The organism is Micromonospora sp. NPDC003197, from assembly GCF_053590565.1.
Genome location: NZ_JBSFTE010000019.1, coordinates 1 through 57,671, shown reverse-complemented (window position 1 = coordinate 57,671; position 57,671 = coordinate 1). Strand labels below are relative to the sequence as shown.

Genomic DNA, 57,671 nt, shown 5'->3' with positions numbered 1-57,671 from the left:
CGAGCCAGGTGTAAGCGCCGGAAAGGTAGAACAGCAGCCGCTTCGCCGGAAACCTGAACGCCACGTCGGTGTCCTCGTCGCCGGCCTGATCGAACAGTCGGCGTGCCTGATCGACGGCCGACCGCGCCTGCTCGGTGGCACCGATTCTGGCCAGGGCACGCGCCCGGCCCGCAGCCGCCAGGGCACCCGACGACGATGCGATCGAGGTGACCGCCAATGCCGCATCAGCCAGAGCGACGGTCTGGGCGGGATCCCCGAAGTAGTACGGCAGCATCGCCGCTTGAGCCCGCACGAGCACCCTGAACCGCGCGTCCCCGCTGTCGTCCGCCGCTTGGATCGCCGTGCCGTACCACCGTCGAGCCTCGGCGACATCCCCGAGCCTCATCAACGCGTCAGCGCACATCGTGGCGAGCAGCGCCGCCACCCCGGACAGCCGGGCCTGGACCGCCGCCGGCTGCCGCCGAAGCGACAGCACCTGAACCTCTCGGCAGTCGGCGGCCAGCAGCGACAGCATGGCCTGGGGCGGAGCCGAGGGATAGACCCTCATGTGCTCGCCCGCAGCTTGCTCGATGAGCTCAAGCTGCCGAGGAGCGACACTCGTCGCTGCCAACGCCTCGTCCAACCCCAGACGGAGTCTCACCAGAGGGCTGACCTGTGCGCTGACACCCACGCCCGCCGGTGATCGGTGTGCTCCGCCCTCTGCATCCGCGCGGTCGGAGTCACGCGGCACGACGGTGTCCTCGTCGCGGCCGAGTCCCATGGCCGGACGCGGAATGTTCAGACCGGCCGCGATCCGTTCCAACACGTCGTATGCCGTGACCTGCCGGACGCCCTTGGCGATCTCAGTAGCACGGTGGGGCGAGACGCCAACGAGAGCCGCGATCCTGCCGTAGGACACGCCCCGGGCGTGAAGGAAGCGGAAGACAACAGTGATATCGCGTCGCTGCAAAGACTCACTGATGGGTCGGCCGTTCCAGAGCCCCGAACTCCACCACTCCGGATCTACTTGTGCGGCCACGATTACCCCCGATCAGACGACAACCAACTGCCAGCCCAGCGCATCCACGCCGTCACATCAAGTCAATGGCGTTCGAGTCGACAGCCCGTCCAGAGTCGACGTCTGGGGCGGCATCCGGAAGACCCACTATGAGCCCTCACGGTGTCCCTCAAGGGATCAAGCGCAGGTGTTCCGGAGCGCTACGAACTGTCCGGCCCGAGTCCTCAGCACCGGTTTCGATCTGCGCTCGGAGCAAGTCGAAGTGACTGCAGACGAAGGAAGCAGCGTCTATCAACTATCCGTCATAGCCAGCAAGAAAGCTGCCTGCCAGACGCTCACCAGGCAGAACACCCACAGGATCCCCAGAAGCCGGAAGCCGAGCCGCCCAGACCCTGCCGCACAACCATTGGCTCCCATCATTGCCTGCCGTAGAGTCACCGATTAGTCACGTTGAGCGCAACGAACCGGGCGGCGACTTGCGGATGACCAACACCCACAGAGCTAACTGCGCAAACGCCCAAAAGCCGGGCTGCACATGTTCCGGCTGCGGGGGATCACAACACGGCTGGCAAGGATGGACAACTCTCGCCGCCGACCGGCCCGAGGAGCGCGACGACCGGCGCCGCGAACTCAAGGAGAAGGCAGAAGCGGACCAACAATCCGGACGCCAGAAGTTCAACGTCCACAACCGGCAAATCTACCTCGACCTCGCGCGCCTGGACATCGCCGACTATCTGTGGGCCGCCGACGGCCGAACGAAGATCAACGGCCGACTGCCACCCGATGTTGAACCAACATCGGTGGCATCCGACCTTGGCCGGATGAACACCCTTGCCGTGAGGGTCATGAAGAACACGTGGCCCGAGATCTCAGCCGGCATAGACAGCCTCGTCCGGAATAAGTCTGACGCCAGGGAAGTCAAGAAGCGCCTGGCCAATCACACGTGGTGCAGTCTGCTGGTGGCCCTGATCCAGTTGATCGAGAGGATCAACAAAGCACTCGACCTGCTCACGGATACCGCCAAACAGTTCATCAACGACGCGTTGTCGCGGCGGTTCGATTCGGGGCTGCCCCGGCTGGTGACCGACGCCGTCATCCGCCTTGTCGTGGACACGGCTTGGTCAGCTCTGGCGAGGCTGCTGGAATCTCACTTTCCCCTCCTGGGAAGAGACACCCTGCGCGTCCTCCGGATGCTGGCCATCTTCACCTGCCCCTCAGTCGGACACCACCCAGAGGTCTACAAGCACGCCGTCAGGCCGCTCATGGGCGACACGCACGAAATCATCACGGACGAGGTCAAGACGCACGTAGTGACCCTCTTCAGCGCGTGGTGGCGGCGGCGCGCCCCGGAAGCTCTCGCCTGACGCCCCCCGGTTACGGACTACACGTCCGGTCCATCGACCCTGTACCGCGCAAGAACGGTGTGCGCCGCGCGTCCACGAGACCTGCGTCCAGTCCCGGCAACGCCAGATCGGTCCAACGGCTCCCGCGCACCCGTCGAGCGACCAACCACTGTCGGCGTACGAAAAGGGCCCTGACCGGCAGAGATCTGCCAGGTCAGGGCCTTGCTCGTTGGTGCGCCGCCAGGGACTCGAACCTCGAACCTGCGGATCAAGAGTCCGCTCGGCAGCCTCGGTGGCCGAGCCGCGCCTACTACTTAAGTTGGCCGGCGGTGAGGCCGGCCTGGATCTGACGCTGGAACGCGATGTAGACCACGAGCACCGGCAGCATCGCGATGGTGAGACCAGCGAAGAGGCCGCTGTAGTCACCCGCGTATCCCTGGTTGACCGCCAGTGCGGTCAGGCCCTGGGCCAGTACCCATTTCGACTCGTCGCCCTGCATCAGCACCTGGGGCAGGATGAACTGGTTCCAGTGGCTGAGGAAGTTGAAGATACCGACACTGATCAGACCCGGCCGGGCCATCGGCAGCATCACCCGGAAGAAGAGCCGGAAGTGGCCACAGCCGTCGATCATGGCCGCCTCTCCCACCGACGTGGGCAACGTCCGGAAGAAGGCGGTGAGGAAGAAGACCGTGAACGGGAGGGAATAGCCGGCGTAGACCAGCATCAGGCCCGGCCAGGTGTTCAACAGCCCCGCCTGGCGTACCACGAAGAAGAGCGGGACCAGCGCCAGGAAGACCGGGAACATCATGCCGCCGACGAACAGGTAGTAGACGATCTGTCGGCCCCGGAACTCGTACCGGGCGAAGACGTACGCGGCGGTGGCACCGAGCAGCATGGTGAGGGTCAGCGAGCCGGCCACCACGATGGCGCTGTTGAGGAAGTACTGCCCGATGTGGGCCTCGGTCCAGGCCCGGGCCCAGTTCTCGAAGCGCAGCGCGCTGGGCAGGCCCCAGGGATCGGCGAGGATCTCGGCGTCGCTCTTGAACGAGCTGATCACCACCCAGAGCAGGGGCAGCACAGTCAGCAGGCCCCACAACACCAGGAAGCTGTGAGAGAAGACGTTGAAGACGCCCCACTCGCGCCGGGGCTGCCGGTCGGGCGTACGGGCTTGCGGGGTGACGGCGACCGGGGCCGCCACCGGGCTTTCGACTGTGCTCATGAGTACTCGATCCGGTCACGTTTGGCGGCGCGCAGGGCCAGCACGGACACCGACAGGGTCAGGAAGAACATCACCACGCCGATTGCCGAGGCGTAGCCGAACTTGGTCTCGGAGCCGAACGCGGTGTTGTACATCCGCAGGCCGATCACGTCCGAGGAGTAGTTGGGGCCACCATCGGTCATCAACTGCACCAGGATGAAGCCGTCGAGCGCGGCGATGGCCAGGTAGATCCAGGCGACCTGGACGGTGTCCCAGAGCAGCGGGATGGTCACCTTGAACAGGGTGGTCCAGCGCGACGCTCCGTCCAGCATCACCGCCTCGTAGATGTCCCGGGGGATCGACTGCATGGCCGCGCCGAAGAGTACGACGTAGAACCCGACGTTGCTCCACACCATCGCCGCCAGCACGCACCAGAACGCGACCCGGGGGTCGCCAAGCCAGGCGGGGGTGGGCAGCCCGAGCGCGGAGAGCGCACCGTTGAGCAGGCCGCTGTTCGGGTGGTACACCTCCCGCCAGATGTAGGCGATGATCACCACCGAGAGCACCTGCGGGAAGAAGTACACCAGCCGGTAGAAGGCCGAACCCCGTACGCCGACGACACCGGCCCGGCCCCGCCGGCCGCCCATGGTGAGCATGGTGCTGAAGAAGAGGCCGAGCCCGATGGTCAGGATCGGCAGCAACAGCAGCAGAATCGCGTTGTTCTTGATCGCATTCCAGGCGTACTCGTCGCGCCACAACGCGGTGAAGTTGTCCAGCCCCACGAACTTGGCGTCCGGCGAATAGCCGAGCCAGTCGGTGGTGGAGATCTGGAACGCCTGCGCGTACGGCGAGATGACGAAGATGCCGTACAGCAGCAGAGGCGGCAACAGAAAGGTGATGATCAGCGGGTACTTGCCATGTCTCACGAGATTTGATCCTGCCCAGGCGTCGGGAATGCCGGAAGGGCCGGCCCGTCACCAGGCCGGCCCGTTCGCGTGACTCAGACGGCTCGCTTGTACTTGGTGATGGAGCTGTCCGAGGCGATCGAGTCAGCGCCCTTCTGGCACAGCTCCAGGAACTCGGCCGGGCCGATCCGTCCGCTGAAGAACTCCCCACAGGCGGCGTCGACGAGGTTGCGCTCCAACTTCCGGTAGAAGTTGTTGTAGACCCAGTTGAAACCGTTGCTGCCGGACGCCTCCAGGGCCTTGCTGACGGTGGTGAGGCCGAACGGCAGCTCCACGCCCTCAGTGGCACCGGCAACCACGGGCAGGCTGGACACCTTCCTGGTGAAGTCCTGGGCGCCCTTCTTGGACAGCATGATCCGGAAGTACTCCAGGCCACCGGCCAGGTTCTTGGCCTTGGCGGGGACGATAAACGGCTCACCGGCGGTGCCGCGGATCGCCTCGAAGGGCAGTTTGTCGCTGCTGCCCAGGCTCGGCGTCGGCGCGATGGTCATGTTGAAGCCCTCGGGCGTGACGCCCTTCTGCTCGCTCTCCAGCCAGGAACCGCAGGAGATGAGCGCCGCCTTGCCCTGGGACCACTCGGTCTGCGACTGCTTGTGGTCCAGCCCTGGCGAGCCGGCCAGGATGTAACCGTCCTTGACGATCTGGTGCCACGCGTCGGCCGCCGCCTTCATCGCGTCGGACTTCCAGGCGTTGGGCTCCAGGTTGTCGATGGCGGTCGCCACCGAGGGGCCACCGAACTTGATCGCGGTGGAGAGCACCGGCCAGCTCATGTAACGGGGGTGCTTGCCGGCGTACGTCCACGGCGCGATGCCGGCCGCCTTGATCTGCTTGCAGAGCGCGATGTGCTCGTCCCAGGTCTTCGGGTACTGCCAGCCCTTCTCGGTGAAGAGCTTCGTCGAGTACCAGATGCCGTAGGCGGTGTAGGTGTAGTTCAGGACCAGGAACTTGCCGTTGTAGGAGCCCACGTCGACCGTGCCCGGCAGCAGGGTGTCGCGCACCTTCTTGCTCGGGTCGTCCAGGCTGGGCGCGTCGAGCAGCTCGCCGAGGTCGGCCAGGGTGCCCTGGGAGACCAGGCCGTTGAAGTCGATCTGCCCGGCTCCGGAGTTGTTGATCACGTCCGGCGGGGTGCCGTCGACGAAGCGGGGCTGGAGAGTCTTGTTGATCTCCTGCGTCGCCGAGTGCGTGATCTTGGCCTTCGGGTACTTCTCGGTGTACATCGCCTCGTGCGCCTTGGCGTACTCCTCGCCGAAGCCGCCATTGAAGATGACGACCTCCAGCGGGGCGTCCGCCTTGACGCCGAGCGGGTTCTCCGCGGTCTTCTCCGCCCGGTTGTCGCCGCCGTCGCTGTCGTCTCCGCCGCCGAGGGCACAGCCGGTCAGCAGGCCGGCGACGGGGGTCGCGAGGGCACCGGCCACCGCGGTACGACGCAGGATGTCACGCCTGTTCATAGATTCTCCTCGGATCGGGGGTCCAGCGGTGCGCCGTTGACGATGACGGGCGGCCGCCGCGCGAGGCGCTGTGTTGCTTGTCTTCACTGCTCACGGTATTGCTGAAGAATTCTTACGGCAGTAGGCGGCCGGCAGCAAGTCCCCACGGCCGAACCGTTATCACCTTGCGCGGATCCGCGGCTCGCTACGCTGACCTCATGCGCCGCGTGCGGCAACTCGCCGAACGGACGCCAGCCAATCGGGAGCGTTACCTCGATCTGCTCCGCGCGGTGGCGATCGTGGCCGTGGTACTCGGCCACTGGCTGATCACCGTCATCGGCCCCGACCGGCGGGGGCAGCTCACCGGCCACTCCGCCCTGCCCGACCTGCCCTGGGCGCACCCGATCACCTGGATCGTCCAGGTACTGCCGGTCTTCTTCTTCGTCGGCGGCTACGCCAACGCCGCCTCCCTGACCAGCCGACGACACAAGGGCGGAACCGCGCTCGACTGGCTGTTGGACCGCAGCGGCCGGCTGCTGCGCCCCACCACGACCCTGCTGCTGGCGCTCGCCGCCGCCTCGGTCGGTGCCCGCCTGCTCGGCGCCGAACCGACACAGATCCGCACCGCGGTCTGGTTCGCCACCATCCCGCTGTGGTTCCTCGCGGCGTACCTGGTGGTGGTGGCCCTGACCCCACCCATGTACGCGCTGTACCGGCGCTACGGGTTCGCCGTACCGGTGGTGTTGGTCGTCCTGGTCGCCGCCGGTGACCTCGCCCGGCTGCGTGGTCCGGAAGCGCTGGCCAGCGGCAACTTCCTCTTCGGCTGGCTGGCCATCCACCAGATCGGATTCGCCTGGCGGGACGAACGGCCCCGGCTGGCCCGCCCCCGGGTCGCCGTACCGCTGCTGCTCGGTGGACTGATCGCGCTGGTGTTGTTGACCGTGGTCGGGCCCTACCCGACCAGCATGATCAACATCCCGGGCGAGCCGCTGCACAACATGTCCCCACCCAGCCTGGCCCTGCTCGCCGCCGCCACCTTCCAACTCGGCCTCGCCCTGCTGCTGCGTAACCCGGCCGAACGGTGGCTGCACCGCCCCCGCCCCTGGCTGGTGGTGGTCGCGCTGAACGCCGTCGTGCTGACCATCTTCCTCTGGCATGTCAGCGCGGTGGTGCTGCTCGCCGGCGGGCTGCACGCCGTGGACCTGCTGCCCACGCCAACAGTGGGCACGCTGGCCTGGTGGCTCTGGCGCATACCCTGGCTGCTCGCACTGGTGGTGGTCCTCACCGGGCTGGTCGCCGTCTTCGGACCAATCGAGGCCCGCAGCGGACGCCGCCCCGACACCCGGCCCCGCTGGCTGCCCGCCGGGGTGTGCACCGGACTGCGTCATCCGGCCCCCCGGGCCCTGCTCACCATCGCCGGCTTCGGTGCCACCGCGTACGCCCTGCTCGCCAACAGCCTGGCCCCCAAGACCGGGCACGACCTGTTCGGGCTGCCCGCGACGGCGCTGGTCACGTACCTGGTCGGGGCCGGTGTCCTGCGAATGTTGCGCTCGGTACCCGACGAGGAGCGTCGATGACGCGGTGACCATCGCGCCTCCCCCTCGGCCCATAGCAGTCCACTGCGAGCACGCTTTCATCGCAACCGCGCCACGGCAAGCTTTGATGTTAGGAAGGGCCCCTTGTTATCGCTTTCTGTTGTAAAAGGGGCCCTTCCTAACACCTCAGCCGCTAGGATCCGGCGGTGTCCGACAGCCACGTACCGCTGCCGCCGGGAACCGCCGGCCCATCGGCGTCCACCCTGGTCTCCGGAATCGCCGAGTGGATCAATTCCGCGCCGCTACGCGAGCTGGTGACCATATTCGGCGGACGACACCCTGACACCGGCCCCGAAGAGCTGCTCGCCTGGCTGGACGGCTTCTCCGCCACGCACTGGGACTTCCGGGGTGGCCGGGAACGACCCGAGGCCCGGGAACCCGACCTCGACCCGCCCACCGCCCGGCTGGTCGTCGAGGCGGCCCGGCGGCTGGGCATGGTCGAGGCGGTGCCACCGCCACAGCCCGTCTATCAGCACCTGATCGTGCTGGGCGGCCTGGCCCACGCCTGCCTGCGACGCGTCGGGTACGCCGCGCACCTGATCCAGTCCGGACTCACCGTCACCGGCGAGGTCGCCGCGTTGGGCAGTCTCCGGCCACTGAGTGCGACTGAGAAGGACAGCCTCGCCACGATCGGGGTCACCGACTGCGAGACCGAGGTGGACGCCCTCGAAGCCGGGGTACGCCACGCGTTCGACAGCTACCACCCCACCCCGCCGGTCCGGGTGCTTGCGGCCCCCTCCGGCGAGCCGGGCGTACGACGGGCGCACACCGCCGACACGCAGCGATTCTGGGCCGGGCAGGCACGCCTCTCCCCCGGTGACCGGGTGCTCGTGGTGACCGCGCCGATCTACGTGCCGTTCCAGCACTGTGACGCGATCCGGACCCTCGGCGTGCCATACGGCTGTGCCATCGACACGGTGGGGGTGGATCCAGCACTGGCCGGGGCACCGCTGCCCGAGCCGCCGCTGACCCCCGGTCGCTATCTACAGGAGGTGCGCTCGGCCATCCGCTCGATGCGTACCCTGCACTCGTCGGTCAGGGTGGTTCAGCCACATCACTAGCGGCCACCGCCCCATAGCCCGGGTCGCCTACATCAGCATCGTGCGGGGATCCGAGGCCATCGCCTGGAGCCAGCTCGCCGCCTCCCGCGCACCCGGACACTGGGCCACGGAAAGGGCGTTGGCCAACGCCATCATCTCCGCCGCCGGTATCAGCACCCCTTCCCGGCTGCGTAGCCGCAGCTGTACCGTCGCATCGGGGCCAACCACGGTGAGCACCGGGCTACGCGTGATACCACCGGTCACCATAAACCCGCCATCAGTGGCTATCCCGGTGCTGGACTCCGCCGTCGCGGCCAGCGTCACCGACCAGGCGTTCCGTAGCTCCACGGTACGGCTGGCCAGGTCGCGTACGGTGAGTTGAGTGCCCTCCAGCCACGCGCCGGAACGGACGACATTCGCAATCATCAGGCCGATGACGACCGTCGCAACGGCGGCCGGTGCCAGCGCCAGGATGGCGGGCAGCAGGGAGTCTCCGCCGCTGCTACGCAGGGTGCCGAGTAGGCCTCCCAGGCAGTAGGAGGCCACCGCAATGACGCCTCCAGCGATCGAGAGGGTGACCACCCGGCTGGTACCACTCTTCGGATAGCCAACTGACAGCTGGATTCTCGCCTGCCCCGGATACATGCCGACAATCTTGTCACCCTCGATCCAGCGTGCCCAAGGCACAGCCCGCGAAACAGACGCGCTCTCGACGCGAAGGGACTACCACCGGCATCGACCAGGCTATCCGGTGGCGGTGTCCCGGATGGCCTGCGCGAACACCTCGGAGCGGTGCTCGAAGTTGCGGAACTGGCCGTAGCTGGGCGCGGCCGGGGAGAGCAGCACCACCCCGCCCACCGGAGTCGCCTTCCGGGCCTGCCGGACCGCCGCCACCAGGTCGTCGGCGAGTTCGGTGTGCACCGAGGGCAGGTCACGCAACAGCTCGATGATCCGGGGACCGCTGTCCGGGATGCCGATCACGTTGATGTCGCCCCGTTGGGCGAGATGGTCACGCAGCGGGCTGTAGTCCAGTCCTCGGTCGTTGCCGCCGACGATGACGGTCAACGGCCGCCCCTCGTACGCGTCGATCGCGTGCATCGCCGAGTAGGGGCTGGTCGCCAGGGTGTCGTCGACGAACATCACCCCGGACGGATCCTCGATCTCGGTGAGCCGGTGCGGCAGGCCCTGGAACGCGGCCACCGCCCCGGCCAGGGTCTCCCGCTCGGCGACGCAGTCCACCCCGAGCGCGGTCAGCACGGTCAGGGCCACGCACAGGTTGCCCTCGTTGTGCCGGCCCACCAGCGGGAACGCCGCCCGGGGGAAGAGGGGCTGGTCGGCGGCGAACAGGTACGGCGTACCGTCCGGGCCGGGCGCGACGTGGAACGTGTCCGGCGTACCGGCCCGGATCACCGGGCGGTCACCGAGCTCGGCGGCCAGTCGCGGGTCGGTGCCGTTGACGACGATCGTCTCCGGTCCGTGGTCGAGCAGGTTGAGCTTGTCCCGGTAGTACTCCCGCTCCCCGCCGTGCGCGTCCAGGTGCTCGGGGAAGAGCGAGGTCACCACGGCCACCCGGGGCGAGTCGGTCAGGTCGGAGCACTGGTAGCTGGACAGTTCCAGCACGTACAGCTCGGCTGGGGGCAGGTCGAGCAGGGGCACCCCGATGTTGCCGCCGAAGACGTTCGGCCGGCCGAGCGCGGCGAGGAGCTGGCTGATCAGGCTGGAGGTCGTACTTTTGCCCTTGCTGCCGGTGACCCCCACGGTGCGGGCGGCGTGGTCGGCCATCCACAGGGCCGTACCGCCGGTGACGGTGACTCCGCGCCGGCGCAGCTCGGCCAGCCACGGGTGGGTCTGCGGTACGCCCGGGGAGCGGACCACCACCTCGGCGGCGGCCAGCTGCTCGAAGCCGTCCTGCCCGGTGTGGAGCGGGGCGGCCTGGGCGAGCGCACCGTCCCAGGACAGCGACAGGAAGTTGGCGCTGTCGTCGACCGCGACCAGGCTGGCCGGGCCGTGCGCGGCGACAGCGGTCACCGCCGCCCGTCCCTCCCGCCCGGTTCCCCAGACGGCAACCGAACGTCCGCGCAGGTCAGACAGGCGCACTGGTGATCTCCTCCACATCCGGCAACCGGGCCGGGACTAGTATGGCGTGTGCTCAACGGACAGCTTCGACAGATGGACGCCTTCAGTTTCCCGTCACACTCGGTCGACCTCACCACCGGTGTGGCGTCGTTCGACTATGTGCTGACCGGGCCGGGCGGCGAGCTGCGGTTCACCGAGGTGATCACGTTTCCGCTGCCGTCGACCCCGCCGGACGAGACCACCCTGGCCACCTTCGAGCGGGTGCTGGAGCTGCTGCATCTGGTCGCCGGGGTCAGCTACTACAAGGCGGCCGCGCCGCACCGGCTGGTGCTGCCGGCACCGCTGGACGAGGCCGCCGTCGCGCTGGTCACCGCCATCTACACCAAGGGCCTGGGCGAGTACGCCTACCGCAACAAGCTGCCGTACGTGCTGGAGCTGGTGCCGGAGGTGCCGGCCGGCGAGCCGACCGCCCCGGTGCCGGTCGACAACTCCGACCGGCGGCCGTTGTCGGCGGTCGGTGGCGGCAAGGACTCGATCGTGAGCCTGGAGGCGCTGCGCCAGGGCGGATTCGACCCGGTGCCGTTCTCGGTCAACCCCAATCCGGTCATCGTCGCGGTCAACGAGGCGTCGGGGCTGGCCGCGCTGGCTGCCCGCCGGAAGATCGACCCGACGCTGTTCGAGTGGAACGCCGCCGGGGCGTACAACGGGCACATCCCGGTCACCGCGATCAACTCGCTCATCGCGGTGGCGACGGCGGTGCTGCACGGGCTCGGCCCGGTGGTGATGTCCAACGAGCGGTCGGCCTCCGACCCGAACCTGGTCTGGAACGGGCACGAGATCAACCACCAGTGGTCCAAGGGCGTGGAGGCGGAGGGGCTGCTGCGCGCCGCGCTGGCCGGCCACGCCGGGCTGACCGAGCCGTACTTCTCCCTGCTACGGCCGCTGTCGGAGCTGCACATCGCCCGACTGTTCGCCCAGTTCACCCGCTACGACGACGTGGTGACCAGCTGTAACGCCGCGTTCAAGCTGCACGACCCGACGGCCCGCTGGTGCGGCAACTGCCCGAAGTGCCGGTTCGTCTTCCTGGCCCTGGCCCCGTTCATGCCCCGCGAGCGGCTGGTCCACATCTTCGGCAGCGACCTGCTCGCCGATCCGGCCCAGCTGCCGGGCTATCTGGAGCTGCTCGGCATCGACGCGCACAAACCGTTCGAGTGTGTGGGTGAGGTCGAGGAGTCGCTGGTGGCGCTCGGGCTGCTGACCGAGCAGGAGCAGTGGCGGGACGCGGCGGTCATCCGGGCACTGGTCGAGGCCGTACCGGCGGAAGCCTGGTCGACCGCCTCCCGGTCCGACGTCTTCACCCCGGACGGCCCGAACCACGTCCCCCCGGCGTACGCCGACGCACTCGCCAAGATCGGCGTGGGCAACGGTTAGGGCTGAGCCTGCCCGCGTCCGGCGTCCCGGCCAGCGGCCCGCTCAGGTGTCTCGGATCGCCTCCCGCTCAGGTGTCCCGGACCGCGTCCAGGGCGAGCAGGGCGACGTGCAGCGACAGGCACACGTCCACCGAGTCGAGGTCGGCGTCGAGGATCCGGGCGATCCGGGCCAGCCGCTCGTAGAAGGCCGGCCGGGACAGGTGCGCCGCCGTCGCGGCGGCGGACTTGTTCCGGCCCTGCTCCAGGTAGACCCGCAGGGTGCTGAGCAACTGCTCCTTCGGGTGCTCGGCGTCGTAGGCCAGCAGCGGCCCGAGTTCCCGCTCGACGAAGGTCTGCAACCGGGGCTCGTCGCGCAACAGGTGCAGCAACCCGGGCAGTCGGACGTGCGGCAGGCGGAACACGGCCAGGTCCCGCCGGCCGCGCCGGGCCGCGTCGGCGATCTGTCGGGCCTCGATCAGCGACCGCCGCCCCTCCCGCAGGGTGCCCACGCCTGAGCCGGCCGCCACGATCACCGCGTCCCGGGCACCGGCAGTGTGTTGCGTCGACGCCGCCGCGAGGCGTACCCGATCCAGCGCCGCCGCCAACGCGGAGAGTGAGCGCTCCTCGACGCTCGCGTCCGGCAACGCGAGCAGTACGCCCACCGCCTGGTCGTCCAGCGCGCTGGCCAACCCGGTCAGCTTGGTCTCCCGCATGGCCTGGCTGACCGCCTCGGCCAGGTCCCGTAGCCGGGCCTGGGCGGCCTCGGTGGCCGCCTCGTCGGTCCGGTGCCGGACCACCACCCCCACCAGGTGCCGACGTTCGAGGACCACCCCGAGGGCCCGCGCCCGCAGGGCCACCTCGTCGACCAGCCGGGCATGATCGAGCAAAGTGGTGAGCAGCGTACGGTGGATCTGGCGTTCCAGTCCATCGACATCGCGCCGGATGAGCCGGCCCAGGGCGAGCGTGGAGGCGGCCCGTTCGAGCAGGATGGTCAGCCGGGTCGGGGGCAGTTCGGGCCGATCAGTCCGATCGAGCCGGTCGGGCAGCTCGCCGTTGGGCCAGCGCAGCAGCAGCCGCCCCCAGTCCTGGCCCCGGGCGCCCACGGTGGTGACCAGCCAGCCGGTGTCCGGGTCGTACGCGGTACGCCCGGTCGGCCGGATCCGCCGGGACTGCTGTTCCCAACCGCTGAGCAGCAGTTCGGCGCTGCCCCCGGCCGAGTCGTAGGCCAGCACCCGCCGGGACAGGTTCTCCAGCACCACCGGGCAGCCGGACAGCTCGGCGGCCTGGCGGACCACTTCGGCCGGCTCAGCCCCCTCGACGGAGAGTTCGGTGAACCGCTGGTGGATCTCCTCGGTGGCCCGCAGCTCGGCGAGCTGGGCATGGACGATCAGCCCGTGCACCGCCTCGGTGATCGGGACGAACGGGGTGGGCAGCCGTAACTCGACCAGGGGCAGGCCCCGACGGCTGGCGGCGGCGACCATCACCCGGGGCACGCTGGTCGGGTAGCGGCGGCCGAGTTCGACCACCAGACCGGAAACCCCCACCCCGGCAAGGTCACCGATGAAGGCCCGTAACCCGTCGTCGTCGGCGGGCAGGCCGATGCCGGTGGTCAGGACCAGCTCGCCCCCGCCGAGCAGCGGGGCGATGTCGGGCACCTCGGCGACGTGCACCCATCGGACGAGTCGGTCCAGACCGGTCTCCCCGGCAACGACCCGAGGCCCGCCGTACTGGACTGGGTCCAGGGCGAGCACGTCACGGACGGTGGGGAACACGCGGCCACGCTACCGGCTGACCGCCGCCCCGCTCTACGCGCTAGATCACGACAACACAGTGACGCTGCGTTACAGAAATCCGCGCTGCCGCTGGACTGGCTGACAACAGAATCATCAAGCTCTCTCAGACGAGATAGAAGTCCGGATGAGCATTCCACCCGAGCATCGCCGCCGCGTCGAGATACACATATATCTTGCTTCGCAACCCTCGTCGCCCGGTACGCCACCTCTGCACGCGGATGCAGCGGCCCGCGCGGCTCAGGTGGTCAAGCAGGTCTGCGGTAGGTGGGGAAGGAAACCCGACAAACACCCAGCCCTCGGTCCAATGCCGGTCGAAGAATGGCGGTTGACCAGGATTCGGGCGTGGTCACTCCAGTTGCCATGTTGGAAACAGCAACCTCTGTTTCCAACATGGCAGCTTCGGACTCTCTATGCTCAGTCGACGCCGAACTCCATCGCGGCGCGGTCGAGTGCCTCGTCGTCGGTGGAGGAGACGCCCCGGGAGGCGATGGCTTCCGCGCCACCCTCCGGCATCGCACCGATCAGTCCGGTCGAGGCTGCCTGCGCGGCGCCGATCATCCGCTGCGGGGCCGCCCCGCCGACGATGCCGAGGGTGGCGTACTGCTCCAGCTTCGCCCGCGAGTCGGCGATATCCAGGTTGCGCATGGTGAGCTGGCCGATCCGGTCCGACGGGCCGAACGCCGAGTCCTCGGTACGCTCCATCGACAGCTTGTCGGGGTGGTAACTGAACGCCGGGCCGGTGGTGTCCAGGATCGAGTAGTCCTCGCCCCGACGCAGCCGCAACGTCACCTCGCCGGTGACCGCCGCACCCACCCAGCGCTGCAACGACTCACGCAACATCAGCGCCTGCGGGTCCAGCCAGCGCCCCTCGTACATGAGCCGACCGAGGCGGCGGCCCTCGTTGTGGTAGTTCGCCAGGGTGTCCTCGTTGTGAATGGCGTTGACCAGCCGTTCGTACGCGGCGTGCAGCAGCGCCATGCCGGGCGCCTCGTAGATGCCCCGGCTCTTGGCCTCGATGATCCGGTTCTCGATCTGGTCCGACATGCCCAGGCCGTGCCGGCCGCCGATGGCGTTGGCCTCCAGTACCAGGTCGACCGGGCTGCCGAACTCCTTACCGTTGATCGTCACCGGACGGCCCTGGTCGAAGCCGATCGTGACATCCTCGGTCGGGATCTCCACCGACGGGTCCCAGAACCGGACTCCCATGATCGGGTTGACCGTCTCGATGCCGGTGTCGAGGTGTTCGAGGGTCTTCGCCTCGTGCGTGGCGCCCCAGATGTTGGCGTCGGTCGAGTACGCCTTCTCGGTGCTGTCCCGGTACGGCAGGTCGCGCTCGAGCAGCCACTCCGACATCTCCTTACGCCCACCCAGTTCGGTGACGAAGTCGGAGTCGAGCCACGGCTTGTAGATGCGCAGCTGCGGGTTGGCCAGCAGGCCGTACCGGTAGAACCGCTCGATGTCGTTGCCCTTGAAGGTCGAACCGTCGCCCCAGATCTGGACGTCATCGGCGATCATCGCCCGCACCAGCAGGGTTCCGGTCACGGCTCGGCCCAGCGGAGTGGTGTTGAAGTATGCCCGCCCGCCCGAGCGAATGTGGAAGGCCCCGCAGGTCAACGCCGCCAGGCCCTCCTCGACCAGGGCGGCGCGGCAGTCGACCAGTCGGGCGACCTCGGCGCCGTAGCTGAGCGCGCGACCGGGCACCGAGTCGATGTCGGGCTCGTCGTACTGGCCGATGTCGGCGGTGTAGGCGCAGGGAACGGCGCCCTTGTCGCGCATCCACGCGACCGCGACCGAGGTGTCGAGGCCGCCGGAGAAGGCGATGCCGACACGTTCGCCGATGGGCAGGGAGGTAAGAACCTTGGACACGGGAAGATTATGCACCAGCCCGCATGATCATGCAAATAGAAGTCGGCCGCTGCCCTGGCCATTCGACCGCCGCGTGCGACTCAGGGGTTCGACTCAGGGGCATCCCGGCGTTCCTCGGGCCAAAAACCATGTGCGAGCGGCCAGGAAAGCTCCCTACCCTCCCGGCATGGATCTCCGCGAAGAACGCCCGGGCGACAGAGAGCCGGTACGGAACCTGCACCTTCAGGCGTTCGGTGCCGACCACGGTCGGGTCGTAGCCGACCTGGTCGACACCCTGCGGGACAGCATCACGCCTTCGGATGGTCTCTCGCTGGTCGCCGAGCACGACGGACAGATCGTCGGGCACATCATGTTCACCCGCAGCCTTCTCGACGCCCCTCGGCGACTGGTCGAGGTCCAGGTGCTCAGTCCGTTGGCCGTCATACCCGAACGCCAGGGGCGGGGTATCGGGTCGGCACTGGTCCGACACGGACTGAAGGTTCTCACCGAGCGGGCCGTCACCCTTGTCTTCCTGGAGGGCGATCCGCGCTATTACTCACGTTTCGGATTCGCGCCCGGTGGCGACCAGCGGTTCCGAAAGCCGTCCCTGCGCATCCCGGATGGCGCCTTCCAGGCCATCAGGCTCCCCGGATACGAGCCGTGGATGACCGGGACGCTGATCTACTCGGAGCCGTTCTGGCAACACGACGCAGTCGGCCTCCGCGACCCCAACGCATAGTGCGCGGATTGCTCTAATACCGGCATCGGCGGACCTGATCAGTGGTGCAGGGCAAATCTAGGGTGCCAACGTGGCTGGCATGCCGAAGGCGGCGATGTGACGAACGCCGACGAAGGCATTACTCTCCACGATCCTTCCGCCCTGGATCCGGAGCACATCGACGACCAGCCCCTCGTAATACGGGCTGCCGGGTCGACGGAGGTAGCAGATCAACGCCGGGCGTCCGTTGGCTGAGGCGGGGATCGTACGCCAGTCGAGCGGTCGGCCAAGAAACTCCGCAGCCGCGTCGATGCCGACCACCGGTGGTTCGGGCGGCATCGTGATGCGTACGTCGTCGGCCAGCAGGGCGCGGAACGACTCCGGATCCCTGGCGTTGGCGTACCGGCGCAGAATCTCCTCATCCTGACTGGTCAGGCTCGGACGACGCCAGTCGTACTGGTCAGCCGGAGCATGTTGCCGCATGATGCGACGAGCCCGCTGGAGGAGGCTGTTGACTGCCGTCACGGGGGTGTCAAATGCCTCGGCGATCTCCGGCGGCGTCCAGCCGTAGATGTCGCGCAGCACGAAGGCCGCCCGCTGCCGCGCGGGCAGGTACATGAGCGCTGCGATCACCGCCAGTTCGACGGTCTCCCGAGCGGAAAGGCCGATCTGTGGGTCTTCGGCCAGGAGGTCGTCGGGATAGGGGCCGATCCCGACGGCCCACTCCAGCGGATCCCCGGACGGCACAGTCCGATTGCCAGCCGCCTTGCGGCTGTCGAGGAAGACATTGGTGGCGATCCGGTACAGCCAGGTACGCGCCGAGGCCCGTCCTTCGAAACGGTCGCGGGCACGCCACGCACGTAGGAAGGTCTCCTGCACCAGGTCCTCGGCGTCGGGGACGTTGCCCGCCAGGCGGTAGCAGTGCAGGTGCAGGTCACGCCGATGATCATCGAAGGCGCGCGCCAGCCAGACCGCCCGCTCGGCAGACGAGTCGGACACGTGGCTCTCCCCGAACTGAATCGTCGTCACGACTGTACTGACGACCACGAACGCCATTCCTCATCGGTGACCGATGACGTTTGCCGCCAACGCTCGTCCGTACCAGTGACCGACCCGACTTCACGAAGGACCGAGCTATGACCGCAATCCCGGTGTCCGCAGCCGCAACCCCTCAAGTGGTCGACCGGCAGACCTGGCTACGTGAGTGCAACGAACTGCTGGCCCGAGAGAAGGCCCACACCCGCGAAGGGGACGCCATCGCCGCCGCTCGCCGTCGGCTGCCGATGACCCTCATCCCAGCAGCGGTCACCGTACAGGGCTCCGACGGCCACACCCCGATGGCGGAGGTGTTCGAGGGCCGTCGCATGCTCATCGCGTACTTCCACATGTGGCGCGACGGCAGGCCGTTCGAGGATCAGTGCGAAGGCTGCACCTTCTCGACCTGCCACATGCAGATGCTGGACTACCTGCATGCCCGGGACGTCACCTACGCCGTGTTCTGCCAGGGCCCGTACACCGACAGTGCCGCGTTCGCGGAGTTCATGGGCTATCCGTTTCCCTGGTACTCGGCGCGGGACGCTGACCCGGCCCTGGTCGACGGTCGCGATTTCGGGTTCATCGCCTGCTATCTGCGGGACGAAGATCGGGTCTACGAGACCTACTGGACCACCGGTCGGGGCGTGGAGGCGCTGATGACCAGCTATCACGCCCTGGACCTCACCGTGTACGGGCGACAGGAGAAATGGGAAGAATCGCCGGACGGCTGGCCGCAGATCAATGGACACCCGTGGCGACTCGACGGTCGTCCGACAGCACAGTGGGGCCGGCCGGGCATCAGATCAACCGATCCCTGCTGACCGTCAGATCGGATCGTCGCGGCCCAACTCCCAGAAGGCCACCGCAGCGGCGGCGGCGACGTTGAGCGAGTCGACCCCCCGACGCATCGGGATCACCACCCGTACGTCACTGGCCGCCTGGGCTGCCTGGGTCAGACCGGCCCCCTCGGCACCGAGCAGCAGGGCGGCGCGGGCGCGCTGCTCGGCGGTCAGCCGCTGGATCGCCACCGCGTCCGGGGCCGGGGTCAGGGCCAGCACCGTGAAGCCGGCCGCGCGGACCTGGGCCAGACCGTCGGGCCAGGGCTCCAACTTCGCGTACGGCACCGCGAACACCTCACCCATGCTGACCCGTACGCTCCGGCGGTAGAGCGGGTCGGCGCACGACGGCGAAAGCAGCACCGCGTCGATGCCGAGGGCCGCCGCCCCCCGGTACACCGCCCCGATGTTGGTGTGGTTGTTGACGTCCTCGAGGATGGCCACCCGCCGAGCGGCGGCCAGCACCTCCGACGCGGCCGGCAGGGGCTTGCGGTGGAACGACGCCAGCACCCCCCGGTGGACGTGGAACCCGGTGACGGCCTCCAGCACCGTCTGGCTGGCCGCGTACGCCGGCCCGGCCTCGGCCAGATCACCGAGCTGGTCGACCCGCTTGGCGTCGACCAGGAACGAACGCGGCCGGTAGCCGGCCCGTAGCGCCCGGCGCAGCACCAGCTCCCCCTCGGCGATGAACAGGCCGTGCGGCGGCTCCCAACGGGTACGCAGCTCGACATCGGTGAGCGCCCGATAGTCGGCGATCCGCTCGTCGTCCGGGTCGGTGATCAGTTCTACGGCCACGCTGCCGATTCTTCAGCAGGTGACGATCATCGACGCGAGAGGCCCCGCCGCAAGCCCCTTTCACTCGACAGCGAGCGGTTGCCCGTCGGCGTAGTCGGCAAGCGCGCGAATTTCGTCGGCGTAGGTAGCCCAGACATCGCCGACGAGAAAGTGGCCGAGGCCGGGCAGGATACGCAGGCGGGCGCCAGGAACGGCAGCGGCGATGTCACACGCGGCCGTCGCCCGCAGCAACGGGTCACCATCGCCGTGCAACACCAGGGTCGGTGCGGTGATCCGGGCGAGCGGGCCGCCGTGCCACTTCGCACCGATCTGCCGGCTCTGCGCCTTGTCGTCGCGGATGCTGACCACCTGGTGTGCGGCCTCCTTGTCCACGAACGCGCGTACGTCGTCCTCACCGATGCGCTGGCCAGGTGCGGCCAGTGCGCGGGCGGCGGCGACAGCCAGGGCCAGGTTGCCCTGTGGGGTCTCGGGAAAGCGGAGCCGGGCGAACCGGGCCACTGTTGCCAGGCGCAGGTAGCGCAGGACCCTCAGGCCTTTCGTGTCGCTGGGCACGGCCCCGGAAGTGGTAACGCTCAGCACACGCTTCGGATGGCGGATCGCGGTGCGCTGCGCCACGAGCCCGCCCATGGAGTGGCCGAAGATGTGGGCGCGCTGCCAGCCGAGAGCGTCCAGAACGGCAACCGCGTCGTCAGTCTGATCCTCGGCGCTGTACGCAGGGGTCGCACGGCGCAGCAGGGCACTTATCGGCGAGCCACCATCCCGGTCGGTCAGGTGGGTGGACTCGCCGGCGTCGCGCTGGTCGTAGGCCACGACGTGGAACCCGCGTCGCACCAGCTCACCCACCAGCCCATCCGGCCACCAGAACCGCGAGATCCCCAGCCCCATGACCAACAGCAGTGGTTCACCACCCCCGCCGCCCAGGTCCTCGAAGGCGATCTGAATCTCACCGTTATGCGCGAAGTGCGTCATCACGACTCCTCTCCTTAGCAACCAAACAATATTTCGCGAACACCGTACGCGAACACCGTACGCGAAAGGGTAAACTGTCGGCACTCAAGGAGGAAGCAATGGCAGGACAGCCCGAATCGATGATCTGGATGCGACCGGAGCAGGCATTGGTCGGACGTCCGGCTGAGCGCAGTCGCGTCGAGATCACCGCTGCCGCGGTGAAAGTGGCCGACCGAGAGGGCCTGGAGGCCGTCTCCATGCGTCGCGTCGCCGCAGCTCTGGGCACCGGCGCCGCCTCGCTCTATCGCTACGTGGCCACCCGCGACGACCTGCTCGACCTGATGACCGACAGCGTTGCGGCCGAATACGATCGGCCCACCCCCACCGGCGACTGGCAGGCCGATCTGCTGGCAATTGCCCATCAGGCACGGCAAATCATGCGACGTCACCCCTGGCTGCCGACCCTGGTCATCACCCGCCCCACCCTCGGCCCACGGGGAATCGACCTACTTGAGCATGTACTCGACGTACTGGCCGACCATCCGGCCGACCCCGCCCGCAAACTCGAAGCCTTCGCCCTCATGAACGGACTGACCGCACTGTTCGTCCAAAACGAACTGACCACCGCCACGCCCGACACCCGACGCCAGTCCGCCTACCTGCGTCATGTGGCCACCGAAGGCAACCACCCCCGGATCACCACCCTGCTCTCCGCCAGCACACCCGACGGCAACCCCTCTGACCCGTTCGACGCCGCACTCACCGGCGCCCTGGCCGGCGTGCTGAGTTGACCATGTGCCACGGCCGCACCCCTCCGGTTTGCGGGATACGGCCGTAACACTGTCATGCAAAAAGCACCGTCTCGGGCTCAGATGGTGAGGTCCGGCGCGAGACTGAGACCGGCCGTCTCGCTCGGCGGTGCCGCCCGACGCGACTGGATCGTCGCAGCCGACACCTCGGTTTCCAGCGGTTCCAGGTCGGCCCGGACTGCGAAGACCTGCCAGTAGAAGGCATGCGATGCCTTCGAACCGTCGGCGGTGCGTACCCGGAACTCGCCGGCTGCGACCCGCGACGCCGCCAGCGGCGACACCGGCTCGTCATCCTCGAAGACCGGGGTGAGCTGGACAGTACGGCCCTCCGGGAGGGTCAACGCCTCGAAGTAGGTGGGCAGTTCGACGGTGGCCGCCCCGTCGACGAGCCGCCCCTCGCCCCGGTAGTAGACGCCGTTCTCCGGACCTTCCACCGCGGCGTGGACGAGCACCCGACGGTTCGGGTCCGCCGGATCGTCCAACGGGTGGTCGATGACGAACTGCTTGGTCTTGCCCTGGATCCGCCCGGCGGCGTCGATCGCGACGGGGTACGGCCCGCCGAGCGGACCGGCGTAGAGCGCCCCGGAGACGAACATGTCGAAGGTGCCGATCCCGCCGCCGCTCCAGTCGGGCAGCGAGTTCGGGCTCACCCGCACCCCGAGGGTGCCGTTGATCTGCGCGTTGCCGCCGATGAAGCCCCGGTTCTCCACCCAGAGGCAGCCCGTCTCCGGGCCGGCGCCGCCCCCATAGCCGATGTAGACGCCACTGTGGTTGAGCAGATAGAGCCGCTCCGAACCGTTGAGGTGCATCCGGCCGTTGGCGGTGACATAGCGGCTACCGGCCAGGTAGACATCACCGCCGACCGCCAGGTTGCCCTGCACACTCAGGTCACCGCTGGCCCCGGCCTCCTTGATCAGGTGCAGGCCGCCGGCCGACCGGACGGTCATCGTGCCGTCGGTAACCAGACCCAGCCCGCCCCGACCCCGTACCGTGGCGGCCCGCAGCTCCCGCAACTCCAGATCGGTGTACGCCCGGCTGTGCAACCCGTAGTCCAGGCTGGGCCCGTCGTTGCTGCGGTCGACCAGCTCGAAGCCCCGGCCGGCGCGGAACGACAACTGCGCGTGCTGCGCTCCCGGTCCCCAGAAGCCAAGCCCGGCCACCACCTGGTCGGCGACGACAGTACCGCCGTCCAGGCTGCCCAGTTGCAGCATCGAACGACTGATCCGCAGCCGGTTCGCACCGGCCTGGTAGAAGTCGATGGCGTCCTCGGCCTCGTTGCCGACCCCGAGACGCAGCACGGTGTTCTCACCCGAGGTGGCGAAATAGCGGATGAACGCCTCGTCGCCGGTGCCACCTCCGGGGTCGCTGGGGAACTGGATCCCGGCCTGCCGGGAGTTGCCGATCGCGGGAACGATCGCGCCGACCGGCACCCGCAGGCCGGCCACCACCCGGTCGGTGTTGTCCACGGTGACCACACCCTGGTTACGGGTGACCCGACCGAGTACGACGGACCGGTTCGGATCGTCCGGCCGGGTCGTCGTCACCTCGACCTGCCCCTCCTCGGTCCAGCGGGTCTCCGCCGCTACCCCGCCCTCGTCCCGGCGGTCGGTGAGCCACTCCCGGTAGCGCAACGACACGTAGAACGTGCCGTCGGCGGTCAGGGCGACCCGCCGGTCCTCCGGCACCACGATGACCGAGCCGTCGGTGTCGACGGCCACGCCCTCGCCGACGGTGATGTCGCTGCCGGTCGGGGTGAGCGTCAGCCCTTTGACCACACCCACCGGGTGCAGCAGCCGGGCGACCAGGTTCTGCCGGGCCAGTAGATAGTCGACCGCCTGGGCCAGGTCGGCGGCGCGCAGGTACTGGTGGTCGTAGTAGCGGGGCCGGGCCATCGGCAGCGGCGAACCGTTCTTCCAGGTGATCGTCATCGTCGTCTCCGCGAGTACGGGTGGGTGGTCAGAAGAAGAGGAATGGGCCGGTTCACCGGGGCTCCACGACGTCGTAACGCAAACCGCTGGAGGCTTCCCCGCCGCCGGTGTGCTTCGCTCGGCCGAGCCAGAGATGCACCGAGCCGTCGGTCCACCGGGCCAGTTGCCACTGGCGAACCACTCGGGCCCCGGCGCGCGGCACCTCCTCCTCCGGGATGGCCAGCTCGACCAGTTCGGTGCCGCCGGAGCGAGGCCGCCAGTCCAGCACCCGGCTGTGACCGGTCACCGCGACCGGCTCCCCGTCGCGGGTCGGCTGCTGCAACGGCACGCGGTGCAGTCGTACCGAGGTCGGGTCACCCTCGAAGGGTGTGGGCAGCAGCGGCACCCAGTTCTCCGGCACGGTGGTGGCGAAGGCGTACGAGGCATCCGGCACGGGCACCGGCTGCCCGGTTACCGGGTCGACAGCCGGCGGCACCGCTGGCCGCTGCGGTACGGCAGCCCGGCCCACCTGGGCGGTCCGGTCGATCCCCCGGCCGGTCGCACCGGTCACCGTCCGCTCGATCGCCCAGGCGAGGTTCGCCATCTCGTCCCGCCCGAACCGCACCTCCTCCACCGGCTCGGAATCCGTGGTCGCCGCGACCGTGGCCGGCAGCACCAGCACGTCGGCGGGACCATCAGACCCGACACCGTCGAGGCCACCGGTCGCCCTGTTGGCGGGGCGGAACAACGCCCAGCCCCGGCCCCCGGGGGCCGGTGGCACCAGGGTCTGCCCACCAAAGGTGTCGGTCACGATCAACGACCGGATCCGGGTCGCGGAGCCGACCGGCAGTTCCAGCGGAACAAGGAAGTGGTCGTTGGCGTAGACCAGGCCGTACTCCAACAGGAACATCCGGGCCAGGTCACCGGCGCTCGCCCCGATCTGGGCCAGGTTGACCCGGGAGTCCTCCATCTCCCAGAACCGGATCGCCGGCATCCCGGCGTAGCTCACCGGCGTGGGCAGAGTGATCCGGACGACGTCCTCGACCGCGGCCACGCTCTGCAACGTCTCGCCCGGCTCGTGGTCGAAGTGGTACCAGTCCAGCCGGTCGCCGTCGTACTCGTGGGCGGTGAGGACCACCTCGCCGGCCGAACCGGCGGCACCGATGGCGAACTCGTACTCCAGCCGTTCCCGCTGCCAGGCGCTGCCCTCCAGACCCGGGGTGCTGATCACCGGGTGGAACTCCGCCGCCGGCCACGGCGGCGTCTGCGGCCGGGGATCGACCCCGGGTGAGATCACCGCCGGCAGTTGCAGCAGGTAGCCGGCGGGCGGGCCCGCCGGCCGGGCCGGCACCCCCAGCCAGGCAAGCCACTCGGCGATCACCGTCCGCACCGTCTCCAGCAGCGCCGCCGGTACCTCCACCTCGGTCAGGAACGAGCCGTCGGCGCAGGCCCGCAACACCTGGTCGCCATGCGGCACCCGGCCAGCCACCAGCCGCAGGTAGCCGGCGGTGGCCGGATCGGTCGCCGACGGCGCGTCCGCTGGTACCTCCGGAATCGGGTAGCGGTCGATGATCGCCGAGGTCAGTGATCCGGCCCCGGCGGCGGCGAGCAAGCGCAGAAAATGCTGCCCTGTCTCGGCCGCGAACCGCAGGTCGTCGGCGGTGGCCGCGGTCTCCCGCTCGACCAGCGCCTCCAGCGGTACGCCGGACGGCATGGGCACCGTGCTGCCGGAGCTTCCACCGGGCCGGTACCGGGTGAACGCGGCCACCTCGGCGTGCACCCGGGCGGCCACCGGGGTACCGGCGTCCTCCCCGGTGAACTCGCCGAGCTGCCACTGCCGGGCCAGCAGCCACAGCGGGTCGGCGGTGCGCGCCTCCAGCGACGGGCTCATGTCCCCCCGCCGGGTGCGTGGCTCCAACCGGGTCCAGGTCGTCACGGACGGCTCGGCACCATCCGCCACCGGTGCGCCGGCCGCCAACTGGTCGGTGCTCATCTGCCCTCCTGCAACCCGGCCGGCGGCACCGCCGCGTCCGGAACGAAGTCCGTGGTCGTCGCGGATTCGGCGACGTTGGTGGGTAGGTAGGTGGCCGGCAGGAACTGACCGGCGTCCCCCAGGGAGTCGACGTCGACCGCCCGAGCGATCGCCAGGTCCAGGGACTCCTCCAGCGTCTGGGCGAGCGAGGCAGGCTGCCAGGTCGGTGCGCCGTCGGCCGGCACCGCGAGCAGGATCGCCTGCGGGGCGGCGGCAGCCGGTGCGTCGTACTCGAAGGTGAGGCCGGTCTGCGCCCGACCGGCCGGGACCACCTCGCTCCACTCGTCCACCAGCAGGCCGTGCACCGGCCGGCTGAGGTCCAGCTCGCCGAGGGAGACCACGACCATCGACAGCGGCTCGGTCTCCGGTCGTGGTGGGGCGTTGCCCACCCACCGGTCCCCCACCTGGTACGGCAGTTGCGCCACCCGTATCCGCAAAGGAAGCTTGACCGTGCCGCCGGCGTCCAGCGCCTCCGCGTAGGTGAGCACCTCCTGCAACCGACCCACGGCGGGGCGGACCCGGCCGTACCGGGCCAGCCAGTGGCGCACCGCGTGCGGCGAGCCTTGGAGCACGTCACTGGCCCCGAGCACCGCCGACAGGACGGCCGGCTGCGGTGCCCAGGTGCGTGACAGGACCGGCATGTCGTTGCCGAGCAGCGCCCGGATCCGGGAAACCTGGAACTCCCGACGCTGCTCCGGTGGGGTGGTCGGATCGTCGAACTCGATGTCGGGGCGGCAGCCGCAGGCCCCGGCCGGGCACGGCGTACGCCCCACCCGCTGTGCCACCAGCCGACAGTGCGCGGCCAGTCGGCGGGTCAACTCGGCGGCGGCGTTACCGGCGGCCTCGGCCACCGCGGCCCCGGGCTCACCCGACTCGGCCGCTGCCGCCGCAGACCGCTGCGCGGCCGCTGGCTCCCCGGATTCCGCAGGGCTGGGCAGCGGCGGCACCGCGCCGACCACCCCGAACCCCACGGCAGGCCGCAGCAGCGTTCGTACGGCGTCCTCGTCCCACCCCGGGTCGTCGGGCGAGCCGGCCGCCGCCAGGTTCTCGGCCACGGTACGGGCGGCCTGCCACAGTTCGTCGGCCTCGGCCCGGGTGACCGGGTCGTACTGCGGGGCGAGCCCCGGATCGTCGCTCAGGTCGGCGGCGAGCACCTGCCGGCCCCGGCCCAGCAGGTCCCGCAAAGCGGTAGCGGTGTGCAGGAACTCGGCCAGGCTGACCCGGTCGCCCCGATCCCCCGGGCGGTGGTCGTAGTCCAGTTCGAGCCGCCACTGCCGGGTCACCTCGGCCGGTGCGAACCGCTCCCAGGCGAGCAGTTCGAGCTGCCGGTCCAGATCCGCGTCGTCCGGCGCGGCCGGATGCGGTGGCGCGGTGACCAGGTCGATGGCCGGGATCTGCAGGGCATCCAGGCTCGCCTCGACATAGGGGGTGGCCACCAGGCCGTCCGGGGCGTGCCAGCGCATCCGCCAGAACACCCGCTTCGCCGGTGGCAGCAGCGCCGAAACGAGGGCGTCGGCCGCCGCGCCGACGATCCGAGGCCGCTCGTGGCGGGCCGCCGGCCAGTCCGTACGCAGGCGGTCGAAACGGCTGTCCAGGTTGAACAACACCATCACCCGATGGGTGACCGGCACGCCACTGTTGGGCGTACGGGTGACGTGCAGCTGCGGTGGGCTGGTGGCGGCCCCCGAGATGACGTCCACCGCGGCGGCGGCGCGGTTCATGTCGCCGACGGCGAGTTGGTGCACCCCCTCGGCGAGCAGCACGTCGCCCACCGCATCGGCGCTGTCGGCGAGGCCGTGCAGCACCTCGGTCACGGCGGCCCGGGCCGGGCCGGGCAGCCGGTCCAGTTCCGGGACGAGCGCACCGGCCTGGTGCAGCCGGTGCAGTTCGAGCCCGTCGGTGACGACGGCCGACTCGACCGTCGGCGTGATCTCGGTGCCGCCGTCCTCGGTGGCGTCCACCCGGTGGGCGCGCAGCGGGGCAAGTCGCCGGAACAGCGGCAGGTACTGGTCGAGCGGGCCCTGCGGATGGTCGTGCAGACCCCGCTCGAACCGGTAGCCCAGCAGCGCACCGAGGGACTGGCCGGAACGCATCCCGTCGAGGATCTGCTCGGCGAGGCGTACCCGCCGGGAGGAGAGGTCCACCGCGACCGGGTTGTCGTCCCCGCCGCCGTGCGAGCGCCAAGCGCTGCGCAGCACCGCTGCGGTGACTGCCTGCGCCGCCGACGGGGCGTGCACGTGTCCGGCCCCGTCCGGTGCCGCGACCAGGGTGGCACCGGCGGCGGTCGCCGGTACGTGCTCCGGGCGGGCGACCCGGGCCGGTGGCGGGGCCGGGGTCAGGTCGGTCACCCACCCGTACGCCCCGACGTGCACCCCGGCGGGCAGGTCGGCGGGACGGTCGGCGAGCGTCCGGTCGAGTCGTACCGTGGCCAGCGAGGTGATCCAGGCGTCCAGCCGGTGCGCGGTCAGGCCGAGCGTCCCGGCCAGGTAACGCTGGAGGTCGGCCGGGGGCAGCGGTGGCACGGGCGGCTCGCCCGACGGCGGCTCGGGCGGGCACAGCGCCTCGGCCAGTTCTGTCAGTGCCGAACGGAACTCGGCCAGGTCGGCGGTGGCCGCAGCCTGCCGAGGGTCGGCCGGCTGCGGGGTGGCCAGGTACGCCCCGACGGTCTGGCCACCCGAGTCGGGCACCACGACCGTCAGCCGCCGCCGGAGGGTGGCGGTCAGCTCCCGAGGCCGGACGTCGACCAGTTCGGGTTCGGGGATCTCGCGGGCCGAGGGCAGCCCGGCGGCGGTGGCGAAGGCGTCCGCCGCCGCCGAGTGTTCGGCGATCAGAGCCGCCCGCAGCAGCCGGTAGAACAGTGGCACCGGCCCGTCGCCGACCGGGGCGGCCGGGACACTGTCTCCGGTAAGCCCGACGGCGGCCAGCGCGGTGAGGTACGCGTGCACCCGTACCGGGTCGGCCTCGTCCGCGCCGACTCCATCTGCGGCTGGCCCGTCGAGCATCGGGGTGCCGAGCGCGAACGCTTCCTTGGCGAAGACCGCCAGGGACAGCCGCGGATCGGTGCTGCCGCCCAGGCCGAGGGCGGTCAGCAGGGCCCGACCCGGTTCGACGACCTGCTGCCGCCACTGTGGGCCGAGATCGAGCCGGGCGAACCGCCACAGCCAGCTGACGTACTCGTTGCCGAGCATGCTGCGGGCCCGCACCTCCAGCACCCGGGCATCGGTGGCCAGGATCTCCACCATCGTCTTCTCCGGATCGGCCAGTCCGGGGCGTACCCGGGGCACCGGGGAGGTCAGCCAGACCCGCTGCCACAGGTTGCGCAGTACGGTCACTGCCCGCTGCTCGCCGGTGCCCGTCGGCTGCCAGGTGCGCAGGGCCGCCACCGGGAGCAGCCCGTACGGCTGACTGCCGATCCGCAGGGTCGGCAGCGGCCCTTCGGAGTGCACGTGCGCGACGAAATGCTCCCGAATCTGCTCCTGCTCGGCGGGGGTGGCGACGGGCAGCAGGTGCCGCAGCGTACCGCCGAGGGTGGCCGGCCACAGCGCACGCCGTACCCGCCGCTCGACGCGGCGTTCGCTCCGGTCGGCGTGGGCGGCCCGGGCCAGGCTGGTGGGTGCGTTGGCCCGGGTCGCCCGGCGGCGGGTGGCGGTCAGCAGGTCGGTGCCGTCGGCGGTAAGCGACACGGCCAGCCCAGCGGCGGCCAACGCGGCGGCGCTCTCCGAGTCGGTCGGGCCGGTGTCCTGGCCGGTAACCGGGGCGACCGGGGGCCGGGGCGTGACGGTCACCGTCTCGGTGTTGTTGGTGGGGGTGCCCGGGGGCAGGAAGGCCAACCCATCGGTGGCGGCATGCGCCTCCAGGAGCCGGCCCAGCGCCTGCGCGGAGAGGTCGGGGGTGCGCTGCGCGTCGACCCCGAAAACGAGCAGCCGGGCGATCGGCAGCGGTCGGCCCGCGCTGTCCGTCGGCACAGTGACCGGGAACGCCATCCCGACCGCCTGGGCGACGGCGTAGTCGACCATCCAGCGCATGCCGTCGTCGACCGGTACGGACTCCGGCGGCAGCTCGTCGAGCGGAGTACCGGTCGGGGGCTGGTCGGGGCGGATCGGGGTGAGGCCGGCGGCCAGGTCCCGGGTCACCGAGCCGGAGGTGCCGGAGAAGAGCAGCCCAGTGCTGGTCCGACCGACGGCGATCCACTGATTGGGCAGCAGCCGTACCCGGGCCGGGTCGCACCACGGACCCGGCCGGTCCAGCGGGTCCGGGAAGTCGCCGGCGGTCGGGTCCGGTTCCATCACCCGGGCGATCCAGCCGGCCCGCTGCTCGCCGAAGCGGCGGACCAGCTCGGCCCAGGCGGTATCGTCGGGGGCCACCGTGGTTCGCGCCGGGCCATCACCGGTGGCGGGGCCGGCGGTGTCGTCTGCCGGGTCGCCCCAGTACGTCCGCCCGGCGGCCTCCTCCTCGGCGGTGAGGCCGGGCTCGTGGTCGTCGATGTGGATCTGGTCGGGATACACCCGGATCTTCAGGGTGGCCTGGTCGAACCGGGTCTCCAGTCGGACCGGCAACAGCACCACCGGATACCAGGTGGAGAGCGTCCACGGGGTCTGTGGCAGGGCATCGGCCAGTGGCAGGGTCATCGTGGCTCCGGCGGTAGTAGCAGGTCACTGGCGTGACGGGCGAGCATGACGGGACGTTGCAGGGCCACCCGGGCCATGTCGGCGGCGGTACGACCGAAGACCGCACCGTCCACCGGGTCGCTGGGCATTCCCGGCGCGTACGGGGAGAGGAACCGGACACCGGAGGGCAGGTCTCCCCAGTGCAGGTCGTCCCAGTGCTCCCCGGCCCACGGCGGCGGTGCCTCCGGCGGGGTCCACTCCTCCGGTTCCAGGTCCAGCCCGAAGCGGGGCGCGGTCGGCTGCTCGCGGAGGACGAAGAAGTAACCCGGATCGCCGGCCGCCTCGGTGGCTGCGCCCCGGGCGACCTCGGCGGTGAACGGAAAACCGAAGAGCAGCAGATCCGGCGAGAGCCAGGCGTTGAAGATCGGCAGGATGTCGTCGCCGGTGGTCTCCCGCTCCTGCGGGCCGGTCCACCGGGCCCGGCGCATGGTGACGATGGTGGACGGGAAGCGGCGCAGCACCTCACCCCGGATCACCAGTACCAACGACTGCTCGCCCGGCGCACCGACGGCGGTGAGGTGGGTGCCCAGCGGTCCGCTGCGCCACGCCTCGTCGGTGAGCGGCGGGATGTCGGTCAGCGGCGCGCCGGCCGACATCGCACCCCGTACGTCCCAGAACTGGCGGAACCAGGTCTGCTTCGGGTCGGCCGGGAACTCCCGCCACAGCATCTCCCGGCTCATCTCGTGGTTGAGCCCCACCAGGAACGCCTCGATGAAGCGGGGGTTGGCGGCCAACGCGGTCATCGTCTCCGGTGCTACGGCCGGCAGGTTCGGCACGACATTCTCCTGGGAGAGCGCACGCAGCAGCTCGTACGCCGGGACGTCGAAGGTCACCCCGGCCAGCAGCCGGCGCATCGGGTCCCCGGTGTCCGGCACCGCCCGCACCAGCGGTCGGCCGTCGACGCTGAGCCCGGCGAGCACCTCGCCGGTCACCGCGAACTCCGGTTCGACGGTGCCGCGCACCGCGTTCGCCGCCGGGCCAAGTTCGACCTGGGCCGGCTGGTCGTCGTGGGCCAGCGCCTGGGCGGGAGCGAGCCGCCCCTGGTGGTTGGCGGCGGCGGCCATGAACGCGTCGCCCATCCGGCCCCGGTCGGCGACCAGGTCGGCGCGCAGGTCCGCGATGCTCACCGCACAGCCCCGGCCGGTGCTGGTGTCGGCCGCACCCCGGACGATCAGGATCGGACTCCAGTACGCCGGGCTGCCCGCCTCGTCCAGGTCGAACGCGACCTGGCAGCGCAGGCCGTTGGTGGCCGAGCGGTATACGACGACCAGGTCGGGGCGGCGGGTGCCGGTGATGTCCGCGACGGCGATCCCGGCGCCGGTACCCGAGGCGACCGCCGCCTGGTCGGGCACCCCGAGTGGGCCGGTCCAGGCGCTGTCAGCGACCCGGCCGCGTCGGTTGATCCCTCGCCCGGTGAAGTAGCGGGCCACCTGCGCACCGCCGACAGCCCGGCCAGCCACGAAGACCAGCAGGTCGGGTACATGGTCGCCGGTCATGTCGACGACCTCCACCCCGAGCGAGTGGATTTCGTTGAAGGTGTACGGCGTGGTGAACGAGTCGCTCCACCCCCGGGTGACCTGGCCGGTGTCGTCCAGCCCCCACCCGACCCGGTAGAGCACCCGGTTGACGACGGGGTCCGGGCTGCTGACCGCGTACCCGATGACGAGTTCGGGGCGGCCGTCCCCGTCCAAGTCGGCGACGGTGACGTCGACCGCGCTGGCGTACGGGCTGATCGGGTCGACCAGCTCGTACGGGCCGGTCCAGCCGCCGGTGGCCGTACCGGACGCGTCCACAGTGCGCCCCACCCAGTAGGCAAGTCGGCCGCCGGTGAGCACCGCCACCGCGATCAGGTGCAGCCGCCCGTCGGCGGTGAGCAGCCCGGTCACGGTGGTGGCGGTGGCGCGCGCCCGCACCGTGCTGAACGGGCCGGCAACCGCCGTGGTGAGGTCGTTCTCTCGCAGCGCGCCGTCCTCGCCGACGTTGTGCCCGAGCTGGCACCGGATGCGGCTGCCCGCCCCCTCGTCCACCGTGTACGAGACGAGCAGTGAGGAGAGCAGGCCGACCCGGGGCACGAACCGACGGTCGGCGGGGGCCGGGGCGTCGTCCCGACCGGTACCACGCGGGTCGGCCGGGGTGCCGTGGTCGACCCAGCCGTAGCCCCGGTATCCCCAGGAAAGCGCGGCAAGTCGCCCGTCGGCAGTCTTGACGAAGACTTCCCCGTCACGCTCGTCCCCGGTGACCGGTCCCGGCCGGTGCGGGGCGAGCCCGTTGGCGGGCCGCCCGATCTCGTGCCAGTACCAGTAGTAGATCTCGTGCAGGTCGTGGTAGTGCTCGTAGCGGCCGAACAGGCGCAGGTCCGAGGGGTTGCCCTCGGGGTGCGCCAGCACCAGCATGTCGGTTTCCTCGTCGGTGGCGATCTGCGCGGTCTGCTGCGCCAACGACACGATCCGCATGTTCGGTGGCAGCGGCGGCACCGGGCCGGGCCGGCCGTGGTTGATGGAGCCGTTCTGGTAGCTGAACTTCGTCACCAGTTCCCCGGTCGGGGTCAGGTAGGCGAAACCGGTCCGACCGGACGAGCTGAACCCGTGGTACGACGCGGGCGAACCCCAGATCGGCGGGTCCTGGCCCGCGCCAACCTGACTCCAGCCACCTCCGGCGTGGACGAAGAGCCGGTTTCCCGAGGTCGCCACGAACACCCCTTCGGGGTACGGGCGCGGCGAGCCCCACAGCCGCTCGTACTGGTTGAGTTGCGGTGCGCCGAGCGAGGCCCAGCTCCGGCCGACGCTGTCGAAGCGGTGCAGGCTGCCGTCCCGGCCGAGCACGTACACATCGTTGCCGGCGGTGTTGGGCCGGCTGGCCAGGCCACCGCCGGGCGCGCCGCAGTCGTTCCACACCCACCGGTCGCCGTCGTAGCGACGTTCCCAGAGGCGGCTGTCGCGGCCCCGGACGTACACCCGGTCGGGGGCGATGGTGGAGCCGGAGGTGGCGACCCAGGTGCCGGGCGGGGTGCCATGGTCTCGCCACACCCAGACCCCGTCCAGCCGGCGGCGTTCGAAGAGCCGTCCGTCGGCGGCGGCGACGAAGAATCGGTCGGTGCCGAGCAGGTCACCGCCGTTGCTGGCCAGGGTGGTGACCGGGTCGTCGGCGGCCGCAGCCAACCCGGTCACAGCGGCCAATCCGGTCGCTGCGGCTAACCCGGCGGCTGTCGGGTACGCCCCGGCGGCAAGCCCCTGTCCGCCGGAGGTGTGCCACCACGGGTTACGGGCGGCGGCCTCGATCGCGGCCCGGGTCAGTGAACCGATGCCCTGGCCGGGCGGGACCAGCGTGTCGAAGACGGTGCCGCCGGCCGGGATGCGGGCGGCGGGCACCGGACTGGTGCCGGCGGCCAGTCGGGGCAGCGGGGCGGGGGCCGCGCCGGTGGGCCGCAGCCGTCGGGCCAACGGGCCCCGGGGGCGGGCGAGCCGGCGGAACGCCGGGGAGGTCGCGGCCTTGGCTCCGGTGTTGCCGTCGAGCACCTCGTCCAGCGCCGGGGATGCGGCGTTGACCCCGGCCCCTGCGTCGGCTGCGGCCCGTGTGACATCGGCGGTCCGTTGGGCGCGGGGCCCGGCCAGGGCACCCGGGGCGGGCGGGGTGACCAGGTCGTGCACCGGTTGGGTCAGGGCGACCAGTTGGTCGTCGCGCAGTGCCCGGCCGGGGGCCGCCGGGTCGATCCGCTTGGCGAAGAGCGCCTCGGCGGCGTCCCGGGCGGCCTGTCCCCGACGCAGTTGCTCGTTGATCTCGCGCACCTGGGCGGCGCGTTCCCACGCGGCGGCGGCCAGCTCCTCCTGGTGTTTCTGCACCACCTGGGTGCCGAGCGCGGCGGCGGCCCGGTAGCGGGGATCCAGGTTCAGTCCGGCCAACCACAGTGGCTGCTCGCCGGGCGGCGGCACCCGTCCCTCCTGGAGGTGCACCTCGCCGTAGAGGGGCGGGGTGAGCCGGTCGTCGGCGTGCTCCAGCAGGCTACGCATGGTGGCCTGCCAGGGGTCGGCGACCGCCGGGTCCCAGACGCTGGGCAGCATGCTGGGTGAGGCGAGGGCCCCTTCGAAGGCCAGCACGGACCGCCCCTCGACACCGGCCGGTTCGATCTCGGGCAGTCCACCGCCGGCCGCCGCGATGTCGACCGGGCGACGGCCCACGTCGGCGGGGAGCGGCCGGGCGCGCAGCCGACGGGACAGCGACTCGAAGTCACCGTCCGGCCCGGTGCGGAACGTCCAGTGGTGGTAGATCGGCAGGATGATCCGACTGTCGGGAGTGGAGTACGGGGTGTCCGGTCCCCAGGCGGGGACCAGCGGGCCGGCGTCGTCCACCGGCAGGCCCAGTCCGGCCGCTACCCCCGCGGCGAAGGCGGGCACCACCGCCGCGACGTAGTCCACGTCGGCGGCGAGCCGACGCGGGCAGATCAGCCGAGAGAGCGTACGCTCCGGCGCGCCTGTGATCACCTTCGAAACGTCCTCGGTCTCGGTGGTGAGCAGCACCTGCGCGTGCGCCCAGGCCCAGGACTCGCCGAGCGTGGGTAGTTCCCCGACGGTGGTGGCCAGCCGGGCCAGGGCCTGGCCGGGCACGGTCGTCACCGTGTCGCGGTCCGGGGCGACCGGCACCACCACCAGCACCAGCCAGGGGCGCAACCGGCCCTGCTCGTCGGGGCTGGCCGGGGTGTAGAGCCAGGGCAGGTCGGGCCGGTCGAACTCGACGGCGGCGAAGAGGGTGACGTCGGCGTTCTCCGCACCGGGGGCCGGGCAGCTCCGGATGACCTGCTGCGCGTCGATGCCGGTAACGTCGCCCGGCCCGTACAGCAGGCCGGTGGTCGTACCGACGATGTCGGAGACCTCGTCGGTACTGGTGTCTCGGCCCTGTGCGGTGACCGACAGGGACAACTCGGCGCGGGCGCTGGGCAGCGCCCCGGTGAGCGGATCGGGAGTGGAGATCACCCGGGTGAGGCCCTCGCGGACCCAGGGAAGAAACCGGAGACCACCCATGTCAGTACCTCTCTCGCGGCTCGGCGAGCGCGATGGTCGGGCGTGGTACGGCGACGGCGACCCGGCGGATCCGGGCGGCGCGGTCACCGCGGGGAGCTGTCGCCGCAGCCTCGGTCGCGGTCGCCGCAGCGACCGGAGCGAAGCGGGCATCGAGGTTGTCGGCCGGGCCGTGACGGTTCTCGGCCAACGCGTGGCGGTGGGCGACCGGAGCGTGCCGGCGGGCGGCGTGGGCGGGCACCCAGGACGGTCCGGCATCGGTCAGCCCGAGCGTGGCACCGGTGAAACGGGATGCGCCCGCGGTCCGGGTACGGGCGTTGGCGGCCGGACCGGTGGCCGCGAAACGCGCCAGCAGGGCACCCGGGTCCGGGCCACCGTGGCGGGCCAAAGCAGCCGGCTGGGCCGGCATCGGGCGGCCGGCGTCGTCCGGATCGTCGATGATGACCCGGTCGTACGCCTCGTCGCCGGAGAGGCCAACGAAGACCGTGCTGCCCGTGTCCGGGAGGGTGGTGCCGTCGGGCAGCTGCACCGTACGACCGGCCGCCAGGCGCTCGAAGCCCGGCGTGACCATCTGTTCCTCGGGCGTGAGGTCGCGGAACTGGCCGGGGGCGAAGTCGTCGACGAGTTCCGTGCCCAACGTGCCCCGAACCGCACCGTCGCCGTGGCCGACGTGCACGTCGGTGAGGGTGAACCGGTTCGCGCCCCGGATCCGGGAGGTGCCGATGCGCTGTAGCTCGACGTCGAGCGGGACGACGTTCTCCCGTACCCCAAGCAGCATGCCGGGCGACAGCAGTAGCGCCTCCCCCGCCTCGATCGCCCGTAGGCTAACCGGCTCGGCCCCGGTCACCGCCGGGCCCGCGTCCCAGGCGTCCTGGCCGGTCAGTGCCGCCTCGACCAGCTCGGCGGCGCTGACGTACACGGGTTCGTGGACGTGGCTGTGGCCGGCGTCGTCGGTCCAGTCGAACTTCGCCGATGCTTCCCAGAACAGGAACTTGATCCGCGCCTCGCCCTTGGCCCGCCACGGTCCGGGACCGCTCAGGGCGATGAACAGGTGGATTGCGAGCAGTTCGGTGCCCTTGTACTTCAGCGACACCGTGGCGCCGATCTCGACGCTGAACCAGAACGGCTTGAACTGGAACATCACGTCCAGCCAGGCCCGGCCGTCGATGACGAAGCCGCCGCCCTCGAAGTGGACGAGCAGTTGCGCGCCGAACTGGGCGGTGTTGCTGGTGACGGCGAGGTACGCCTCCAGGTTCAGTCCCTTGCCGCTCTTGCGCAGCGAGAGGTTGAACCGTTTGACCGTCGGGAACCCGGCCGGGGCCGGGAACCGGGGGTGGAAGCCACCGATGGCGAGCGCGAACGTCTTCTTCGCGCCCCACCGGGCACGCATCGCCATCTCGCCGGAGACGGGCCGACCGAAGAGCTTCGAGTCGATCAGCGCGGCGTCGAGGGTGATCTCCTTGCGGGCGAAGTCGACGATGCCGGCCGAGTCGAGCCGCAGCTTGCCCGCGTCCCTGAAGTCGATCACCAGCTTGCCGAGCAGCAGGATCCGTACCGGGTCGGGGAACTCGACCAGGACGGCCAGGTCGGCGACCACCTGCCCGGAGAGGAAGTTCAGCCGGACCATCGCCCCAACCACTGTGCCGGTGGTGTCCACCGGGAAGATCCGGCTGAGCGTGGCGATCACCGCCGGAGCCCGGCCGACGACGTCCTCCGGAAAGAGCAGGGCGTCCAGGGTGCCGGCGCGGGCGGCGTTGCGGACCTCGTCCGGGTTGCTGCGCCGGTTGTAGCCGACGACCAGGCCCAGTCCGGTGATGGAGATGCCCCAGAACAGCATCAGCCCCGGGAACCACTGGAAGGTACCGACCACCAGTAGGGAGAAGGTCTTGCCACCGTCGGCCTCGGTGAGCCGACTGCCGTCGGTGTTGCGGGTGTTGAGCACCGCGACGGTCTGGAGTTGGAAGCCCCGCATCGGGGCGATACCGCTCTTGGTGGCGATGCCCAGTTGCAGCGCCCCGGCGTACATGCCGCGCGCTTCGTCGACGAAGAGGTAGCCGCCGCCGGAGACGAAGCCGTTGTCGATGCGCAGCCCCACCCCGTCGGGCATCTTGAACCGGGGGGTCAGGTCGGCCACGCCGAGGTTGCCGGTCCGGCCCTCGTCACCCGCGCCCGCCGGCACGGCGGGCGGGAAGGTCAGGTCGGCCCGTACGCCGATGTGGTCCACAGTGGCGTGCAGCGGCCCGAGTTCGGCCCGGATGCTGGTGCTCACGACCAGGCTCACCTGCTTGGTACGGCTGTCCGCCGCCAGCGCGATGCGCAGGCCCTCCAGGTGGATGCCCCACAGGGACAGGTGCATCGGATAGTCGGCGGCCAACGCCGCCGCCCCGGCCAGGTGCAGTCCGGCCCGCAGTGACCAGCCGACGCCCAACTCGAAGGCGAGCCGCAGGCCGTCGGCGGGCAGCAGCTTGGCCAGCAGGCCGTCCCCGTCACCGGCCTTGACCACCAGTTCGGCCCGCCCGGCCCGGAGCGTGAACTCCAGGTCGTCGCGTCCGGTGCCGAGCGCCGCCCGCGCGGTCAGGACCACCTGCCCGACGGCCAGGTGGGTGCCGTCGGTGGCACCGAAGACCCACCCGGCCTGCCCCTCGGGGGCGATGCGGGCAATCTCGGCGGCAAACTTCAACGACGGAGAGCCACCGGCGACGTCGACGCCATTGGAGTTGATGGCGATCGCCGGCCCGGCCCCGGCCAGTTCGGTGGCCACGTTCCAGGAGCCGAACGAACCGGTCAGGTTGACCTCACCGGTGGGGGTCACGATGGCGGTGAGCAGCCCGTCCCAGGAGGCCAACCCCAGGGTCAGCCCGACCCCGAAGGTGGGCTGCCAGGCTGCGGCGGCCAGGCCCGCCGGGGGCGCTTCGCCGCTGGGGGTACGCAGCCCGGAGAAGCGCACCCGCAACAGGCTGTCGGCCAGCCGCAGTCCCGCCTCGCCCTGGTCCGGCCCGACCCCCGGCCGTACGCCCTGCGCGGCGTCCACCCCGAGCGCCCGCAGCACGTGGGCCAGCCGGGGCAGCAGCCGGGCCGCCATCAGCTCCACCCCCTCGGGGGTGTCCCAGCCGGCCGGGGCGTACCGGGCCTTGAAGTATTCCTTTGGCGTGGCGATCAGATCGACGATCCGGTCCAGGTGCAGCTCGTCCCGGCGGCGGGGCAGCCGGATCGGCGCGTCGCCGGGCGGCATCGGCAGGCTCGGCGGCAGCTCTGCGGCCGGGGTGACCAGGCCGAGCAGCGCCAGCAGCGGCACCGTCCACGGGACCCGACGGTTCAGGTAGGTCAGGAGCAGGTAGTCGAGCAGGTCGTCGGCCAACTGCTCGGGCAGCCCGTCGAGGTCGGGCAGTTTGCCCTCCACCGCCGGGGGCAGGGCACTGATCTGTCCGTACGCCGCACCGAACGCCTCACCGATCTTGATGACGTTGGCGAGCGAGTCCAGTTTCAGATCGGCCAGCGCCTCGGTGAGGGAATCCAGGGCGGGTCCGATCTTGCCGACCCACTCCTCGAACGCGCGGGCGTCGACCCCGCTGATCGCCTCCAGGTCCCAGCCCAGGGCCCGCATCAGCCGGGCCCGCCGCCACGGGTCGTACGCCCCGAGCACCGGCTCGGCGAGAAGCTGGGCCTCCCCCCAGAGCTGGGTGAAGAAGTTCTTGCGCTCTTCCTCGTCGCTCATGCGACCAGGGCTCCTTCCGTACGCGGGCGGTGGTGGCGGGCCGGGCTCACGCGGTGACCCGGGGCAGGTCGCTGGTGTCCAGGCGCATCGACCCACGGGTGACCGAGAGGGTCTGCTCGGCGGCGGGCAGCGCCGCCACCGGCAGCGTGTAGTTGCGCCCGGTCGGCCAGGACGGCCAGGTCGACAGTGCGGCCAGCGCCGCGGTCAGCTCGGTGTCGGCCACCGTGACCTGGCTGATCGCCGTGATCAGCGCGGTCTCGTGCGCGTCGGTCCAGCCGGTGGGCGGCCCGGAGAAATCCGGCCCCAGGGTGCGGGCAATGGACAGCACCCGGTGCAGTTCGGTGCTTGCCCGGGGCACGCCCCGGTGCTCGGCCAGTTCCCCGGCATTGGGCGGCCCGAGGGCGACCAACTGGTGGGCGCGGTACGACTGCCAGCAGGCCAGGTGCGCCACCGAACGTTCCGAGGTGAACAGGTCCCCGAAGCGCACCCGGCGCGGGTTGCCGTCCGCCCCGGGCACGTCCGGCACAGTGAGCGTACGGGTCGGGTCGGGCGAGTCCCAGGCGGTGCTGAGCAGGTCGTGCAGTCCCTGCCGGGCAAAGCTCCACATCCCCCGCCGCACCCCGGGATGGGCCCGCAGCCCGAGGGTGAACCGGTGCACGAAGTGCCAGCCGCGCAGGTCGTACAGTTCGAAGACGCTCTCCACGGCGTCGCCCGAGCCGCCGGTGCTGTCGCTGAGCGCCGGCCGGGCCCGCAGCACCCGCAGGTCGGGATAGAGCAGTCCGGCGCCGTCCTTGCCCCAGCCGGGCACTGCCGAGATGCCGGCCGTGCCGCCCAACGCGTCGTACGCGTCCCGGTCGACCCCGCGCAGATAGGCCAGGTAGGCCCACCACTGCCCGGGATCGGTGCGCCAGTCGGGCCGGGGCGGCAGGTTCACCGGGGCGTTGCGGGGTCCGTCCCCGCGCCAGCCGAACGGGCCAATCCGCAGAATGGTCGGCTCGTTGGCGACGATCGTGTCGAAGTACGCTCCGGCGGAGGCGGGCTGGGTGTTCTCGGCGACCGCGCGCAGCACCTTGAAGGTGGAGACCTGCCGGGCGGCCCGTTCGGCGACGGTGGTGTCGCTGCTGGCCAGGTCGGTGGCGAGCTTGGCCAGGGACGGGCCGACGGTCTGCTCCGGCAGCGGCGGGATCAGCGCCTCCGGCAGCAGTTCGGATACCGGCTCGCCGACCGGACCAGCCCACTGGGCCGAGGTGGGCCAGGTGGCGTACCGGCCGAGTGGGATCAGTTCCGGCTGGCTGGTCGGGGCGGGTCCGGCGTCGGCCGGTCGGCCGGTCACCACCCGGGAGTAGAGCCGCTGGTCGGCGGCGACGACCTCGTCCGACGCCCAGACGTTGGCGGCGGCCAGGCGCTGCGGGGTTCCTCCGGCGACCTGCCACGACTCGACCACCACCGGGCAGCGCCAACGCTTGGTCAGCCAGTGCTTGATGGCAACCTGGGTAGCCAGGTCGGCCACCCCGCTGATCGGCCCCAGATAGCGTTCCGCCTCGGGCACGTCCACCGGTTCGAGCCGGTCGGAGTAGCGGGTGTCGGTGCGCCCTTCCGGTTCGTGGGCGGCCCGTTCGGCGCGGGCGTAGGTCTGGAACTCGCGCACCGCCCAGTACGTCCGGACGCCGTACTCGCCGCTGGTGGCACCGGCCGTGGTGAAACCCAGCGTGGCCAGGTCGGCCTGAAGCTTCGCCACCCAGGTGTCGGTGACCAGGTTGGCCGGGCGCTCGACAGCGTCGTAGCGGGCCTTGGTCGTACCGCTGGCGTCCCGGTCGCCGTAGCGGAGCACGTACCCGCCGTAGGGCGGGGTGACCAGCAGCGAGCAACCGTACGACAGGTCCACGGTGTACGTGGTCAGCGCGGCGGCCCGCTCCTCGTCCGGCAGCCGCCACCAGAGCCGCTGGGTGGCCTTCTTGCACTCCCCGGTCGGCCATTCGAAGGTGACCTCGCCGAGGTTGTTGACGCCGACGATCTCCTTGCCGTTGCCCCACTTGCCGAGATATCCGTCAAGGTTGCGGGCGGCGGCCAGGTACTGCGCCAACGCCTCGTTCCGGGGCAGCCCGGCCGGGTCGACGACGGTCTCCGGCGTACCGCCGCGCTGCACCTGCGGGTCGGCCTCGTCGTGGTGGACGAACTGGACGTTGAGCGCCCACTCCGGTGCCCGGGTGAGCAGCTTCAACCCGTCGACGTCACTGACCGCTGGCCGGCCGGAGGTCCACCAGCCGGTCGCCGCGTCGGCCCCGACGGTGACCTGCACCCCGGCCTGGAACCGCTTGCCCTCCTCCTTCTTCGTCTCGTTCGCCCAGCCCACCAGGTCGATCCGGCCGAGGATGTCCAGGAACGGCACGTAGCCGAAGTCGTGCAGCCAGCGGGTCTTGTCCACCTCGTTGTGTAATGCGCTGGAGACGAAGCCGGCGATCACCCCCTCGGTCCGGTTGACTCCCTCGAAGGGCGCGGCCGGGTCCGGGCCGCAGGCGTACGGCAGGGTCGCCGAGTAGCGGATCCGTTCGGCGGAGCCGAAGTGGATGTCGCCGCCGAGCATCACCACCCGGCGACGGCGTACCCCGTCCGCGCCGGCCGGGGCGGCGGAGAGCAACCGGGCGATCAGCTTGTGCAGCGCGGCGTCGCTGGTCACCCAGGCGTCCTCGTTGTCCGCCTCGTAGCGGCCGGCGAAGCCCTTGGCCAGCGGCTGCGCCACCTGTTCCAGCAGCGGCATGCCGAAGAGCGCGACGGGTTGGGCGACCACGGTCACCGATTCGTCGTCGAGCACCCCGCCGCCGGTGAGCATCTCGTTGAGCGGCTGGTCGGAGTAGAGCAGCCCACCGGGGTTCGGTGGGGCGTCCGGACGTTCCGGTGGGGCGGAGAACTCCCGCCAGGTACGGGTGTCGAGGGCGACGAGTTGGAACTTCGGCCAGGTGACGGTGAAGTGGTAGGTGACCGCGCCGGCTGGGCGGGCCATCCGGCCGGCCTTGGTGATCTCGGTCGGCATTCCCAGCCGGTCCCGCAACTTCTGGTCGTCGGCGGCGTTGGGCGCGCTGAGCCAGCCCTGCAGGGCGGCGAGCAGTTCCCGGCCGGACTGGCCGGCGGTGCCCTCGGTGGCGTACTGCTCCGGGGTGTTGCCCCAGGCCTGGAAGAGCACGTACGCGGACATCGCGTTGCGGACGATGCGCCGGCCGAGTTCCGAGTTGACCACCGCGTCGGTGACCCAGGTCTTGGTCATGTTCCAGTCGTCGGTGACCTCGTGGTCGTCGGCGATCATGTAGGTGGCCACGTTGGCCAGTTGCCGGCGCACCGCGCCGAGCCCACGTTGGAAGGTCTTGAGCCGGATGGCCTGCTCCTGCCAGCGCACGTACCGCTTGATGATCTTCTTCTGTTGGGCGCTGGGGGTGTACGCCCGACCGGCGCGCATCAGGTCGTAGACGCTCTCCCCCGGCTTGCGACCCTGCGGGTCGGCGAGGATCCGGGTGTCAGCGGGGAAGACCTGCTCAAACGTCGGGTACGTCGTCGGCCAGAGCTGGTCCGACCAGGTGAGCAGGTACATGCAGACGTACTCGCGCAGCGACATCAGATGGCTGTCCGCCTCGGTGGAGGTGAACTTGGCGTCGCGGGCAAGGGTGAGGGCGCGGTTGCCGGGGGTGAAGAGCCGGTCCACCGGCGGGCTGGTAGAGCCATTGGCCAGTTGCTCGGGCGGCATGCCGAGGGCGTCGGCGATGCCGGGCCGGGCGGGGACAGCGGGGACGCCCTCCCGGGCGGGAATCGCGTCGTGCCCGTGGATCATCGCCAGCAGCACGTCGGCGACGTCGTCGGCATAGATCTGGTCGCCACCGAGCACGAGCTGGTGGGGTCGCAGTGCCGGGTCGCCACCGGCCGCCGCGATGATCGGGTCCAGGATCGGCAGTGCGTCGGTGCCCTCGCCGTGCGGCTTGCGGCACGAGCCGTGAAAGATCCGCAACTGGTTCGGGTCGCTCGGCGGGGTGGCGAAGCTGGGATAGGCCGGTGCCCCGCCGGACGCCCGCGCGTCACCGACGTAGGTGAGTGCCGTACGGGCCGCCGCCTCGTCGACGGCAACCGCGCCCGGGCTGAGCAGGCTGGACCAGGTTCCGGCGCTACCGGTGAACGACAGGTCGTACCCGTAGAGGGTGCCCGGGGTCAGCGTCGCCTCGGCGGCCCGGACCGCCACCACGTAGAGGTTCTCGCCCAGTCGTATCGCCGGTCGGCTGGCGGTGGCGACCGTGGCACCCCGCGCGAAGTCCGGTCCGGGGCCCGTCGCGAAGACGGTAAGGGTAACTGTGCAGGCCGAACGCACCGCGACGAACACCGTGGCACTGCCCGGGTCGACGCGTCGCACGATCGGCCCACACACGACGAACGGGGGTTGCGCCGACGCCTCCATGCTCTCCCTCTTCACCGCTCCTGTGAAACGCCACTGGGCGTTGGGTCCCCATCAGGAAAGCGGTGCGGGACAGCACCAGGCATCAACCGTTGTGCCTGGCGGGGGCAACTCCTTACGGAACCGTCCACTGAAGACGGATAAAAATTTCCACGCGTCCTACTCTTGCGCCGGCCGGGATTTCATGCATTGCACGGCGAGCCGGACCGGACATGCCGACTGGCGAACCTCCCAGTAAAGCCCGGCTGAGCTGCGGAGTCGTCCTAGCCGGACGCGGAAGGCACTCGGTCGGACGCTTCCACGAAGGCGCGCCGAAGGGAACACCCGTAACCGGCCATCAAGTGGTGTCGGAAGAGCGATACAACCTTTTCTGCCAGCAAGGTCTACAACTCCGGGCTCACTGGCAGATCCGCCACTGACCATCCTCCTTGACCAGCGGAAACACCTGCGTACTGGTGGCACCAGGCTCCTGGGTCAACCGCACGGTAGTGGTTCCAGTGACCCGACCGTTGTTGTTGGTCACGTTCAGTCCGACGATCTTGTAGCTCGTGATCGTCGGCTGCGCCGACTGCCTCCGGGCGAACTCCTCCGCCGTCATGTCCGCACGCACCTGGGTGCACAACCGCCCGTACGCCCCCGGGTAGTCGCGCTCCCGCAGATCGTCCAGGTAGCCCGTCGTCGCATCGCGGGCCGGACCGGTGGCATCCTGCACAGTCCGGTAGAACACGTATCCGAAGAGGCCGGCACCCAGGCAGCAGAGCACCAGCACCACCGCGACGACGATCAGCACGATTCGCGTGGTGTTACCGGACTTGCTGGCAGGTGGCGGCGGGGGCGGCTGCTGATAGGCCATACCCGGAGGGTAGGGAGGAGACGCAACCGCGCTCCACCAGGCGGAACGGGTGGATCACCCGGCGGGTGCGGTGTTCGGCGGCGGAACGTGTGCGGCGGCAACCGCGTCCGGCTCGGTGTGCACCCCACTGGCCCGCCCCACCGGCACCAGACGGCCGGTACGCCAGGCAATACCGATGCCGGCCGCCAGACCAACCAGGGCACCGTACGCCTGGAAGGCCCCCACCAGCATGCCCACGATGCCCATCATCGGCGCCGCCAGCATGAGCAACGCCCCGTCGGCGTAGCTGAACACACCCGACCGGATGACCGCCCAGCCGGCCAACAGCCAGCCGAGGGTGTAGACGCTGGCCCCGGCGAGCGTCAGAAGGCGGGCATCGGCACCGTAGACCGGGGTCTGCTCCGGCATCGCGGCGAATGGCAACATCAACAACAGTCCGAAGAGGACAACCAGCAGGGCGGTCAGGGCGGTACGCCGACTGCGCGCCGCCGCCAACAGGCTGGTAAGCGACATCAGCGCCAGGAACCCGAGCCAGAGCGCGCCGATCCAGCCGACCAGATACAGCGGCCGGTCGCCCGAGGCGTACGGTGCCGGGCCGGCCCCGTCGACGCCGACCAGCGCGACCACGCCGAACAGGATGGCGTACCCCGGCAGGAGCCAGATCGTGGCCCGGGCGAAACGCCGCAGCGACCACGCCCAGGTGGCGTTGATGGCCGGGGCGACCGGTGGCTTCTCCACGATGAAGGGCAGCACCCCGAACCCCAGGCCGGTACGACGACGGGCGGCCGTATCCGGCGACACCGCCGACGACGAGGCCGATCCGGCCGATCGGGTGCCTCTGGACTGCTTCACGCCGTCACCTCGCTCTGTGCCTCTACGCCGGTGTTGGCATCTCCACACGCTTCGGTGCTGCGGCACGCGCCGCTCGGGTGTCCGACCGCTGGTCACGACCCGCCTCCCACGATCGTGGCAGGCGGCCGGTTAATCCGTGGATCCTTCGCGTTTTTCGCCGCCGAATTCCGACTACCCGATATTCGGCGCGGCGATCGCCCATCGATGCCGTCCCGGCAGGCCAACACGGGTGTCCCGCCGGGTTCGTCCTGGTCTGGACGTGAACGAGCGGCGGTCACCCACATTTTCCGCAGGTAACCGCCGCTCGATAGGAATCGCGAAGGTGAGGCCTCAGGCCCGTTCGGGGCGACCCTCCGGCGCGGTCTCACCGATCAGGTTGGCCGGTGACACCGGCTCGGGCGCCGGTAGCCCCGCTGGCCCGGATCCGGAGGTGGCCTGCGCCTCTGCGGCGCGTACCTCGTTGGTGACCTCCTGCGCGGCCTCGGCGGCGGCCCGCGCCGCCTCCGCTGCCTCCCGCTCGACGGCGCTGGCATCCGACGATGCCTGCGCCGATGGCGCGTCCCCGGCCATCTGGCTCAGCCCGCCGAGCGCGCCGCCGAGCCCCTCCAGCGCCTTGGTCAACTCGGCCGGCACGATCCACACCTTGTTGGCCTGCCCGTTGGCGATCTGCGGCAAGGCCTGGAGGTATTGGTAGGCCAGCACCTTCTGGCTCGGGTTCGCCTGGTGGATCGCGTCGAAGACGGTACGGATCGCCTTGGCCTGCCCCTCCGCCTGGAGGATCCGGGCCTGCCGGTCACCGTCGGCGCGCAGCACCGCAGCCTGCTTCTCACCCTCGGCGGAAAGGATCTGGGACTGCTTGTGCCCCTCGGCGTTGAGGATCGCGGCCCGGCGGTCCCGCTCGGCGCGCATCTGCTTCTCCATCGAGTCGCGGATGCTCGGCGGTGGCTCGATCGCCTTGATCTCCACCCGGGTCACCTTGATGCCCCAGCGTCCGGTCGTCTCGTCGAGCACCCCGGAGAGGTGACGGTTGATCTCCTCCCGGCTGGTCAGCGCCCGCTCCAAGTCGAGCGAACCGATCACGTTCCGCAGGGTGGTGACGGTGAGCTGCTCGATCGCCTGGAGGAAGTTGGAGATCTCGTAGGTGGCGCGTACCGAGTCGACCACCTTGAAGTAGAGGACCGTGTCGATCGACACGACCAGGTTGTCCGACGTGATCACGGGCTGCGGCGGGAAACTGACCACCTGCTCCCGCATGTCCACCTTCGTCCGGACCGCGTCGATGAACGGCACCAGCAGGTTGAGGCCAGGGTTGAGCGTGCGCTTGTACTTTCCGAGCCGCTCGACCACGTCCTGCCGCTGCTGCGGAACGATCCGGACCGCCCGAATCAGCGTGATCACCATTATCAGGGCCACGGCACCGAACAGCACCGCGATCACCGTGCCCATTCCGTCCCCCATATCTCCCCTTCCAGGCAAATTCTCAGCGATTAAAACGTTTGTCGTATCAGCTGGCTGAAATATCGTCCCGCCAGACCAGCACCGTCGCGCCCCGGACCTGAATCACCCGGACCCGCTCCCCCGGTGCGAACACCTGGGTGGCGTCGTACGACCGGGCGGTCCACAACTCTCCATCGATCTTCACCATGCCGGCGTCCGCGTCGACCTGCTCCAACACGAGCGCGGAGGAACCCTCGATCGCCTCAACGCCGAAGGGCTCCTCGCCGGCCTCCACCGCCTTACGGCGATGACGCTGGATGGTCGGCCGGGCGACCAGCACGGTCAGCGCCGACACCATGGCGAAGACGAGCGCCTGCACCCCGATCGGTGCACCCAGGGCCGCTGCCCCGGCTGCGGCGAACGCTCCCACCGCGAACATGAGAAGGAAGAGCGTCGTCGTGAAGATCTCCGCGACTGCCAGTACGACGCCCAATACGATCCACAACAGTGGCTCCACACGTCGATCCTGTCATGCCGGCGCACGTGACCACGAACCTCGAAAATCACAATCCCAGTGCCAACAGCCGTCACCTAAGATCATCCGACACCGGCGTTGATCCACTGAATGACCTGTTTCTCATCGAGGAGCCACGAGACGTGACACTGCAACCGGAAACCCGCCGACGGATCGACACCCTCGTCGCCGAGGCACAGGAGGCGGGGCGTACCCCGTCACTCGTCGCCGGGGTGGTCCGGGACGGTGACCTGGTCCACGTCGCAGGTGCCGGCGAATGTCCCATCCCGAATCCGGACACGCAGTACCGGATCGGCTCGATCAGCAAGACGATGACCGCCGTACTCGTCATGCAGCTGCGCGACGAGGGCCGGTTGGGGCTGGACGACCCGTTGGAGTGCCACCTGCCCGGCACCCCCATCGGCGGGGTCACGCTACGCCAGCTGCTCGGCCACGCCGGCGGCCTACAGCGGGAGCCGGAGGGCGACTGGTGGGAACGCTCCGCCGGGGTGGACCTGGACACGCTGCTCGCCGGGCTGAGCACCGACAAGTTGGCCCATCCGCCGCACCGGGTCTACCACTACTCCAACCTGGCGTACGGGCTGCTCGGCGGAATGCTCGAACGGATCACCGGCAAGCCGTGGTGGCAGCTGCTACGGGAGCGCCTGCTCGACCCGCTGGGCCTGCACCGCACCACCTACCAGGCGGAGGAGCCGTTCGCCCGGGGCTACGTGGTGCACCCCTGGCACAGCACGTTGCGCGAGGAGCCGCGCACCGACACCGGTGCGATGGCCCCGGCGGGGCAACTCTGGTCCACCACCACCGACCTGGCCAAATGGGCGGCGTTCCTCGCCGACCCCAACCCGGACCTGCTCGACCCGCAGACACTGACCGAAATGTGCGCGCCGGTAGTAATCAGCGACCTGGACTCGTGGCGGTCCGGGCACGGGCTCGGGCTGGAGCTCTACCGCTCCGGGGATCGGGTGTACGCCGGGCACACCGGCTCGATGCCCGGCTACCTGGCAGTCCTGACCGTCCACCGGCCGACGCGTACCGGGGTGGTTGGCTTCGCCAACGCGTACGGCCTGCGGGCCGGCTCCATCGCCGGCTTCGGTGAGCAGTTGCTGACCACCGTGCTCGACACCGAGCCACCGACCATCCGAGCGTGGCGACCGGCCGACGCCCCGCCCCCGGCCGACGTGGCGGAACTGACCGGCCGCTGGTGGTGGATGGGCCGCGAGTACGAAGTCGCCTGGGACGGTACGTCCGCTGAACTGACCTTCACCGCGCAACGGCCAGTCGGCGCCCCCTCGTGGCGGTTCACCCTCGAGGGTCCGGACCGCTGGCGGTGCCGATCCGGCAGCAACAACGGGGAGATCCTCGCCGTACGTCGGGACGCGGCTGGTCGGCCCGACATTCTGGACCTCGCCACCTTCATCTTCACCCGCGACCCTGACCGCATCGCCTAGCTGTTAGGAAGGGCCCCTTCTTATCGTTTTCTGTTGTAGAAGGGGCCCTTCCTAACACGTGAACTATGGGGTGGGGACGGTCACGAAGTCGATCAGCCGCTCGACGGCGTTGATAAGCGGAGTCTCCACATCGTGGAAGCTCCCCACCCGGGAGAGGATGATCCGCCACAGGTCCGCCGGCTCGGCCACCCCGAGCGCCGCGCAGACCCCCTCCTTCCACGGCTGCCCCGGCGGCACCACCGGCCAGGCCCGGATGCCCAGTTTGGCCGGCTTCACCGCCTGCCAGACGTCGACATAGGGATGTCCGGTGACCAGCACGTACGGAGAGGTCACCGAGGCCACGATCCGGCTCTCCTTGGAACCGGGTATCAGGTGGTCGACCAGTACACCCAGCCGCCGCTGCGGCCCCGGGGCGAAGTCACGCACCTGTGCGGCGAGGGCGTCGATACCGTCCAGCGGCTCCACGACCACGCCCTCGATACGCAGATCGTCACCCCAGATCCGTTCCACCAGCGCGGCGTCGTGGATACCTTCGACCCAGATCCGGCTCGCCTTCGCCACCTGGGCGCGTACCCCATCTACGGCGATCGAGCCGGAGGCCGTACGCCGCCGGGCGGCCGGGGCGGCGGTGGGTGCTGGGCGGCGCAGGGTCACCGGCTTTCCGTCGAGCAGAAACGCCGCCGGCAGCAGCGGAAAGTTACGCCGTCGGCCGTGCCGGTCCTCCAGCACCACCGCACCGGACTCGAAGCCGACCACCGCGCCGCAGAAGCCCGAATCGGCGTCCTCCACGACCAGATCCGGCTCGGCGGCGACCTCCGGCACCGCCTTACGCCGCCGCCAATCACCCGCGAGTACGTCGTCCCCGTACAGCCTCCCCATCCGGCAAACGCTAACGGACACGAGGACCAGCGGCGACACGAGACGCGCCGGAGGACACCACGCCCAGACGCGGGAACTGCCCTCGCGGCACCCGAGACAGGGCCGGGGTGAGGACGTACCCTTGCCTGCATGTCCCCCGCAACGGGCGCGGCCACCCTCGCTCCGCGCCGGTCCAGCCGGTTCGTCGCCTGGGTGCGCGCATGGCGCGCCGGGCTGGTCCCGTACGACGAGGTCGCTGACGAAGTCGCCGGTGACGAGGAGCATCTCGTCGCCGACGCCCCGGGCACCTGGACCGACGTGCCGCTACGGGAGGCGCTTCCCGCGCTGTCGAAGCTCTGCCCCGACGAGATCCGGCTGGTGCTGCCCGCCCCTGGTGACCCACGCGGCCTGCCCGGGCCTGGTCCGTTCGCGGGCGCGGCTCTGGAGGCCGGCGAGGCGGTCGTCGCCCGGGGTCTGGGGCTCATACCCGAGGTACGCAACCACACCTCCGGGTCAGGGGTGAGCTTCGAGACGGTTCTGTGGCGGGTCTATCCGCTGCCGGAGAACGCGCCTGCCGCCTCGGCCAACCAACCGGGCGCGGCCGAAGCCGAGGCCGCGCTCGCCGTCGCGCTCGCGGAGGCGACAGCGGCACTGACCCGCCTCGACGTGGCCCAATGGCGACCCGAGTTGGCCGGGGCCCTGGCCGCGCTACGCCGACCAGACAGCGGCACCGACCTGCCGCCCGGCTTCGATCCTCGGGCCCGTCGGCTCTTCGCCCGAGCCAGTGTGCTCGACCAGGTCCTGGCGCTCGCCGAACACGCCGCACCCGGCGGCGCGGTCAACAACTACGAGGCGCAGCAACGCGATGCCGCCCTGCGCCCGCTCACCACCGCCTGCCGGCAGGCACTAGCTGCCGCCTGCAACGCCCCGCTCACCGGCTGAGACGGATCGGGCAGCCGGCTGCGCGTCCGCCGAAGCGGGGGATCAGCCGGGCAGCAGGTGGACCTGCTGGGCAAGGAAGGCCAACGAGATCAACGTAACGGCCACGGCGATCGCCAAGCCGGCAGCTCGCAGTCCACGACTGATGGGACGGCCGCCGACCAGGTGCCGATTGCCTGCGGTCAGTACGAGCAGAAACAGCCCGATCGGGGTGGCGATGCCACCGAGGAGACTGGCGAGAAACAGGAGTCGGATGGGGCTGACGCCGGACATCCCCAGGGCTGTTCCGACAATCGCCTGTCCAACGATCGTGGCGTAGAACGCGGGTGCCTGCCGGGGGGCGAGGGACAGGCCGCGTGGCCAGTCGAAGGCGGAGGCAGTGACATATCCACCAGCCGCCATGATCACTGGTGCGGCGATGACCGCCGACGCGAGCAGTGCCACCGCAAACAGTTCCTCGGTCAACGGCCCCGCTAGCGGACGAAGTGCCTGGGCGGCCTGTTCGGCGGTGTCCACCGGTCGATGGTGGACACCGAGGGTGGCGCCACTGGCGACCAGGATGCACCAGAAGATCACGCAGGCGAAGGCCGCCCCGACCAGCGCACCAAACTCACACACCCGCAGCGATCCCCGCGCATTCGGTTCCTCGACCTGTTCCACGGTCTGCCACACGTACATGTAACTGGTCAGGGCGGTACCCATGATCGCCAACGCGCCACCGAGATGGGCGATGGTGAAGGGGACCGACGGCACCAGACTGCCCAGGGCCACCGCCCTCCAGTCGGGGCGGGCAAGGACAGCGGCGACTCCGTACGCCAACAGACAGAGCATCACCCACCGAAGGACCCGTACGACAAGGGGATACTTGCCGATCACGAGCAGAACCACCACGGTGACGGCGAACGCCGGAACCAGCCAACGCGACTGCACGCCAGACAGCAGGCCGAGGGCGGCCGCTCCCGCCGTGATGTCAGCGGTGACGGTGACAACGTTGACCGCGAGGACGGAGACCAGCAGAAGCAGGCTTACCCGCCGGCCGTAACCGTCACGGACCGCCCGTTGCAGATCCCGGCCGGTCAGTACGCCGACCCGGGTGGCCAGGATCTGCACCACCGCCATCGCCGGCATCAGCAGCAACGTCAGCCAGACCAACCCGTACATCGTGCTGGCCCCGACGACGACCAGGGTGGCCACCGTGGTCGGGTCGATGTCCGCAGCGCCGGACAGCAAACCCGGGCCGAGGATACGTAGCCGGGACCTGCGGGCCGGGCGGGCACCGCCGCCCTTCGGGCGGTGAATCGCCACCCCGACAATATTGCCGTCCGATCTGCGGCCATCGCGGTGGTATCGAGGAATCCCCGGTTCAGACCTCGTCGATCAGGTCGGCCACCGAGGCCACGATCCGCGATGGACGGTACGGGTAACGCTCTGCCTCCGCCCGAGTGGCGATACCGGTGAGCACCAGGATCGTCTGTAGGCCCGCCTCCAGCCCGCAGAGGATGTCGGTGTCCATCCGGTCACCGATCATCGCAGCGGTCTCGGAGTGCACGTCGATCGTATTCAACGCCGACCGCATCATCATCGGGTTCGGCTTGCCCACGAAGTACGGGGCGACCCCGGTCGCCTTCGAGATCATCGCGGCCACCGAGCCGGCCGCCGGCAGCAGCCCCTCGTTGGATGGACCGGTCACGTCGGGATTGGTGCAGATGAACCGGGCCCCGCCGGCGATCAGCCGGACCGCCTTGGTGATCGCTTCAAAGCTGTAGGTCCGGGTCTCGCCCAACACCACGTAGTCCGGCTCGTAGTCGCTGAGCACGTAGCCAACCGAGTGCAGCGCCGTGGTCAGCCCGGCCTCCCCGATCACGTACGCGGTGCCACCCGGCCGCTGGTCGGCGAGGAACTGTGCGGTGGCCAGCGCGGAGGTCCAGATCGCGTGCTCCGGCACGTCGAAGCCCATCCGGGTCAGCCGGGCCTGAAGGTCCCGCGGGGTGTAGATCGAGTTGTTGGTCAGCACCAGGAACGGCTTGCCCGATGCGCGTAGCCGGTTGATGAACTCGGGCGCGCCCGGCACCGGCTGCCCCTCGTGCACCAGTACGCCGTCCATGTCGGTCAGCCAGCTCTCCACCGGCTTACGCTCGTTCCCGCCGATGACGCTCCGGCCGCCCACCTCGGCACTCTGCTCGGTCATGGGTCAGGGCCGCCGGGTCGGCTGGCAGCATCCGGCCGGGCAGGTATCCCAGACCGGCAACGTACCGAGCCGGCGACGCAGCGGCAGATCCACCGGCGGGGTCGCTCCCTCGGTCGGGGCCAACTCCCCCGTCGGGTCGGCGGTGTCGAACCGTTCGAGGACCAGTTCCCGGACCATCGACACGAAGCGCGGATCGATGCCCGGGGTGGCCGCCCGGACGAAGTCCAACCCGAGCCGTTGCGCGCTGGCCGCCGCCTCCGTGTCCAGGTCCCACACCACTTCCAGGTGGTCGGAGACGAACCCGATCGGGCTGATCACCACCGAGGTGACCCCGTCGGCGGCGAGCACCGCCAAATGGTCGTTGACGTCCGGTTCCAGCCACGGCACGTGCGGTGGTCCGGATCGGCTCTGCCACACCAGGTCGTACGGCAGGTCGGGCGCGGCGATCCCGGCCACCAGGCGGGCGACCTCATGCAGCTGGGCCTCGTACCGGCCGCCCTCCGGGCCGGAGGCCGCCGCCATCGTCACCGGTACGGAGTGCGCCGTGAACACCAGCCGGGTGCTGTCGCGGCGGGCCGGGTCGAGCGTGCCCAACGCGGCCCGTACCGCGTCGGCGTGCGGCTCCACGAAACCCGGGTGGTCCCAGAACTGCCGAAGCTTGTCGATCACCGGGGCGTCCGGTCCGACCGCGGCCCGGGCCGCGGCGATGTCCTCCTGGTACTGCCGGCAGGACGAGTAGCCGCCGTAGGCGCTGGTCACGAAGGCCAGGGCACGGCGTACCCCGTCGTCGCGCATCTGGGCGACGGTGTCGGCCAGCATCGGGTGCCAGTTCCGGTTGCCCCAGTAGATGGGCAGGTCAAGCCCGTTGGCGGCGAAGTCCGCCTCGATCGCGGCAATCAGGTCACGGCACTGCTGGTTGATCGGCGACACCCCGCCGAACTGCTGGTAGTGCTCGGCCACCTGGGCCAGCCGTTCCGGGGGTATCCCCCGCCCCCGGGTCACGTTGGCCAGAAACGGCAGCACGTCGTCTGGTCGTTCCGGACCGCCGAAGGAGACCAGGACAAGCGCGTCGTACTCCATGCCCCCATCTTGCCGTCCCCACGTCTCGGGTGAAGGAAGGGCCCCTTCTTATCGCTTTCTGTTGTAGAAGGGGCCCTTCCTAACCGCAAAGCGGTGCGGGTCGGTACGGCGGGGCAAAGCAGGTGGGTACGGGTCGGTCAGGCGCCCACGGCGTGGTAGCCGCCGTCGACGTGGACGATCTCGCCGGTGGTGGCCGGGAACCAGTCGGACAGCAGCGCCAGGCAGGCCCGGGCAGCCGGCTCCTGGTTGGTAAGGCTCCAGCCCAACGGGGCGCGCTCGGTCCAGGCGTTCTCGAACTGCTCGAACCCGGGAATCGACTTGGCCGCCATGGTGCGCAGCGGACCGGCCGACACCAGGTTGCTGCGGATGCCCTTCGGTCCCAGGTGCAGCGCCAGGTAGCGGGAGGCGGACTCCAGCCCGGCCTTGGCCACGCCCATCCAGTCGTAGACCGGCCACGCCTTGGTCGCGTCGAGGGTGAGCCCCACCACCGAGCTACCCGGTCCCATCAGCGGCAGCGCCGCCATGGCCAACGACTTGTACGAGTACGTCGAGACGTGCACCGCCGTGGCCACGTCCTCCCATGGTGCGTCGAGGAAGCCGCCGCCCAGGCAACTCGGTGGGGCGAACCCGATCGAGTGCACCACCCCGTCGAGCCCGTCGACGTGCTCCCGTACCCGGTCAGCCAAGCTGGCCAGGTGCTCGGTGTTGCTCACGTCCAGCTCGATCACCGGGGCCGGCTCGGGCAGCCGCTTGGCGATCCGCTCAACCAATGACATCCGGCCGAAGCCGGTGAGCACGACGGTGGCACCGTTCTCCTGGGCGAGCTTCGCCACGGAGAAGGCGATCGACTGGTCGGTGATGACACCGGTGACAAGCAGCCGTTTTCCGGCCAGCAGTCCAGACACGTACAGATCCTCCGTTGTTCGTTGTCAGTGATCCGTGCCGGTGACCGCAGCACCGCCACGGAGGACGCCAGATCCGGGGTCAGTGCCCCATGCCGAGGCCGCCGTCGACCGGGATCACCGCGCCGGAGATGTAGCTGGCGGCGTCGCTGGCCAGCCAGAGGACCGGCCCGGCGACCTCTTCGGGGGTGGCCATCCGGCCGGCCGGGATCGCCTTTCGGATTTCCGTCTGCCGATCCTCGGAGAGGGCCGCGGTCATGTCGGTGTCGATGAAGCCGGGCGCGACCACGTTGGCGGTGATGTTGCGGCTGCCCAGCTCACGGGTGATCGAGCGGGCGACGCCGACCAGGCCGGCCTTGCTCGCCGCGTAGTTGACCTGGCCCGGGCCGCCGTACAGGCCGATCACCGAGGAGATGAAGATCATCCGACCCCAGCGGGCGCGCAGCATCTTGGCGCTGGCCCGCTTGGCCACCCGGAAGGCGCCGGTCAGGTTGGTGTCGATCACCCGGGTGAACTGTTCCTCGGACATCCGCAGCAGCAGCGTGTCATCGGTGATGCCGGCATTGGCGACCAGCACCTCGACCGGGCCCAACTCCGCCTCGACCGCCGAGAAGGCCTCGTCGACCTGCGCCGAGTCGGTGATGTCGCACCGTACGCCGAACAGGTCGGCCGGCACGTCGCTGCCCCGGTGGGTCACCGCCACCCGGTCTCCCTGCTTGGCGAAGGCCTGGGCGATGGCCAGGCCGATACCCCGGTTACCGCCGGTCACCAACACGGTACGGGCCACGGTGTCCCTCTTCTCTCACGATCGGACGGTGCGCGATGGAGACTAGGCGCTACCGGCAGGTAAGTAGTAACCCGGGCCAGGTCGTACCGGGGTATGACACGCGGAATGGCACTTCGGGAGTACGAGCGGGCGGGCAATCCGACGTAGCCTGCAGAAAGTGAAGAACACTTCGCCTTCGGGCGGGCTGCAGGCCTTGCGCCGCCTCATCGCCGGCCCGGACTACCCGCCGACCGGTGGCCGGCGCCCCCGCTGGTGGCCCCGCTGGTGGCCCCGCTGGCGGATGACCTTCGTCCAGGCCGGTCTGCTGCTCCTGATCGGGTTGACCGTCGCCGCCGTGCAGTATCTGCAGGACGAACGGAACCTGCCAGGGCTGCCAGCCATCCTGCTCGCCATCGGCAGCACGTTGCCGATAGCGATCGCACTGCGCCGCCCACTGCTCGCCTGGCGAATCTGCTACCCGCTGCTCTACCTGGGGGTCGTCGACTTCTCGCCGAGGGAAGCCTGGCCGTGGCATCCGATGCAGGTCATCGGCACCCTGTTCGTCTTCGGTGTCCTGGCCGTCCGCGCCGACACCGGGGTCGCCACCTGGGCCGCGCTGCTGACCCTGATCCCGGTCTTCCTGTTCGCCGAGACCCCGGCCAACGGCTACGGCGTCATCGTGCTCTTCGCGGTCGTACTGCTGCTCGGCGACCAGATCCGTCGTCGTCGGCAGAGCCAACGGGCCCTCGTCGAGCAGTCCGAGCGCAGCGAACTGGAGCAGGCGCGCCGGGCGGTGCTGGAGGAACGTACCCGGATCGCCCGGGAGATGCACGACGTGGTGGCCCACCACATGTCGATGATCGCAGTGCAGGCGGAGACCGCACCGTACCGACTGGGCTCGCTGCCGGAGCCGGCCCGCGCCGAGTTCACCGCGATCGCCGGGTCGGCCCGGCAGGCGCTGGCCGACATGCGCCGACTGCTCGGCGTGTTACGCAGCGAGTCGGCCAGCCCGGAGACCGCGCCCCAGCCGGGACTGGCCGACATCGCCGAACTGGTTGGGGCCGCCCGTCGGGCCGGCATGGTCGTCACCCTCGACGAATCCCCGCTTCCGGCGGAGCAGGCCGGGCCACCGGAGGCGGTGGGGCTGGCCGCGTACCGGATCGTGCAGGAGGCCCTGGCCAACGCGGCCCGGCACGCCCCGGGCGCGGCGGTCCGGGTGGTCATCCGCCCGGACCAGAAAATGATCAGCGTACGGGTCGACAACGACGACACCGGCGTGCCGACCGGCACCCCGACCCGGGGTGCCGGGCACGGGCTGACCGGGATGCGGGAACGGGCCCGCCTCCTGGGCGGTACGTTCACCGCCGCACCGGCCGGCGGCGGATTCACCATCGAGGCCGAACTGCCGTACGACGGAAAGGACGGGGACCGATGATTCGGGTGTTGATCGCCGACGACCAGGCGATGGTGCGGCAGGGCTTCGGCGCGTTACTGGCCGCCCAACCGGATCTACTGGTCGTCGGCGATGCGGCCAACGGGCAGGAGGCGGTCGACGCCGCTCGCCAACTGGATCCCGACGTCGTACTGATGGACGTCCGGATGCCGGTGCTCGACGGGCTGGCCGCCACCCGGCAGCTGATCGGCAACCGGCCGGAGCCGACCCGTCCCCGGGTGCTCATCCTGACCACGTTCGACCTGGACGACTACGTCTACGAGGCGTTACGGGCCGGGGCCAGCGGCTTCCTGCTCAAGGACGCCCCAGCCGCCGAACTCGTCCACGCGGTACGGGTGGTCGCCGCCGGTGACGCGCTGCTCGCCCCGGCGGTGACCCGACGGTTGATCGCCGAGTTCGCTGCCCGTCCCGGCCGGGACCGCCCTCGGCCCACCTCGCTGGCCGCGCTCACCGCCCGGGAGACCGAGGTGCTTCGGCTGATCGCCCGGGGCCGGTCCAACGGCGAGATCGCGGCCGAACTGGTGGTCGCCGAGCAGACCGTCAAGACCCACGTGGGTCGGGTGCTCGGCAAGCTGGGCCTGCGTGATCGGGCCCAGGCGGTGGTCGTCGCCTACGAGTCGGGTCTGGTCGCCGCAGGCGAATAACTCCCCGGTAGCACCCCACAGACAACTCCGTGGGGTGACGCCGCAGATCATGACGACCCCGCACGCTTCCGGTCTCAAGCGATCGGAAGGGGGTCCGGAATGGACCGACGGATACCCGCGCACGGCCTGGCACTGGCGCTGCTCGGGCTGGGCCTGCTCGTGCCACCGGCCACCCCGACGGCCACGCCTATGCCGACGGTGGCCCGGTTCGGGGCCGCGTATTCCCAGGTGGCGGCGGCGTTGCGCGACGCCGGAGAGCCGTACGCCGGATGGGCGGAACAGGGCCGGAACTTCCTGGCCTTCGATCCGCGCGGCAGCGGTACGGCGGTCGAGGTGCTCGGTGACCTAACCGGCGCGGACCGGATCGTGGTGCTGGTGCCGGGGGTGGCCACCACCCTCGCCGACTTCGACCGGGGACTGGGCGGTGTCGCGCACCGTGCACCGGGACGGCAGGCCCGGGTGCGGAGTGGCGCTCGGTAACGCCCGACCGGCCCCAACGCCCCTCACGCCGGAAGTTCCGGGCGGCACCGGGACGCCGGTGACCGCCGCGCCGGGAGCGGCGTGTCGGTGAGGGCAGCGACCGACTGCACCGGTCGCGCGGAGCACTCGCCCGCCGGGTGTACGATGACTCGCGTTCCGGACCCGGCCGAACTGTGGAGGTGATCGCTGTGCGAAATAGCGATCCCCCGAGTCGTGGCCGGGCCGATCGTCGGTCCCGCTGAGTAACGACTCAGCGGATGATCCGAGCGGTCCCCGCTCGCCCATCGCACTCCCGCCGCCCCGGTCCTGCCGGGGCCGTCGTGTTGTGCGTCCGCACCGGCCTGCTCCCGGCTGGCGGCGGAATGGCCCGGTTACGACGTCGTGTGCGCGTCCTGTCCTCATGAGGCCCCCGCTGGTTCCTGTCCAGCCGTCCGGGCCGTCCGAGTCGCCGCCGGAGAACGCCGATGAACCGCTATGCCGCCCCGCTGGGCTTCACTCTCGCCGCCGTCTGGGTCGTAGTGCTCTTCGTCCTGGTCAGTGGCACCCATTGACATCTCCCTGCCCTAAAGGGCGGGGATTCCGGCGGTCGCCCGCCGGGTTTCCTGCTTCACGGCCTGCTGCCCCGAACGGAGGTTCCCCCGT

At 70.4% G+C, this 57,671-nt stretch carries 39 protein-coding genes and 1 tRNA gene (1 of these 40 running past the window's edge); 12 read left to right on the top strand and 28 right to left on the bottom strand.

Annotated features, from left to right (window positions below):
* On the bottom strand, positions 1-1,018 hold the 5' portion of the coding sequence (locus ACWDV4_RS20835) for a hypothetical protein (protein WP_449981272.1). The gene continues 338 nt to the left of window position 1, outside the view; 1,018 of the gene's 1,356 nt are visible here — the first part of the coding sequence; it begins with the start codon at positions 1,016-1,018; its stop codon lies off the left edge, out of view.
* Between the two features lie 461 nt (positions 1,019-1,479).
* Here ACWDV4_RS20835 and ACWDV4_RS20830 point away from each other — a divergent pair, with 461 nt between their 5' ends.
* Entirely contained in the window at positions 1,480-2,361 is an 882-nt protein-coding gene (locus ACWDV4_RS20830; RefSeq protein ID WP_449981270.1) for a hypothetical protein, read from the top strand.
* A gap of 209 nt (positions 2,362-2,570) precedes the next feature.
* Here the strand turns inward: ACWDV4_RS20830 and ACWDV4_RS20825 are convergent.
* From ACWDV4_RS20825 to ngcE, 4 genes are all read right to left on the bottom strand, one after another.
* Positions 2,571-2,647, bottom strand: a tRNA-Lys gene (locus tag ACWDV4_RS20825).
* A gap of 3 nt (positions 2,648-2,650) precedes the next feature.
* Positions 2,651-3,559: a carbohydrate ABC transporter permease gene (locus tag ACWDV4_RS20820; protein WP_449981268.1), complete on the bottom strand. Its 909-nt coding sequence runs from the start codon at positions 3,557-3,559 to the stop codon at positions 2,651-2,653.
* A complete protein-coding gene (locus tag ACWDV4_RS20815) occupies positions 3,556-4,464 on the bottom strand; it encodes a carbohydrate ABC transporter permease (protein ID WP_449981266.1) in 909 nt (302 codons plus the stop codon). The genes ACWDV4_RS20820 and ACWDV4_RS20815 overlap by 4 nt, the downstream gene beginning before the upstream one ends.
* Before the next feature lie 74 nt (positions 4,465-4,538).
* Positions 4,539-5,951, bottom strand: a complete 1,413-nt coding sequence (gene ngcE / locus ACWDV4_RS20810) for an N-acetylglucosamine/diacetylchitobiose ABC transporter substrate-binding protein (protein ID WP_449981264.1) — start codon at positions 5,949-5,951, stop codon at positions 4,539-4,541.
* Positions 5,952-6,148: 197 nt separating this feature from the next.
* Between ngcE and ACWDV4_RS20805 the strand changes: the two genes are divergently transcribed.
* Together ACWDV4_RS20805 and ACWDV4_RS20800 are read left to right on the top strand one after the other, a co-directional pair.
* Positions 6,149-7,507, top strand: a complete 1,359-nt coding sequence (locus ACWDV4_RS20805) for an acyltransferase family protein (protein WP_449981262.1) — start codon at positions 6,149-6,151, stop codon at positions 7,505-7,507.
* A gap of 164 nt (positions 7,508-7,671) precedes the next feature.
* Positions 7,672-8,586: a hypothetical protein gene (locus ACWDV4_RS20800; protein ID WP_449981261.1), complete on the top strand. Its 915-nt coding sequence runs from the start codon at positions 7,672-7,674 to the stop codon at positions 8,584-8,586.
* A gap of 27 nt (positions 8,587-8,613) precedes the next feature.
* Here ACWDV4_RS20800 and ACWDV4_RS20795 read toward each other — a convergent pair whose 3' ends face one another.
* Both ACWDV4_RS20795 and murD read right to left on the bottom strand, forming a co-directional pair.
* The gene (locus ACWDV4_RS20795) at positions 8,614-9,210 is read right to left on the bottom strand and encodes a hypothetical protein (protein ID WP_449981259.1); all 597 of its coding nucleotides are present in this window, start codon (positions 9,208-9,210) and stop codon (positions 8,614-8,616) included.
* A gap of 99 nt (positions 9,211-9,309) precedes the next feature.
* Entirely contained in the window at positions 9,310-10,662 is a 1,353-nt protein-coding gene (gene murD, locus ACWDV4_RS20790) for a UDP-N-acetylmuramoyl-L-alanine--D-glutamate ligase (RefSeq protein ID WP_449981257.1), read from the bottom strand.
* 48 nt (positions 10,663-10,710) lie between these two features.
* Here murD and ACWDV4_RS20785 point away from each other — a divergent pair, with 48 nt between their 5' ends.
* Positions 10,711-12,072, top strand: a complete 1,362-nt coding sequence (locus tag ACWDV4_RS20785) for a hypothetical protein (RefSeq protein ID WP_449981255.1) — start codon at positions 10,711-10,713, stop codon at positions 12,070-12,072.
* Between the two features lie 67 nt (positions 12,073-12,139).
* Here ACWDV4_RS20785 and ACWDV4_RS20780 read toward each other — a convergent pair whose 3' ends face one another.
* Both ACWDV4_RS20780 and argG read right to left on the bottom strand, forming a co-directional pair.
* On the bottom strand, positions 12,140-13,822 hold the full coding sequence (locus ACWDV4_RS20780; protein WP_449981253.1) for a PucR family transcriptional regulator: 1,683 nt from the start codon (positions 13,820-13,822) through the stop codon (positions 12,140-12,142).
* A gap of 435 nt (positions 13,823-14,257) precedes the next feature.
* Positions 14,258-15,709 (bottom strand): argininosuccinate synthase, encoded by a 1,452-nt coding sequence (gene argG, locus ACWDV4_RS20775; protein WP_449981251.1) that lies wholly within the window; start codon positions 15,707-15,709, stop codon positions 14,258-14,260.
* 166 nt (positions 15,710-15,875) lie between these two features.
* Here argG and ACWDV4_RS20770 point away from each other — a divergent pair, with 166 nt between their 5' ends.
* A complete protein-coding gene (locus tag ACWDV4_RS20770) occupies positions 15,876-16,427 on the top strand; it encodes a GNAT family N-acetyltransferase (RefSeq protein ID WP_449981249.1) in 552 nt (183 codons plus the stop codon).
* A gap of 57 nt (positions 16,428-16,484) precedes the next feature.
* On the opposite strand, the gene ACWDV4_RS20765 is transcribed toward ACWDV4_RS20770, so the two are convergent.
* Entirely contained in the window at positions 16,485-17,405 is a 921-nt protein-coding gene (locus tag ACWDV4_RS20765; protein ID WP_449981247.1) for an RNA polymerase subunit sigma-70, read from the bottom strand.
* Between the two features lie 137 nt (positions 17,406-17,542).
* On the opposite strand from ACWDV4_RS20765, the gene ACWDV4_RS20760 reads away from it, so the two are divergent.
* On the top strand, positions 17,543-18,262 hold the full coding sequence (locus ACWDV4_RS20760; protein WP_449981246.1) for a DUF899 family protein: 720 nt from the start codon (positions 17,543-17,545) through the stop codon (positions 18,260-18,262).
* Positions 18,263-18,265: 3 nt separating this feature from the next.
* On the opposite strand, the gene ACWDV4_RS20755 is transcribed toward ACWDV4_RS20760, so the two are convergent.
* Together ACWDV4_RS20755 and ACWDV4_RS20750 are read right to left on the bottom strand one after the other, a co-directional pair.
* On the bottom strand, positions 18,266-19,072 hold the full coding sequence (locus ACWDV4_RS20755) for a TrmH family RNA methyltransferase (RefSeq protein ID WP_449981244.1): 807 nt from the start codon (positions 19,070-19,072) through the stop codon (positions 18,266-18,268).
* Between the two features lie 60 nt (positions 19,073-19,132).
* A complete protein-coding gene (locus ACWDV4_RS20750) occupies positions 19,133-20,041 on the bottom strand; it encodes an alpha/beta fold hydrolase (protein WP_449981242.1) in 909 nt (302 codons plus the stop codon).
* Between the two features lie 98 nt (positions 20,042-20,139).
* On the opposite strand from ACWDV4_RS20750, the gene ACWDV4_RS20745 reads away from it, so the two are divergent.
* The gene (locus ACWDV4_RS20745; RefSeq protein ID WP_449981240.1) at positions 20,140-20,811 is read left to right on the top strand and encodes a TetR/AcrR family transcriptional regulator; all 672 of its coding nucleotides are present in this window, start codon (positions 20,140-20,142) and stop codon (positions 20,809-20,811) included.
* Positions 20,812-20,888: 77 nt separating this feature from the next.
* Here ACWDV4_RS20745 and ACWDV4_RS20740 read toward each other — a convergent pair whose 3' ends face one another.
* The 10 genes from ACWDV4_RS20740 to ACWDV4_RS20695 all read right to left on the bottom strand — a co-directional run bounded on the left by ACWDV4_RS20740 (position 20,889) and on the right by ACWDV4_RS20695 (position 46,253).
* The gene (locus ACWDV4_RS20740) at positions 20,889-22,757 is read right to left on the bottom strand and encodes a hypothetical protein (RefSeq protein WP_449981239.1); all 1,869 of its coding nucleotides are present in this window, start codon (positions 22,755-22,757) and stop codon (positions 20,889-20,891) included.
* Positions 22,758-22,809: 52 nt separating this feature from the next.
* A complete protein-coding gene (locus ACWDV4_RS20735; protein WP_449981237.1) occupies positions 22,810-24,729 on the bottom strand; it encodes a hypothetical protein in 1,920 nt (639 codons plus the stop codon).
* Positions 24,726-29,396 carry a hypothetical protein gene (locus tag ACWDV4_RS20730; RefSeq protein WP_449981235.1) on the bottom strand — a complete coding sequence of 1,557 codons (4,671 nt, stop codon included), beginning with the start codon at positions 29,394-29,396 and terminating at the stop codon, positions 24,726-24,728. The genes ACWDV4_RS20735 and ACWDV4_RS20730 overlap by 4 nt, the downstream gene beginning before the upstream one ends.
* Positions 29,393-34,450 carry a hypothetical protein gene (locus ACWDV4_RS20725; protein ID WP_449981233.1) on the bottom strand — a complete coding sequence of 1,686 codons (5,058 nt, stop codon included), beginning with the start codon at positions 34,448-34,450 and terminating at the stop codon, positions 29,393-29,395. Before ACWDV4_RS20725 ends, ACWDV4_RS20730 begins: the two co-directional genes overlap by 4 nt.
* A 1-nt stretch (position 34,451) precedes the next feature.
* Positions 34,452-38,162, bottom strand: a complete 3,711-nt coding sequence (locus ACWDV4_RS20720) for a DUF6603 domain-containing protein (RefSeq protein ID WP_449981231.1) — start codon at positions 38,160-38,162, stop codon at positions 34,452-34,454.
* 46 nt (positions 38,163-38,208) lie between these two features.
* Positions 38,209-42,612 (bottom strand): peptidoglycan-binding protein, encoded by a 4,404-nt coding sequence (locus ACWDV4_RS20715; RefSeq protein ID WP_449981229.1) that lies wholly within the window; start codon positions 42,610-42,612, stop codon positions 38,209-38,211.
* A gap of 379 nt (positions 42,613-42,991) precedes the next feature.
* Positions 42,992-43,447, bottom strand: coding sequence for an Rv0361 family membrane protein (locus ACWDV4_RS20710; protein WP_449981227.1), 456 nt, complete (start codon positions 43,445-43,447; stop codon positions 42,992-42,994).
* Between the two features lie 54 nt (positions 43,448-43,501).
* Positions 43,502-44,299: a hypothetical protein gene (locus ACWDV4_RS20705; RefSeq protein WP_449981226.1), complete on the bottom strand. Its 798-nt coding sequence runs from the start codon at positions 44,297-44,299 to the stop codon at positions 43,502-43,504.
* 330 nt (positions 44,300-44,629) lie between these two features.
* Positions 44,630-45,745, bottom strand: coding sequence for an SPFH domain-containing protein (locus tag ACWDV4_RS20700; protein WP_449981344.1), 1,116 nt, complete (start codon positions 45,743-45,745; stop codon positions 44,630-44,632).
* Positions 45,746-45,803: 58 nt separating this feature from the next.
* Positions 45,804-46,253 carry an NfeD family protein gene (locus ACWDV4_RS20695; RefSeq protein WP_449981224.1) on the bottom strand — a complete coding sequence of 150 codons (450 nt, stop codon included), beginning with the start codon at positions 46,251-46,253 and terminating at the stop codon, positions 45,804-45,806.
* Between the two features lie 140 nt (positions 46,254-46,393).
* On the opposite strand from ACWDV4_RS20695, the gene ACWDV4_RS20690 reads away from it, so the two are divergent.
* Entirely contained in the window at positions 46,394-47,719 is a 1,326-nt protein-coding gene (locus ACWDV4_RS20690; protein WP_449981222.1) for a serine hydrolase domain-containing protein, read from the top strand.
* Positions 47,720-47,782: 63 nt separating this feature from the next.
* On the opposite strand, the gene ACWDV4_RS20685 is transcribed toward ACWDV4_RS20690, so the two are convergent.
* Complete coding sequence (locus ACWDV4_RS20685) at positions 47,783-48,598, bottom strand: DUF3097 domain-containing protein (RefSeq protein WP_449981220.1); 816 nt, start codon at positions 48,596-48,598, stop codon at positions 47,783-47,785.
* A 129-nt stretch (positions 48,599-48,727) separates the two neighbouring features.
* Between ACWDV4_RS20685 and ACWDV4_RS20680 the strand changes: the two genes are divergently transcribed.
* The gene (locus ACWDV4_RS20680; protein ID WP_449981218.1) at positions 48,728-49,519 is read left to right on the top strand and encodes a hypothetical protein; all 792 of its coding nucleotides are present in this window, start codon (positions 48,728-48,730) and stop codon (positions 49,517-49,519) included.
* A gap of 42 nt (positions 49,520-49,561) precedes the next feature.
* Here ACWDV4_RS20680 and ACWDV4_RS20675 read toward each other — a convergent pair whose 3' ends face one another.
* The 5 genes from ACWDV4_RS20675 to ACWDV4_RS20655 form a co-directional block, all read right to left on the bottom strand.
* A complete protein-coding gene (locus tag ACWDV4_RS20675; RefSeq protein WP_449981216.1) occupies positions 49,562-50,821 on the bottom strand; it encodes an NRAMP family divalent metal transporter in 1,260 nt (419 codons plus the stop codon).
* 58 nt (positions 50,822-50,879) lie between these two features.
* Entirely contained in the window at positions 50,880-51,704 is an 825-nt protein-coding gene (locus ACWDV4_RS20670) for an HAD-IIA family hydrolase (RefSeq protein ID WP_449981215.1), read from the bottom strand.
* 3 nt (positions 51,705-51,707) lie between these two features.
* Positions 51,708-52,784, bottom strand: coding sequence for a ferrochelatase (locus ACWDV4_RS20665; RefSeq protein ID WP_449981213.1), 1,077 nt, complete (start codon positions 52,782-52,784; stop codon positions 51,708-51,710).
* 137 nt (positions 52,785-52,921) lie between these two features.
* On the bottom strand, positions 52,922-53,689 hold the full coding sequence (gene fabI / locus ACWDV4_RS20660) for an enoyl-ACP reductase FabI (RefSeq protein WP_449981211.1): 768 nt from the start codon (positions 53,687-53,689) through the stop codon (positions 52,922-52,924).
* A gap of 79 nt (positions 53,690-53,768) precedes the next feature.
* A complete protein-coding gene (locus tag ACWDV4_RS20655; RefSeq protein WP_449981209.1) occupies positions 53,769-54,473 on the bottom strand; it encodes a beta-ketoacyl-ACP reductase in 705 nt (234 codons plus the stop codon).
* A gap of 157 nt (positions 54,474-54,630) precedes the next feature.
* On the opposite strand from ACWDV4_RS20655, the gene ACWDV4_RS20650 reads away from it, so the two are divergent.
* The 3 genes from ACWDV4_RS20650 (at position 54,631) to ACWDV4_RS20640 (ending at position 57,029) form a co-directional block, all read left to right on the top strand.
* The gene (locus tag ACWDV4_RS20650) at positions 54,631-55,887 is read left to right on the top strand and encodes a sensor histidine kinase (protein ID WP_449981207.1); all 1,257 of its coding nucleotides are present in this window, start codon (positions 54,631-54,633) and stop codon (positions 55,885-55,887) included.
* The gene (locus ACWDV4_RS20645; protein ID WP_449981205.1) at positions 55,884-56,549 is read left to right on the top strand and encodes a response regulator; all 666 of its coding nucleotides are present in this window, start codon (positions 55,884-55,886) and stop codon (positions 56,547-56,549) included. The genes ACWDV4_RS20650 and ACWDV4_RS20645 overlap by 4 nt, the downstream gene beginning before the upstream one ends.
* 99 nt (positions 56,550-56,648) lie before the next feature.
* Positions 56,649-57,029 (top strand): alpha/beta hydrolase, encoded by a 381-nt coding sequence (locus ACWDV4_RS20640; RefSeq protein WP_449981203.1) that lies wholly within the window; start codon positions 56,649-56,651, stop codon positions 57,027-57,029.
* Positions 57,030-57,671 lie beyond the last annotated feature (642 nt).

Excerpts from the sequence above, each read along its gene's own strand:
- ACWDV4_RS20830 (WP_449981270.1), top strand. The coding sequence starts at position 1,480 with ATGACCAACACCCACAGAGCTAACTGCGCAAACGCCCAAAAGCCGGGC.
- ACWDV4_RS20820 (WP_449981268.1), bottom strand. The coding sequence starts at position 3,559 with ATGAGCACAGTCGAAAGCCCGGTGGCGGCCCCGGTCGCCGTCACCCCG.
- ngcE (WP_449981264.1), bottom strand. The coding sequence starts at position 5,951 with ATGAACAGGCGTGACATCCTGCGTCGTACCGCGGTGGCCGGTGCCCTC.
- ACWDV4_RS20805 (WP_449981262.1), top strand. The coding sequence starts at position 6,149 with ATGCGCCGCGTGCGGCAACTCGCCGAACGGACGCCAGCCAATCGGGAG.
- ACWDV4_RS20795 (WP_449981259.1), bottom strand. The coding sequence starts at position 9,210 with ATGTATCCGGGGCAGGCGAGAATCCAGCTGTCAGTTGGCTATCCGAAG.
- ACWDV4_RS20770 (WP_449981249.1), top strand. The coding sequence starts at position 15,876 with ATGGATCTCCGCGAAGAACGCCCGGGCGACAGAGAGCCGGTACGGAAC.
- ACWDV4_RS20760 (WP_449981246.1), top strand. The coding sequence starts at position 17,543 with ATGACCGCAATCCCGGTGTCCGCAGCCGCAACCCCTCAAGTGGTCGAC.
- ACWDV4_RS20750 (WP_449981242.1), bottom strand. The coding sequence starts at position 20,041 with ATGACGCACTTCGCGCATAACGGTGAGATTCAGATCGCCTTCGAGGAC.
- ACWDV4_RS20745 (WP_449981240.1), top strand. The coding sequence starts at position 20,140 with ATGGCAGGACAGCCCGAATCGATGATCTGGATGCGACCGGAGCAGGCA.
- ACWDV4_RS20740 (WP_449981239.1), bottom strand. The coding sequence starts at position 22,757 with ATGACGATCACCTGGAAGAACGGTTCGCCGCTGCCGATGGCCCGGCCC.
- ACWDV4_RS20735 (WP_449981237.1), bottom strand. The coding sequence starts at position 24,729 with ATGAGCACCGACCAGTTGGCGGCCGGCGCACCGGTGGCGGATGGTGCC.
- ACWDV4_RS20730 (WP_449981235.1), bottom strand. The coding sequence starts at position 29,396 with ATGACCCTGCCACTGGCCGATGCCCTGCCACAGACCCCGTGGACGCTC.
- ACWDV4_RS20725 (WP_449981233.1), bottom strand. The coding sequence starts at position 34,450 with ATGGGTGGTCTCCGGTTTCTTCCCTGGGTCCGCGAGGGCCTCACCCGG.
- ACWDV4_RS20720 (WP_449981231.1), bottom strand. The coding sequence starts at position 38,162 with ATGAGCGACGAGGAAGAGCGCAAGAACTTCTTCACCCAGCTCTGGGGG.
- ACWDV4_RS20710 (WP_449981227.1), bottom strand. The coding sequence starts at position 43,447 with ATGGCCTATCAGCAGCCGCCCCCGCCGCCACCTGCCAGCAAGTCCGGT.
- ACWDV4_RS20700 (WP_449981344.1), bottom strand. The coding sequence starts at position 45,745 with ATGGGCACGGTGATCGCGGTGCTGTTCGGTGCCGTGGCCCTGATAATG.
- ACWDV4_RS20685 (WP_449981220.1), bottom strand. The coding sequence starts at position 48,598 with ATGGGGAGGCTGTACGGGGACGACGTACTCGCGGGTGATTGGCGGCGG.
- ACWDV4_RS20680 (WP_449981218.1), top strand. The coding sequence starts at position 48,728 with ATGTCCCCCGCAACGGGCGCGGCCACCCTCGCTCCGCGCCGGTCCAGC.
- ACWDV4_RS20670 (WP_449981215.1), bottom strand. The coding sequence starts at position 51,704 with ATGACCGAGCAGAGTGCCGAGGTGGGCGGCCGGAGCGTCATCGGCGGG.
- ACWDV4_RS20665 (WP_449981213.1), bottom strand. The coding sequence starts at position 52,784 with ATGGAGTACGACGCGCTTGTCCTGGTCTCCTTCGGCGGTCCGGAACGA.
- ACWDV4_RS20645 (WP_449981205.1), top strand. The coding sequence starts at position 55,884 with ATGATTCGGGTGTTGATCGCCGACGACCAGGCGATGGTGCGGCAGGGC.
- ACWDV4_RS20640 (WP_449981203.1), top strand. The coding sequence starts at position 56,649 with ATGGACCGACGGATACCCGCGCACGGCCTGGCACTGGCGCTGCTCGGG.